We start from the raw sequence: 56,876 nt of genomic DNA on the forward strand, positions 1-56,876 counted from the left end.
CGTACTTCTGCTCGAACGCCTGCAGCTCGACGTCCTTCATCTTGCGGCTCATCGGGCCGAGGTTGGCGGTGCCTTCAGTCAGCGCGGGTGGCGCGGTGGAGGAGCCGGCGGCCTGAATCTGGATGTTCACGTTCGGGTATTCTTTCTTGTACGCCTCAGCCCACAGCGTCATCAGGTTGGCCAGGGTATCGGACCCAACGCTGGAGAGGTTGCCCGACACACCGGTGGTCTTGGTGTAGGTCGGAATAGCTGGGTCAACAGCGGCAACCGCATTGGCGGTGGCAACGCCAGCGGCGACAAAGGTCAGGGCCGCCATCAAACGCTTCAGTTTCATGCCTTGCTCCTAGCAGGAATTCGGGGGTGAGATGGATCGGGCCCAAGTATCTGCAGGCCGTGTGAACACTCTATGACCCGAATATGACAATTAGATGAAAGGCCATCAGTTGCCAGGAGCAGCGGTTCCCGGCGTGCAAAACCTTCCTCTTACGTCGGGAACCCCCTGCCTTTCTTGAACATCAGGTACAGCGGCTCAAGCCCGCTGTCGGCCGGGAAGACCAGCACACAATCGTCGAAACTTGCGTCGCCCGCTGTATCGAGCGATTCCAGCAAAGGTGTCACGGGAATACTGATGTCACTGGCCACTGCCTGCGTTTTCGGTGCGTCATCCAGCGAGAGCTCCGCAACACCTGACACCAGGTCCCATCGCAGATCGAGGGGGGGCCAGCCGCGTACCCTGAGGCTGTGAACCCCGTTGCTCGGCGCTGGATCGATCCCCACGACTTTCACCTGTGCAGGCAAGAGGTCTCCGTGGGTGGGTGTCAGGCATATCTGCTGAACCGTCGTGATCTGCTTCAATCCGACGAACAGCTTGCGGCGAGTGACCGGCGCAGTCCGGGAGAACAGCCGATAAGGCACATCGACCTCGCCTGCGGACCTCGCCAGCTCTTGCCAGTCATGCCCATCGATCGGCATCAGTTCGCTCAGTGGCACGCTCGCGGCGTACCAGTCGCGATCCTTCCAGTGGTCGAAAAAGAACTCGATGATTCCTGAAAAGCTGCGCGGGTGCTCGTTGTCGAGCGAAGTCGTTTGCCAACTGAACTCCGCCACGGCAGAGCGGATGGCTTTTTTCATCTTGCCGAGCTGGCGCAGGTCGATCGTTCTTTCATTCGGCACTATCAGACATGGGCGCAGTTGCGTCGCACGCGCCGAGAGCCGCACGACACACGGAGCCTTTTCCGGCGCTCCGGAAGCCGCAAGCCGATGGACCAGGTGCGCCTCCGCAGCCTCGAACAACGGCATGCAGCGTGCGTGCAACGCTCGGTGGCGTTGATCGGCATCGGCCACGGCAGCCAGGTGGCGATCGCTGGTCTGGGTGACGATCTGGAGAACGCTGGCTTGAATGCCCGGGTCGCGGAACGAGTTGCTGATATTGCGTTCGGCGTCAGACCGGGCGAACTGGACTCTCAGTTTCGGGAACTGCAGAGCATGCATGGCGCGGACCGTCGAAGATTGCGCGGTCTCGAGCGCCGTCATTTCCTCGATATGCGCCTCGATCGAGCGTGCATCCAATGGCTGTGCCTGCCATTGATCCAGCAAGCGTGTGAATTCCAGCAATGCCGCCTGGGCCGATTGCGCTGCGGCATCGATATCGGCAGCGAGTCCCTGGGCCTTGGCCAGATCCTTCGTCGACTCGGCAAGCTTGCGCTCCTCGGGGCTCAGGCGAACGGGCGGTTTTACGGGGACAACGGCAACCGGCTCATCCCTGAAGGCGGAACGGCCATTGGTGTTGTGCCAGCGCTTGACATGAAACGCCACGGCACTGACCGAATGATCATTTCCAGCATCGCGGTCCGGGGGATAGAAAAGCAGGTCGGCACCGAGCGGATGGCCGACAACCTTATCGAAATGATCGATCAGCCGGGCGTGGCTGTCGTTGTCCATTTCAGCGTGCCAGATGGCCGAGACCAGTGCCTTGAATTGGTCTTGGGTGTAGTCGGATAGTTGTGATTTGAATTCCATTTCAAAGTTCCTTTCAAAGTTGAAAAGCCACCATGCATTGACTGCAGGATGGCTGATGAATTTATTTCTTCAAGGCAAAAACGAGGGTCTTCACCTGCATATCCGCTGTGTATTGGAACTCGACCTCTATTCCAGGGAACAATTCATCGTCGTAAACATAAGATGCCCAACCTCCTGTCTGGCCTATAGGTACAGGCATTAACACCGGGCCATGAGAAGCAACTGGCTCGCCGAACAAATCAATTACCACTTGCTGGTCCATGCCTTGGAAAAATATTTCAGGCAACTCGCCTCGATATAATACTAATGCAGGGGGCATAGCTTTTAGCGTGATGAAAAACTCTATGAATAATTTCTCATCCGCCGAAATAACCACTTTCAGACCTTCTTCCGGCTCGAGGTACATCCTGTCTGAATCGGTATAAATCTCTCGAAGCTCCAGATCAGGAATTATCTTGTCTGCCAGGAGATCAGCATATGGTCTGCCGATATAACCAACGATAACTTCCAATTCATCTGCTTTCATTTAACCCAGCCCTGCGTCTTGAAAAGGTCATGAAGTTTCTGGCGGGCAGCCTCAATATCAGACTCTTTTAACCCATACTCCAGAAGCCCTGGCTTGAGAGCATCAACATTTCTATCAACTCCAGCCGTGAGGTCCATTGAATCCTGAATTTGTTTTGTCTTAGTATTTCTACCACCATAGGTTTCGCTGAATTCTCTATGAACTTCCGTCGGGATCGCCATGCTAGGTGCTTTCAAAAGAGCAACCGCCACTTCTCTAGGATCGATCCTCGGAAACTCTCTCCTCAGAAATAGTTCGAGCGCCTTTTTCGAAACAATATGATCAATATCCAACCCATCCTTCATACTATTTCTCCCCAACTCGTTATAAGGCCCGACATCCAGCGGCTCCGAAAAAACCAGACCCGGCGCCGGTAGATCACCTCCTGCGCCGTACCCCGGAATACTGGACCCGATCTCCCCCTCGTCCAGCCCCGGAAGTGTTTCGACTTGTGGTCGGTACGGATCGAGCTCCGCACCTGGATAAGTCCCCGGCAGCACCGGGCTCTGCGGCAGGTCGGTCGCCCCGAGAAGGTCGATGCCTGGAGGTGCCAATGGCGTCCAGGTACGACGGCCGCCCGAGGCGTGCGCCAGGGACTTCGCCGCTTCGAGGGAAATCGGCTCACCCAGTTGCAGCCAGGGTGCAAAAGGCCGGGACTCGGGGCGCACGCCAAAAGCACTGGCGGGGCTGTGCAGGCTCAGTTGATCGAGGTCGTACGGTGCGCTCCCCAGCGCAGCACTCTGCAGGTAACGCACCTCGAACTCGCGACGCTGGCCAACCCAACTGCTTTTCGGCGCATAGGGCGCGAGTCCATTGGCGATACGGTGCTGGTTGACCTCGCTGAAGTCCCCTCCGGGCGCGGCCTCTTCACCAATCGCTCGCCACAGGGCTCGTTCGAAACCGTCGAACGAGGTGAATTCCCTGCCCCGCAACGTGCTTGCAGCCTGTGCCGGGATCGGCGCACCGCCTGCCTGGGTACTGGCCTGCCACCAGCCCGCAACAGCCACTTGCCCGGCTCCGCTGACCACGCCTGTTCCGATCGGCGGCACGTCAAACGAGAAATAGACGGGCGCCCTGCCCGGGATGCAGACGATGCAGTCATTGATCCGACTGTCCGCACCTTCCGGAATCGCGAACGCCTCCGACTCACCCGATAACAGGCCTGATGTGCTCTGGATCTCAGGCCTTGGCAGTTCTGCAGACACCGCATCGGAGGTGAACACCAGATCGCGATCGGTAACCGCACTGCCTTCGGCGCGGTAGGTATTGGTCAGCGGATCGAAAACGGCATTTCTCACCGGAACCCGGGAAGAAATTTCCTCTCCCGTACTGGCGACGATAATGGCGGTCGTTCCTTGATGCGCCTCCAGCTTCACCCGGTAATCGAGGTCCGCCATCTGTCCGGCAGCGGCCAGTGCTTGCAGGTCCTGACCCGGACGCACGCCCATCAGATCAGCCGAAACGCCGATACCCTGAAGTCGTTGGCGTTGCTCTGCCGTCAGTTCCGCGTTACCCGTCGCCGGGACATGAAATATGGCAGCCCACGCAGGATGCTTGAACACCCTGGTCGCTCGCAGCCCGGCAGCACTCAACTCCTGGACCGCGGCCCTGACAAGGCGCTCGATATCCTTGCCCACCTCCTGCACGACTTCGGAGCCACCCCAGGTCAACACCACCCCGCCCGTGGCCGCGCCGAGGGGCATCGTCAGCGAATTGGCCTCGCGTATCCGCTTCAAACGCAGGTTTTCATCAGCCTGCTGCTTGAACTGCACCCGCGCCTCGCGCAATTGCGCGTACTGCTGCTGACGCTCCCATTCCGCTTCGCGGGCCTGCCAGACCAGCTTCTGTTCGGCATGACGAGCCACAAGAGCGCTGGATTGCTCGGTGAGCTGGCGAATGGCTTCGGCCAGCAGTTGTGCCTCGTGCGCCGCGATGTAGGCGGTTTCCCAGGCGTGGTGGCGTTGCAGGAACGACTAGCTCGAGCTCTGCTGCGCCAGATGCGTGGCGTAATCCTGCGCAGAGCGCTGCAGCGGATCCTGCCCGTCGAAGCCCCGGGCCAACTGGGTCTTGCGTTGAAGTTCTGCAGTTTTCGCCGCAATCAGCTCTTCAACGACCCGTCGCTCGCGGGTGATCAGATAAAGCTGCCAGCGTTCGCTGCCGTCACTGGGCACGTATTTGCGCACAGCTTGCAGCTCAGCCTCGAGCGCCTGCCCGACGTTACCCAGATGAGCCGTGTAGTGCTGGTCGATCGTCGTTCGGGTGGCTTGCTGGGTCCGGGAAAAATGTTCGACCCATTGCCGATGAGCGGCAGCCAATTGCGCCTGATGTGCCGCATCGGCTGCGGCCTGCTGCTCGGCACGCTGCCTCGCGAGCGCCTCCGCCCGGGCCTTGGCGCGCTTTTTCGCCCGCTTGCGGCTTGATCCACCGAAGCCACCAGAAAGACCCCCGCCACCTCCGGTGGTGAAGAAGCCCGCGTCGTGTGTTCCCTGCGTCTCAACCGAGCCGTCGCGGATGACCACGTCGCCCGTCGAGTTATCGAATAGTCCGTTATCCATACAAATTCTCCTTGTCTGTATGGCGCAGGGTGTCGGGCAGGCCGCAGGCGGCTGAGGTACATCCTTATGGCAGGGCGGCAGCCATGTGGATCAGCATGTTTCGCAGGCGCCGTTGCAGGGTTGCCCTGCAACGGAATGAGGAGATGTCAGCGTTTGGTTGCCAGCAGATAGAGGCCGACCAGCAGACCGATGGTGCAGATTCCAGCCACATACAACGCCGGCGCCATCGGGCTGAACTTGAGCAACGCGGTCACCACCATCGGGGTCAGGCCGCCGAAAATGGCGTAGGCAACGTTGTAGGAGAACGACAGGCCGCTGAAGCGCACCACCGGCGGGAACGCGCGCACCATGACGTAGGGCACGGCACCGACGATGCCGACGCACAGGCCGGTCAGGGCGTACAGCGGGAACAGCAGGTCCTTGTGCTCGGCAAGGGTGTGATAGAAGGTCCACGACGTGACCAGCAGCGCCAGGCTGCCGCCGACGAACACGCGGCCCGCGCCGAAGCGATCGACCAGCTTGCCGGCGCCGACGCAACCCAGGGTCAGCAGCACGATGGCCAGGCTGTTGGCCTGCAGGGCCACGGTCGGGGTGAAGCCGTAGACGGTCTGCAGCACGGTCGGGGTCATCAGGATGACCACGATGATGCCGGCGGACAGCAACCAGGTCAGCAGCATCGACAGCACGATGGCCCCCCGGTGATCACGCAGCACCGCGCGCAGCGGTACTTCCTCGGCCAGCGCCTTGCGCTGCTGCAGTTCGGCGAACACCGGGGTTTCGTGCAGCCAGCGGCGCAGGTACACCGAGAACAGGCCGAACACGCCGCCCAGCAGGAACGGGATGCGCCAGGCGTAGTCGGCGACTTCCTCGGCGCTGTAGACGCTGTTGATCAGCGTCGCCACCAGCGAGCCAAGGAGGATGCCCGCGGTCAGGCCCGCGGTCAGCGTGCCGCAGGCAAAGCCGGTGTTGCGCGCCGGGACGTGCTCGGACACGAAGACCCAGGCCCCCGGCACCTCGCCACCGATCGCCGCGCCTTGGATCACGCGCATCAGCAGGAGCAGGATCGGCGCGGCCATGCCGATCTGCGCGTAGGTCGGCAGCAGGCCCATGATCAGGGTCGGCACGGCCATCATGAAGATGCTCAGGGTGAACATCTTCTTGCGCCCCAGCAGGTCGCCGAAGTGGGCCATGACGATCCCCCCCAGCGGCCGCGCCAGGTAACCCGCGGCGAAGATCCCGAAGGTCTGCATCAGGCGCAGCCACTCCGGCATGTCCGCCGGGAAGAACAACTTGCCGACCACGGTGGCGAAGAACACGAAAATGATGAAATCGTAGAACTCCAGCGCGCCACCGAGGGCGGACAGCGACAGGGTCTTGTAGTCGTTGCGGGTCAGCGGCCGGGCCGGCTGTTCGAGGCTGGAGGGAACCGATGTCATTGAGGCTTCTCTTATTGGAAGGTCCAGGCCTGGCAGCAAGGGTGGCGAACGGCCTGTAGGAACCCCGAACGATAACAAATTGTCCGAAAGCGACACAGATCTACATATTCCGCGCAGATAATCGTGGCTGCACGGTCGTCGGTGTCTGCGAGGCTCTATATACTGGCCTCTGGTAGATCCCGGTTGAGTCAAAGGTGGGATATTGTGCGAAAACGCTGCCACGTATGCTTGGTCGGTTTCGCAGAGTTTCCCTGCGCCGCCTTTCGAAGCGAACAGAGTGTGCTGGATCGCTTTCTGCGGCGTTACTGCGTCAACCAACGAAGCATCACGGGTCAGAGGCACCCCCGGCATGATTGAACTCGAACAAGAAGATCCGATCCCGCAAGGCGACCTGGCCTTGCAGATCACCGCACTTCCCCGCGAAACCAACGGTTTCGGCGATATCTTCGGCGGCTGGCTGGTCGCCCAGATGGACCTGGCGGGCACCGCCATGGCCAGCCGCGTCGCTGGCGGCCGGGTCGCCACCGTGGCGATCGATCGCATGGCCTTCCTCGTCCCGGTAGCGGTCGGCGCGCAATTGTCCTTCTATACCCAGACCCTGGAAATCGGCCGCAGCTCGATCCAGATGATGGTCGAGGTGTGGAGCGACGATCCGCTGTCCAGTGAATGGCGCAAGGTCACCGAAGCAGTCTTCGTCTTCGTCGCCATCGACGGCAGTGGCCGCACCCGCTCGGTGCCGCCTCGTCGCTGAGCCGGGTGCGCGGTAAACTCGTTGAATCGCGAAAGGTCCAACCCTTACGTCACTTCATCGAGATCAGCGCATGTCCACACCCAAGGTCGAATCGGAACAACACGGCGAACTCAACTGCTGGCGCATTACCAGCGACAACGCCGAGCTGCTGGTGGCCCAGCAGGGTGCGCAGGTGCTGAGCTACCAGCGACTGGGCGAACCACCCCTCCTCTGGCTGAGCGACCAGGCCCTGTTCAACCACGGCAAGTCGGTGCGCGCCGGCGTACCGGTGTGCTGGCCGTGGTTCGGCAACCTGCAGCGCAACCCGGAGGCTGTCCGTCAGCAGTTCAAGGGCAGCGAGGCGCCGGCCCATGGCCTGGTGCGCGGGCGTGACTGGCAGCTTCTGGGCATCGACAGCAGCGGCGATGCCGTGCAGTTGTCGTTCACCCTCCCGGACACTCAGGGCGACCTGCCCGGCTGGCCACATCAGGTCGAGCTGACCCTCGATATCCGCATGGGCGAGCACCTGAGCCTTGACCTCACCAGCCGCAACCAGGGCAACGACCACGTCACCCTGAGCCAGGCGCTGCACAGCTATTTCGCGGTCAGCGACGTACGCTCGGTCAGCGTCGAAGGCGTAAAGGGGCGCGACTACATCGAGACCCTGGCGGACTGGGAGCAGCGCAGCCAAGTCGCCGACCTGACCTTCAGCGGCGAGACCGACCGCATCTACCTGGATACCCCTGCCGAACTGGCCATTGTCGATCCGGCGTGGAATCGCCGCATTCGCATCGCCTCCCGCGGCTCACGCAGTGCAGTGATCTGGAACCCGTGGGTCGCGCGGGCCGCCGAGTTGCCGGACATGGCCGACGACGGCTGGCAGCGGATGCTGTGCATCGAGACGGCGAATGTCTGGGACGACATCGTGGAGCTGGCACCGGGGGCCAGCCATACCCTGGGCCTGACCCTGTCCAGCGAGCGAATCTGAGGTCCGCGTAGTGTTATAGGTCCGCGTCTTCCACCACCCGCACGTTCGCCGCATCCAGCGCGTAGGCGGCGTCAGCCATGTCGTTGCTGACCTTCTCGATCTTCAGCGTGCCGCTGACCCACATCGGCGTGTAGATATCCGCCAGCTTCACTCCCTTGGGATAGCGCACCAGCACCAGCTGGTTCGGCGGCGGCGGCGGTACGTGGATGCACGCGCCCGGATAGGGTACGAGGAAGAACAGCGTGCTGTTGCCCTTGCCGTCGGCCTCGAGGGGCACCGGATAACCGCCAAGACGGATCGACTTGCCGTTCATCGCCGCCACCGTGTGCGTCGAGTACATCACCGCCGGCAGGCCCTTGCTCTGCTTGAGGCCGCCCTTGGCGTCAAAGGTGCCCATGGCTTCCGGGGAGTTGTGGTCGATTTCCGGCATCGCTTCCAGCGCTTTCTGATCCGACTTGGGCATCAGTTCCAGCCAGTCGGTCTCGGGCAGTTCGGCCCAGGCGAGAGTGCTGCACAGCAGCAGGGGAATGAGGAATAACGCACGCATGAAAAATGCTCGGCAACCGTAAGAAAGTTGCCGAGCATTCTATCCCGCCATCAGCTTTTTTTGATCAGGCCGTAGATCACCAACAGGATGATCGCGCCCACCAACGCCCCGAGGAAACCGGCCACCTGGCCCGCCTGATAGATACCCAGGGCCTGGCCGCCGTAAGTCGCCGCCAGCGAGCCGCCGATACCCAGCAGGATGGTCATGATCCAGCCCATGCTGTCGTCGCCGGGCTTGAGAAAGCGCGCCAGCAGACCGACGATCAGGCCGATGAAGATGGTTCCGATGATACCCATGGCAATCCCTCTGATGATGAACACCACCAAAGCCTAGTCAGCGCTTTGGCGTCCTGCCATCAGAGGGTTGCCGGCGGGAGAGGTTCAGTTCAACCCGCGATCAGGGCTTCGACCTGCTGGATCTTCTGCTCCAGGGTGGCCGTGTCTGCGCAGCGCAGGGTGGCGTGACCCACCTTGCGCCCGACCTTGAAGGCCTTGCCGTAGTGGTGCAGATGGCAGTCGTCGATGGCGACGACTTTATCCACAGGCGGGACTTCACCGATGAAGTTGAGCATGGCGCTTTCGCCGACCTTGCGCGTCGAACCCAGCGGCAGGCCGGCCACGGCACGCAGATGGTTCTCGAACTGGCTGCACTCGGCGCCTTCGATGGTCCAGTGCCCGGAGTTGTGCACGCGCGGGGCGATTTCGTTGGCTTTCAGGCCGCCATCGACTTCGAAGAATTCGAACGCCAGGACGCCGACGTAATCCAGCTTTTCCAGGACCCGTCCGGCGTAGTCTTCAGCCAGTGCCTGCAGCGGATGCTCGCTGCTCGCCACCGACAGACGCAGGATGCCGCTCTCGTGGGTGTTGTGCACCAGCGGGTAGAAGCGGGTTTCGCCATCGCGGGCACGCACGGCGACCAGCGAGACTTCGCCGCTGAACGGCACGAAGCCTTCCAGCAGGCACGGCACGCTGCCCAGCTCGGCGAAGGTGTCGACCACATCGGCCTGGCTGCGCAGGACTTTCTGGCCCTTGCCGTCGTAACCCAGAGTGCGGGTCTTCAGCACGGCCGGCAGGCCGATGCTGGCCACGGCGTTGTCCAGGTCGGCTTGCGACTGGATATCGGCGAAAGCCGGGGTGGGAATGCCCAGGTCCTTGAACATGCTCTTTTCGAACCAGCGATCACGCGCGATGCGCAAGGCTTCCGCGCTCGGGTAGACCGGCACGAACTGCGAAAGGAAGGCCACGGTCTCGGCCGGCACGCTTTCGAACTCGAAAGTCACCAGGTCGACTTCGTCGGCCAGCTGGCGCAGGTGGTCCTGGTCGCCGTAATCGGCGCGCAGATGCTCGCCCAGCGGGGCCGCGCAAGCGTCCGGAGCCGGGTCGAGGAAGGCGAAATTCATGCCCAGCGGAGTGCCCGCCAGGGCCAGCATGCGGCCGAGCTGGCCACCACCGATTACACCGATCTTCATGCGAGTGACCTCAGGCCTGACGCGGATCTGGATTGTCCAGAACGCTGTCTGTCTGCTCTGTGCGGAACTGCTTCAGCACCGTGTGGAACTGCGGGTGCTTGGCGCCGAGGATGCTCGCCGAGAGCAGCGCGGCGTTGATCGCACCGGCCTTGCCAATCGCCAGGGTCGCCACCGGGATACCGGCCGGCATCTGCACGATGGACAGCAGCGAGTCGACACCAGACAGCATCGACGACTGCACCGGAACCCCCAGCACCGGCAGGTGGGTCTTGGCCGCACACATGCCCGGCAGGTGCGCAGCGCCGCCGGCGCCGGCGATGATCACCTCGATGCCGCGGCCTTCGGCCTCTTCGGCGTACTGGAACAGCAGGTCCGGTGTCCGGTGGGCGGAAACCACCTTCACTTCGTAGGGAATGCCGAGTTTTTCCAGCATATCGGCGGTGTGGCTAAGGGTGGACCAATCGGACTTGGAGCCCATGATCACGCCAACCAGTGCACTCATCGTCGAGCCTCTCCTGTAAGCGCCTTGCGGCGCACCAAAAGCAACGAGCCACGCAGGTAGACCGGCGTGGCTCGTCATAAGATTCTGAATCGACCGACCCGGTCGAAGGCGCGGGATTATAGCGCAGTCGAGGGCAAGGCGCCCAGCCCCGTTGGTAAGGCGGGCGCAAACCCCGCTGAGAGGCTTCCAGATGCTCTGGGACCGGGCCCGGGGGCTACTGTCAGCCACCCGACCCACACGTCAAGGACGAACTCATGCGCAAACACCTTCGTACCACGCTGCCGCTGGCCATCGCCGCGCTGTTCCACACCACCTTCGTCGGTGCCGACCACCGCAGCCTGACCGTCTGGGTATTTGCCCACGACGAGCTGGCTGAACTGTCCAACGAACAACTGAAGGCGGATTACTTCGACGACTGGCTGAACGAGATGCGCCAGATCGCCAACATCCCCATCGAGCTGCGCTTCAGGCGCCAGGCACCCGGCCTGACCGACCTCGACTACCGCAGCATGGACGGCCTGAAGGCGCTGTCCGCATGGGCGGACGCCAGCGGCGCCTGGCGCCGGCAGCAGAACAGCCCTGGCGGCATGAGCCGCTACCTGCTGCTGGTCCGCGACCCGCTGGACGACAGCGGCACCACGCTGGGCCTCGCCCACCAGACCGGCAGCGCCGCCATCGCCTCGATCCGCTCCTACGCCACCCCGGGCCATGAGCTGGGCCACACCCTCAGTGCCACTCACGAGGCTTCCGAAGTGCTGTTCAACGGCTGGTTCTGCGAAACCTACATGTTCCCGACCCGCCTCAGTGTCCGCTCCAACTGCTACCGCTACTCGCAGACCAATCGCGAACACATCGCCACCTACCTCAAGCGCCTGCAGCATTGATCGTGGTCGCGTCCTGCCGTCCCGACTCCAGCTTGCGCCACAGCAAACGCACATTCGCCTTGCGCACCAGTGCGCAGCGGTACAGGCGGATCTCCAGTGGCACATGCCACTGGGGCCCGCCACACACCACCAGCTCGCCCCGCTCCAGCTCGGCGCGTGCCGACAGGCGCGGCACCCAGGCAATGCCCAGGCCTTCCAGGGCCATGCTTTTCAGACTGTCGGCCATGGCGGTTTCATAGACAGTGGTGAAACGCAGGTTGCGCTGACGCAACAGCAGGTTCACCGAGCGCCCGAGAAACGCGCCGGCGCTGTAGGCCAGCAGCGGCACGCTGCCCTCGCCTTCCAGATCGAACAGCGGCTTGCCGTCGGCACCCGCGGCACACACCGGCAACATCTCGGTATGGCCCAAGTGCAGCGACGGGAAAATCTCCGCATCCATCTGCAGGGCCGCATCCGGGTCATAGAAGGCCAGCATCAGATCGCAGCCGCCTTCACGCAACGCATGCACCGCATCGCCGACGTTGGTCGCCACCAGGCGGGTGGCGATGTTCAGGCCGTCGTTGCGCAGCTGGGCGATCCAGCGCGGAAAGAAGCCGAGGGCCAGCGAGTGTGCCGCGGCGACCTGGATCACCTCGCCCTGCCCGCCTTCAAGATGATGCAAATGGCGGAGAACTTCGCTCAACTGGTCGACAACGGTACGGGCGGTGACGAGAAACAACTGCCCCGCCGCGGTCAGCTCGATGGGCGTGCGCGAGCGGTTGACCAGGGTCAGCCCGAGTGCCGCTTCCAGGCTGCGGATACGCCGGCTGAAGGCCGGCTGGGTGACGAAGCGGCGCTCGGCGGCCTGGGAGAAACTGCGGGTCGCGGCCAGCGCACTGAAGTCTTCCAGCCATTTGCTTTCAAGGTTCATCGGAATCTCTCCAAAAAGCGCGCACCAAAATGGCACACGCTCGAATGCGAAAGAACGTCACATGGGACGTTATGCCGTTTGTGCATAGGTTAGCGTGCAACAGCATTGGCCGCAAAACGGCTTCCGCCCCTACGATTGGCGACATTCCGGCACATGCCGGGTTATTTCGAGATGATACTCATCATGTCCGCTGCTGCATCGTTCCGCGTTGAAAAAGACCTGCTTGGCACCCTGGAAGTCCCTGCCGATGCCTACTACGGCATCCAGACCCTGCGCGCCGCCAACAACTTCCACCTCTCCGGTGTTCCGCTGTCGCACTACCCGAAGCTGGTCGTGGCCCTGGCCATGGTCAAGCAGGCCGCTGCCGACGCCAACCGTGAGCTGGGTCACCTGAGCGATGCCAAGCACGCCGCCATCAGCGAGGCCTGCGCCCGCCTGATCCGCGGTGACTTCCACGAGCAGTTCGTGGTGGACATGATCCAGGGCGGTGCTGGTACCTCTACCAACATGAACGCCAACGAAGTGATCGCCAACATCGCGCTGGAGGCCATGGGCCACCAGAAAGGCGAGTACAAGCACCTGCACCCGAACAACGACGTGAACATGGCGCAGTCGACCAACGACGCCTACCCGACCGCGATCCGCCTGGGTCTGCTGCTGGGTCACGACGCACTGCTGGCCAGCCTCGACAGCCTGATCCAGGCGTTCGCTGCCAAGGGTGAAGAATTCAGCCACGTACTGAAGATGGGTCGTACCCAGCTGCAGGACGCGGTCCCGATGACCCTGGGCCAGGAATTCCGTGCCTTCGCCACCACCCTGACCGAAGACCTGAACCGCCTGCGCACCCTGGCGCCGGAAGTGCTGACCGAAGTCAACCTGGGCGGTACCGCCATCGGCACCGGCATCAACGCCGACCCGGGCTACCAGGCCCTGGCCGTGCAGCGCCTGGCCACCATCAGCGGCCAGCCGCTGGTTCCGGCCGCTGACCTGATCGAAGCCACCTCGGACATGGGCGCCTTCGTCCTGTTCTCCGGCATGCTCAAGCGCACCGCGGTCAAACTGTCGAAGATCTGCAACGACCTGCGCCTGCTGTCCAGCGGCCCGCGCACCGGCATCAACGAGATCAACCTGCCGGCCCGCCAGCCAGGCAGCTCGATCATGCCAGGCAAGGTCAACCCGGTTATCCCGGAGGCCGTCAACCAGGTGGCCTTCGCCATCATGGGCAACGACCTGGCCCTGACCGTCGCTGCCGAAGGCGGCCAGCTGCAACTGAACGTCATGGAACCGCTGATCGCCTACAAGATCTTCGACTCCATCCGTCTGCTGCAGCGCGCCATGGACATGCTGCGCGAGCACTGCATCGTCGGCATCACCGCCAACGAACAGCGCTGCCGTGAACTGGTCGAACACTCGATCGGCCTGGTCACCGCCCTGAACCCTTACATCGGCTACGAAAACGCCACCCGTATCGCCCGCATTGCCCTGGAAAGCGGCCGCGGTGTACTGGAACTGGTGCGCGAGGAAGGCCTGCTGGACGAAGCGATGCTCAACGACATCCTGCGTCCGGAAAACATGATCGCTCCGCGTCTGGTTCCGCTGAAAGCGTAACCCCACGCAACAACCGTCTCACCAGGTCGAGGGACTAGACACCTCTCACCTTTCGAGGGCCCAGGCTTACACCCGGGCCCTTTTTTTATGCTCGCGAAACACCTCGCTACGCGAATCGTCTTACAGCCTTTCTCCGGATGTCGTACTGTGCCCGGCTACGAACAAGACCGACCATGGAGAATGGCGCATGACTTCGGCGTCCCCCCGCCCCGCCCGCAGCATCATGGTGCTGTATACCGGCGGCACCATCGGCATGCAGACCGGTGCCAATGGCCTGACCCCCGCTTCCGGCTTCGAGCAGCGCATGCGCGCCGGGTTATCCACAAGGACCGACCTGGCTCCCTGGCGCTTTCGCGAGATGGCACCGCTGATCGACAGCGCCAACATGACTCCGCAGTACTGGTTGCGCCTGCGCACGGCGATCAGCGAAGCGGTGGATGCCGGCTGCGACGCGGTGCTGGTCCTGCACGGTACCGATACCCTGGCCTACAGCGCGGCGGCCATGAGCTTCCAGTTGCTCGGGCTGGATGCGCCCGTGCTGTTCACCGGTTCGATGCTGCCGGTGGGTGCGGACGACAGTGATGCCTGGGAAAACCTCACCGGTGCACTGCAAACGCTGACCACAGGCCAGCCGTCCGGGGTGCAGCTGTTCTTCCATGGCGAGTTGCTGCCGCCACACCGTACCGCCAAGGTCCGCAGCTTCGGTCGCCATCCTTTCATTGCCCTGCAGCGCAACGCTACGGCGAACGAAACTCCCACGCGACCTGCCGCGCTGGACTATCGCCAATCGCGCCAGGCTGTGGATATCGCCGTATTACCGCTGGTTCCGGGCTTTTCCGCCGAGCTGTTGCGCGCAGTTATCCACAGCGGTGCGCGGGGTCTTGTGCTGGAATGCTTCGGCAGCGGCACCGGTCCCAGTGACAACGCGGATTTCCTTGCCGCCCTCGAACAAGCGCATGCCCGCGACATCGTGGTCATCGCCATCACCCAATGCCACGAAGGCGGCGTCGAGCTGGACATCTACGAGGCCGGAAGCCGTCTGCGCCAGGCCGGTGTGCTGTCCGGTGGCGGCATGACCCGGGAAGCCGCGCTAGGCAAATTGCAATTGCTGCTCGGCAGCGCCCTGCCAGTCGAGGAAGTACGCCGCCTGGTTGAAGTGGACCTGGCCGGCGAGCTGCGCTGAAGGCATGCAATTTGCTCGTTTCCCGCACAGCCCATCAGCCCGGTATCGAGCATGCTGCACTCTCACCTGACGACCCTGCACGCGGTTTCCCTGGTCCTGCAGACCTTTCAGGACCAGGGGCTGACCGACGATGCACTGCTGCAGGGCAGTGGCATCCGCACGGCCGACCTGGGCCGCGCCGACTCACGCATCACCACCCGCCAGGAGATGCAGGTGTGCGCCAACGCGGTGGCCCGGCGACACGACATCGGCCTGGAACTGGGCCGGCGCATGCACGTTTCGTCCTACGGCATGCTCGGCTATGCCCTACTGTCCAGTGCCACCTTAGGTGACGCTTTGCATCTGGCACTGCGCTACCCCGCGCTGCTGGGAACACTTTTCCACCTGCGCCTGATCGAGGACGGCGAGCGGATCTGGTTCAGCGCCAGCGATTACCGCGAAGAACCGCAGTTGGCGGCGTTCAACGCCGAGTTCTGCCTGGTCTCGCTGAAAGTCATCTGCGATGACCTGCTGGGTCGTCCGCTGCCGCTGCTGGGCGCGCGCTTCGCCCATGCCGAACCGGACTACCACCCCAAGTACGGCGAGACCTTCACCTGCCCGTTGCGTTTCGATGCCGACGACAACGCCTTCGCCTTCGATCGCGCCTGGCTGGAGCAGCCGTTGCCCCTCGCCGACCTGGTGACGCATCGGGCGATGGCCGAGCGCTGCCGGCAGTTGAACCTGGAGTTCACCGGGCGCCAGGCCTGGCTCGGCAGGATCCGCCAGGCACTCGCCGACCAGCTGGAGACGCCGCCGGGACTGGAAGGCCTGGCGCGGCAGATGAACTGCTCGTCGCGGACCCTGCGCCGGCACCTGGGCGAAATGGGCAGCAGCTACCAGCAACTGCTCGACGAGCTACGCTTCGAACGGGCCAAGCAGTTGCTCGCCGAGGGGCAGATGCCGATCTACCGGATCGCCGAGGTGCTGGGGTTCAGCGAAACGGCCAGTTTCCGCCATGCGTTCATGCGCTGGAGTGGCGTGGCGCCGAGTCATTTCAGGGCCTGACCCTGGCCATTTCGATCCCCTTTTGGCCGTTTGCGCCGTTCTGCTTCACCGCGTCGCCCCGCACCATTCGGGAAATACGCCAGTGATTTGGAGAACAACAATGCTGACGATCTATTCCGATGACCACCGCCTGCACCACGGCCGCTGCGAGCTGATCGACGGCCAGCTCAAGCCTTGCTTCGAGATGCCCTCCCGCGCCGACCATGTCCTGGATCGGGTCAAGGCGCGCAATATCGGCCCCATCAGCGGTCCCACCGATTTCGGCCGCGCGCCCCTGCAACGGGTGCACAGCGCCGACTACCTGAATTTCTTCGAAGGCGCCTGGGCGCGCTGGGCCGCACTGGAGCGCGACGGCGACCTGCTGCCGTTCACCTGGCCAGCGCGGACCCTGCGCCGGGTCAAGCCCACCAGCCTGCTCGGCGAACTGGGCTACTACAGCTTCGACGCCGGCGCACCGATCACCGCCGGCACCTGGCAGGCCGCCTACAGCGCGGCGCAAGTCGCGCTCACCGCCCAGGCGGCGATCCAGGCCGGCGCCCACAGCGCCTTCGCCCTCTGCCGCCCGCCGGGACATCACGCCGCCAGCGATGTGATGGGCGGCTACTGCTACCTGAACAACGCCGCCATCGCCGCCCAGGCGTTTCTCGACCAAGGCCACCAGCGCGTGGCCATCCTCGATGTCGACTACCACCACGGCAACGGTACCCAGGAAATCTTCTACCAGCGCAGCGACGTGTTCTTCGCCTCGATCCACGGCGACCCGCAGGCGGAATTCCCGTTCTTCCTCGGTTATGCCGACGAACAGGGCGAAGGCGCCGGCGAGGGCTACAACGTCAACTACCCGCTGCCCGCCGGCAGCGACTGGGCCACCTGGCGCGATGCCCTCGACCAGGCGTGCCAGCGGATCGACGCCTACGCACCGGACGTGCTGGTCATTTCCCTGGGGGTGGACACCTTCAAGGATGATCCGATCTCCCAGTTCAAGCTCGACAGCCCCGATTACCTGGCCATGGGCGAGCGTATCGCGCGCCTGGGCAAGCCGACCCTGTTCGTGATGGAGGGTGGCTATGCGGTGGAAGAAATCGGCATCAATGCCGTGAACGTTCTCGAAGGTTTCGAACGCGCTCAACAGGAAGCCCAGGCATGACTCGACTCAAGCGACTGCTCGCCCCCCTGCTGTGTACCACCCTGCTCGCCGGCAGCCTCCAGGCCGTTGCCGAGCAACGGACGCTGCGGGTCTACAACTGGTTCGACTACATCACCCCGCAGACCCTGACCGACTTCCAGAAGGACGGCCAGGTCAAGCTGATCTACGACATCTTCGACACCAACGAGGCCCTGGAAGCCAAGCTGCTCACCGGCAACTCCGGCTACGACGTGGTGGTGCCGTCCAACGTGTTCCTTGCCAAGCAGATCGAAGCGGGCGTGTTCCAGCCGCTGGATCGCAGCAAGCTGCCCAACTGGCAGCACCTCGATCCGGCGCTGATGAAGCTGATCGAGGCCAACGACCCGGGCAACAAGTTCGCCGTGCCGTACATGTACGGCACCGTGCTGATCGGCTTCAACCCGGCCAAGGTCAAGGCCGCCTTGGGCGATAGCGCGCCGGTGGACAGCTGGGACCTGATCTTCAAGGAAGAGAACATCGCCAAGCTCAAGCAATGCGGCGTGGCGCTGCTCGATTCACCGTCGGAAATCATGCCGCTGGCCCTGCAGTACCTGGGCTTGCCGCCGAACAGCGACAAGCCGGCGGACTACAAGAAGGCCGAGGAACTGATGCTGAAGATCCGACCGCACATCACCTACTTCCATTCGTCCAAGTACATGGCCGACATCGCCAATGGCGATATCTGCGTGGCGGTGGGCTACTCCGGCAGCTTCTCGCAGGCGGCCAACCGTGCCATCGAGGCGAAGAACGGCGTGGTGGTGGACATGCGTCTGCCGAAGGAAGGCGCGCCGATCTGGTTCGACATGCTGGCGATTCCGAAAGGCGCGACCAACCCGGACGATGCCCATGCGTTCATCAACTACCTGCTGCAACCGCAGGTGATCGCGCCGATCAGCGACTTCGTCGGCTACCCGAACCCGAACAAGGACGCCACCGGGCTGGTCGCCCCGGCGATCCGCAACAACCCCAACCTGTACCCGACCGCGGAGGCGATGACCAGGCTGTATACCCTGCAGCCACTGAATCGCGAGGGCGAGCGGGCACGGACACGGGCCTGGACCAAGATCAAGGCGGGGACCTGACGGATTGGCTTGCCTGTAAAACGCAGCTCGCCCACGAAAAGCCGCGCTCCTACAGGGTGCCGCCGCCCCAGGCTCTTCGCAGGCGCCGCAAGGCGTCTGCGATGCCGGCTTCGCCGACAGCGGCAAACCCCAACACCAGCCCCGCCTTCTTATCCACAGCCCGCTCCGGCTCACAGAACCAGTAATCACCCAGCCCGTTCAGCTCCACCCCCACTTCCAGAGCCTTCTCCACCAGCCAACGCTCCCGCTCGGCGTTATCCACATCCACTTTGACATGAAGGCCGGCGACCATTTCGGGCAATCCCGCGACCCCAGGGATATCCACAGGCCACCCGGCCAGCAAGGCATTGCGCCGCAGCAGCGCCGCACGGCGCATACGGCGGATATGCCGCTGGAAATGCCCCTGGGCCATGAACTGCGCCATCACCGCCTGGGTACCCACCTCCGAATGCCGCACCATCAGCGCCCGACAGCGGGAAAACGGCTGCACCAGTTGCCGCGGCAGCACCAGGTAGCCGAGGCGCAGCCCTGGAAACGCGACCTTGCTGAAGGTCCCGACATACAACACCCGCCCGCTGCGATCCAGCGCCGCCAGAGGCGCCAACGGCGCACCGCTGTAACGGTACTCGCCGTCATAGTCGTCCTCGACGATCCAGCCCTGGTTGCGCTCGGCCCAGGCCAGCAACTCCAGGCGCCGGGCCAGGCTCATCACCACCCCGGTGGGGTACTGGTGGGAGGGCGTGACATAGGCCACGCGGCAATCGCCCAAGCGGGAAAGCGCAGCACAATCCAGCCCGTCGTTATCCACAGCGACGCCGTGCACCGCCGCTCCGGTCAGGGCGAAGGCACAGGCGGCCGCACGATAGCCCGGATTTTCCACAGCCACCCCGGCCCCGGGCTCCAGCAGCAACTGTGCACAAAGGCTGATGGCCTGCTGTGCACCACTGGTGATCACAATTTGTTCAGGCGTGCAGGAAAGCCCCCGCGATCGCCGCAAGTAGGCCGCGATGAGTTCCCGAAGCAGCGGTTCCCCCGCCGGATCGCCATAGCCCAGTGTCGCCATCTCGGGATTTCGCCAGAAACCCGCCTGCAGCTTGGCCCAGACCTCGAACGGGAACAGGTCGTAGGCCGGTACACCGACGCGAAACGCCCGCGGTGGACCGCTTCTTGGCGTAGGCAAATGATGGTTTTCCAGACGAAAAAGTGCGGCAGTGTGGATAACTTTACTGGACGAATCACCAGTATTTTCCGCCGAAATTGTGGATAACCCTGTAGATAAACCCCGGGATAACCCTGTGGATACTTTTGTGGACAATTTTGGCAGCTGACTGACGTAAGTGCCGTCGCCGACCCGGCTTTCGATGAAACCCTCGGCGTACAACTGGTCGTAGGCGCGCACCACGCTGTTGCGCGACAGACCGAGGATCGCCGCCATGTCCCGGCTCGCAGGCAAGCGCGTGCCACTGCCCAGTCGCCCGTCCAGCACCCGTGCCCGCAACGCCTGGTACAGCTGGCGACTCAGGCCCTGGCGGCGGTCCAGGACGATTCCGGAAGGATCGAAAAGCAGGGAGACAGACGATTCGACCATGATCAATGGACCCATGAAATTGGCATGAAATGGCTCTTACCATGAACCAATAGCCTGCCTAGGATTGCTCCCAATCGCCAAGGGATTTTTTCCATGTACACACCCAGCGCTTTCAAAGACGACGACCTGCAACGCCAGCTCGAACATATCGCCAGCACCCGCCTGGCAGTGCTGATCAGCCATGGCGAGCACGGTCTGCAGGCCTCCCACGTACCGCTGCTGCTGGACCCGCATGCCGGTCCCAAGGGCACCCTGTACGGCCACGTAGCCCGCGGCAACCCGCAGTGGCGCGACCTGGAAAGCGCTGCCGAAGTACTGCTGGTGTTCCCCGGGGCCGATGCCTACGTCAGCCCCGGCTACTATCCGAGCAAGGCGCAAGACCCGCGCACCGTGCCGACCTGGAATTATGTCGCGGTACACGCCTGGGGCACGCCGCACGTTATCCACAGCCCGGAACCCCTGCTGGATATCGTCCGGCGCCTGAGCGACCAGCATGAACAGGGCCGCGCCCGGCCCTGGTCGGTGGACGACGCACCGGCCGATTACCTGCAAGGCATGCTCAAGGCCATCGTCGGTTTCGCCGTGCCCATCGAGCGCCTGCAATGCAACCGCAAGCTGAGCCAGAACCGCTCGGCCATCGATCACGAAGGTGTGCGCAGCGGTCTTGCCGCCAGCGCCGACCTGCTGGACAACAACCTCGCTGCCCTGATGCAGCAACCCTGAAGGAACGCATACATGTCTACCGTAGAGATTCGTCCAGTCACCGCCGCCGACCACGCCGCCTGGTTGCCCCTGTGGCAGGCCTACCTGCGTTTCTATGAAACCGAACTGCCCGACGCGGTCAGTGCCGAGACCTGGAAGCGCTTTCTCGACCCCGCGGAAACCACCAACTCCGCCCTGGCTTGGGTCGATGGCAAGGCGCTGGGCATGGTCAACTGGATCTTCCACCGCACCAACTGGGCTGTGGAAAACGCCTGCTACCTGCAGGACCTGTATGTCGACGGCGACCAGCGCGGCCTGGGCATCGGTCGCAAGCTGATCGAACACGTCTACGCCGCCGCCAGCGCTGCAAACTGCTGCAAGGTCCACTGGCTGACCCACGAAACCAACGCCACCGCGATCACCTTGTACGAGAAGGTCGCCGAGCGTCCCGGCTTCATCCAGTTCCGCAAACCGATGGAGGGGCATTCATGAGCAGCCCTCTCAACTGGAAACCCGCCCGCGAGCCGCAGGCCGAGCCGCTGGACGGGCGCTTCATTCGCCTGGAAAAACTCGATCCCGCCCGGCACGGCGATGATCTCTGGGAAGTGCTCCAGGGCCCGAACGCCGACGCCAGCTTGTGGGACTACCTGCCTTACGGGCCTTTCACCGAGCGCGAGCCCTTCGACCGCTGGCTGCAGGACAACGCCGCCGGCCGCGACCCGCTGTTCTACAGCGTCATCGATCGGGCCAGTGGCCAGGTCCAGGGGATTCTCAGCCTGATGTCCATCGTTGCCGCCCATGGCCGTATCGAAGTCGGGCATATCGCCTTCGGCGCCGCCATGCAGCGCACGCCCAAGGGCACCGAGGCGGTGTACTTGCTGGGCAAGCTGGCCTTCGAACTGGGCAACCGTCGTTTCGAATGGAAGTGCAACAACGCCAACGCCCGCTCGCGTCGGGCTGCGGAGCGCTTCGGCTTCACCTTCGAGGGGGTGTTCCGCCAGCACATGGTGGTCAAGGACCAGAACCGCGACACGGCCTGGTATTCGATCACCGATGACGAGTGGCCGGCGGTCGCGGCCGGTTTCGAGCGCTGGCTGAGCGAGGACAACCAGCGGCCCGAGGGTCAGCTGAGGACGCTGGAGGCGTGCCGCACGATCCGTTGAACCAAACGGGGCCGCTTGCGGCCCTGCTTCACCTCACCCGATCCGGCCGCCGCAAGACCCCCATCTGCAATCCGAATGGTCGAAACACCGCGTTCAGCGAGTTGAGCGTCGGATTGCCCTCTCCCTGTTCTATCTGAATCAGGGTACGCACCGAAATCTTGCACATCCGCGCGAACTGGGTCTGTTGCAGCTTCGCCACCTCCGTCCGCAACTTGCGCACCGCGGCACCCAGTTCCAGAGACCCATCGGCAATACCCTGCAGGACGCCCTCGATCAACAAAGCGCGAATCTCGATCGAAACCGTCATAGCAATTCCCAGTCGTTCATACGTTGTTCGAGGTTCTTCAAGGCGATTGCCGGGTGATTCATCACTGCATCCGGCAAACCCAGGTCCCTCAACAGATCCGGCAATGCCATCAACTGGCGAGCATCCTGGCGCAGGCGTTCGAAAGTCTGTTGCGGGTCCACCAGTGGCTCCAGCAGGCTACAGGCCGCACGCCAGTCAATCTCGCCACCGCGCTCCACGGGCGACGTCCATTCAGTGCCTGATTGCGGGCGAACTTCACGAACCAGTGGCAGATGGCCTGACCGTCATCCAGCACCGCGTCCGGGTAGAGCAAGCCGTCCCGGCCTTCGCTCAGCAACAGCTTGGGTGCCTCCCCCCCGGCGCCCGTCGCGCCACCGATGGCCGCGCCCTGTTCGTAGGCATATTCGAGAAAGCGCTGATCGCGGGTCACGACATCATCGAAGCCGAAACCCATGGGCGCCGACGTATCCAGTGCCTCCACAGATGCCTTGATACGCAGGTTGCCAATAGGCGCGGGAGTGCTTCGCGCGAGCAGGAAAATGTCATCCGCCAGCCCTTCCGGTTTCTCCCGCCCGATGTGCCTGAGCAGAAAGCGCGTAAAGTTGGAGGGTCAATGGATACATGGCGGCCTCGGCCAGCGTAACGCAGCTTGATCTGCAATATAGTGCAAATCGACCAGCCCAGCACCCACCAAATCTGCATTAAGATGCATAATTTAGAAGAAATACGTTAACTTTCTGCATTTAAATGCAGACATACAAACAAAAAAAGGGGAGCAATTCGCTCCCCATGAGGTTAACCGTTTACCGCCGAGGGCTTTCTCAGCCCTCGATCTCGATCAGGATTTCGCCCGGGTTGACGCGGTCGCCCTTGGCGATGTGGATGGCGACAACCTTGCCGGCGATCGGCGATTGCACTTCGGTTTCCATCTTCATCGCTTCGGTGATCAGCACGGCCTGGCCCGCCTTGACGGTGTCGCCTTCCTTGACCAGGACATCGACGATGTTGCCCGGCATGGTGGTGCTGATATGACCCGGCGCAGTGGCCTGCTTGCGCTTGCTGCCACCACCGCCGACGAACTCGTTGAGCGGCTCGAACACCACTTCTTCCGGCATGCCGTCGATGGACAGGTAGAAGTGACGCTTGCCTTCGGCCTTGACGCCGACACCGGTGATGTCGACGCGATAGGTCTCGCCGTGGACGTCGATGACGAACTCGGTCGGTACGCCTTCACCGCCGGCCGAGGTCACGGCGCCAGCTTCCGGAATCGGCAGCAGGACTTCAGGGGTCAGGGTGCCGGCCTCACGCTCTTCGAGGAATTTGCGCCCGATGTCCGGGAACATGGCGAAGGTCAGCACATCTTCTTCGGAGTGCGCCAGGCTGCCGATATCGGCGCGCAGCTTGGTCATTTCCGGCTTGAGCAGGTCGGCCGGGCGCACGTCGATCACTTCTTCGCTGCCGATGGCCTGGCGCCGCAGTTGTTCGTTGACCACGCCCGGTGCCTTGCCGTACCCACCTTGCAGGTACAGTTTCACCTCGTTGGTGATGGTCTTGTAGCGCTCACCGGCCAGCACGTTGAAGAAGGCCTGGGTGCCGACGATCTGCGAGGTCGGGGTGACCAGCGGCGGGAAGCCGAGGTCTTCGCGGACCCGCGGGATTTCCGCCAGCACTTCGTTCATGCGGTTCAGCGCGCCCTGCTCTTTGAGCTGGTTGGCCAGGTTGGAGATCATGCCGCCTGGCACCTGGTTGACCTGGACGCGGGTGTCCACCGAGGTGAACTCGCTTTCGAACTGGTGGTACTTCTTGCGCACGGCGTAGAAGTACAGGCCGATTTCCTGCAGCAATTCCAGGTCCAGGCCGGTGTCGAACTCGCTGCCCTTGAGCGCGGCGACCATCGACTCGGTACCCGGGTGGCTGGTGCCCCAGGCGAAGCTGGAGATCGCGGTGTCGATATGATCGGCGCCGTTCTCGACCGCCTTGAGCTGGCACATGGCAGCCAGGCCGGCGGTGTCGTGGGAGTGGATGAACACCGGCAGCGACTGCTCGGCCTTCAGCGCCTTGACCAGCTCGCCCGTGGCGAACGGGGTCAGCAGGCCGGCCATGTCCTTGATCGCGACCGAGTCGCAACCCATGGCTTCCATCTGCTTGGCCTGGGCGACGAAGGCGTCGATGGTGTGCACCGGGCTGGTGGTGTAGGCGATGGTGCCCTGGGCATGCTTGCCGGCAGCCTTCACCGCTTCGATGGCAACCCGCAGGTTACGCACGTCGTTCATCGCGTCGAAGATGCGGAACACGTCGATGCCGTTGACCGCGGCCTTGGCCACGAAAGCCTTGACCACGTCGTCGCTGTAGTGGCGGTAGCCGAGCAGGTTCTGCCCGCGCAGCAGCATCTGCAGGCGGGTGTTGGGCAGCGCGGCGCGCAGTTTGCGCAGACGCTCCCACGGGTCTTCCTTGAGGAAGCGCACGCAGGCGTCGAAGGTCGCGCCGCCCCAGACTTCCAGCGACCAGTAGCCGACTTTGTCGAGCTTGTCGCAGATCGGCAGCATGTCTTCGGTGCGCATGCGGGTGGCCAGCAGGGACTGGTGGGCGTCGCGCAGGATCGTGTCGGTTACGAAAATTTTCTTGGACATTATGGGTTCCTCACAGGCCTGCATGCGCGGCGATGGCGGCGGCGATAGCCAGCGCCAGCTCTTCGGGTTTGCGCTTGATCGAGTAGTTGGTCAGTTCCGGATGGCTTTCCACGAAGCTGGTGTTGAACTGGCCGCTGCGGAATTCCGGATTGCGCAGGATTTCCTGGTAGTACGCGGCGGTGGTCTTCACCCCTTGCACGCGCATGTCATCCAGGGCGCGCAGGCCGCGGTCCATGGCTTCTTCCCAGGTCAGCGCCCAGACCACCAGTTTCAGGCACATGGAGTCGTAGAACGGTGGAATGGTGTAGCCGGTGTAGATCGCCGTGTCGGTACGCACGCCGGGGCCGCCGGGGGCGTAGTAACGGGTGATCTTGCCGAAGCTCGGCAGGAAGTTGTTCTTCGGATCCTCGGCGTTGATCCGGAACTGCAGGGCGAAACCGCGGTGCTGGATATCTTCCTGCTTGACCGACAGGGGCAGGCCCGAGGCGATACGGATCTGCTCGCGAACGATGTCGATGCCGGTGATTTCCTCGGTGATGGTGTGTTCCACCTGCACCCGGGTGTTCATTTCCATGAAGTACACCTCGCCCTCGGCGAGCAGGAACTCCACGGTACCGGCGTTTTCATAGCCGACCGCCTTGGCCGCGCGTACCGCCAGGTCGCCGATATAGGCGCGCTGTTCCGGGGTCAGCTGTGGGCTCGGGGCGATCTCGATGAGCTTCTGGTTGCGGCGCTGGATCGAGCAGTCACGCTCGAACAGGTGCACCACGTTGCCGAAGCTGTCACCAATGATCTGGGCTTCGATGTGCTTGGGGTTGACGATGCATTTTTCCAAGAAGACTTCCGCCGAGCCGAAGGCCTTGGTCGCTTCGGAAATCACCCGCGGGAAGGCCTGTTCCAGCTCTTCGCGACTGTTGCAGCGACGAATGCCGCGGCCACCACCACCGGACGTGGCCTTGAGCATCACCGGATAACCGATGCGATCGCCTTCGTTCAGCGCTTCGTGGATGTCGGCGACGTTGCCTTCGGTGCCGGGGGTGACCGGTACGCCAGCCTTGATCATGCTGCGGCGGGCTTCGGTCTTGTCGCCCATGCGACGAATGACTTCAGCGGCCGGACCGATGAACTTGATCCCGCGTTCGGCGCAGATATCCGCCAGCTCGGCGTTTTCCGAGAGGAAACCGTAACCCGGGTGCAGGGCATCGCAACCGGTTTCCACAGCCAGGTTGACCAGCTTGCGCGGGTTCAGGTAACCGGCCAGGGGCTCGGCACCGATGCTGTGGGCCTCGTCGGCGCGCTTGACGTGCAGGGCATGACGGTCGGCGTCGGAATAGATTGCCACGGAGCGAATGCCCATCTCGGCGCAGGCCCGCACGATCCGAACTGCGATCTCACCCCTGTTGGCGATCAGGATTTTTTTTATCACTGGAGTCTTCCCAAAGCCGCTGGACAAACGACCCGCCACTGCGGGTCGGCGCGTGACCAGAATCAACTGGCCAGTCGTGCAATCACCCTAGCGCCGTGCGTGAATAAACAAAAATCAATAATTATTAGGGGCTCTATTAGCAATTGCTTATAGTGCGGTAACAAGGTTTTTCAGAGAACTGGGGATAACGTGCGTAAGTCATTGATGCGTATGACATTGCGTCAATTGCAGATCTTCAATGAGGTGTGCGATTTGCGCTCTTACAGCCGCGCCGCGGAGGAAATGGCGCTGACACAACCCGCCGTTAGTCTACAGATTCGCCAGCTGGAAGAGCTGGTGGGACAGCCTCTGTTCGAATACGTCGGCAAGAAACTCTACCTCACCGAGGCCGCCGAAGCCCTGCAACGCGCCAGCCGGGACATCTTCGGACGTCTGGAAAGCCTCGACATGCAGCTCTCGGACATGCAGGGCTCGCTGCAGGGCCAGTTGAAGCTGGCCGTGGAATCCAGCGCCAAGTACTTCGTGCCGCACCTGTTCGCGGCGTTCAGGAATCTGCACCCGGAGGTCAACCTGACCCTGACCGTGGTCAACCGTGCCCAGGCCATTCGCCGTCTGTCCGACAACCGCGACGACCTGATCATCATGTCCATGGTCCCGCAGGACATGGGCCTGGAGTTCCTGCCGTTCCTCAACAACCCCATCGTCGCCGTCGCCCCGCCGGATCATCCGCTGTGCCGGATGGAGCGCCTGCGCCTGCAGGACCTGGAACCGCATACCCTGCTGATCCGCGAGCAGGGCTCGGGCACGCGCAAGGCCTGCGAGGAATACTTCAAGGAGAAGCGCGTGCACTTCACCCAGACCCTGGAAGTCACCTCGGCCGATGCTCAGCGCGAATGCGTGATTGCCGGTCTCGGCATCGCCCTGCTGACCCGCCACGCGCTGAATCTGGAACTGGCTACCGGGGTGCTGCGCGAGTTGCCGGTGGAGGAATTGCCACTGTATCGAAGCTGGTGCGTGGTGCAATCCAAGGCCAAGCGGCAGTCGCCGGTGGCCTTGGCGTTTCTTGCATTCATTCGCAGCGAACGTGCGCAGATCAGCGGACTTGTTGAGCGCTTCTCCGGGGTTCTGCCGCCGACACCTGCCATACGTTGAAATCTTTCAGGTCGGGGAAGTCGGCGATGTCCTGGAGCAGGCGGCGCTGTTCGGAATAGCTTTCGATCGCGCGGCGGAATTCCATGCGACGCTGATCCTTTTCCTGCTGCTTGCGGGATTTGGCGCTGGGTTGATACGAGCCATCGAGTTCACGAGCCATTGCATATCTCCCTGATCGAGTGCGGGAGTTTCAGACTGCAGCGGCAAGTTGACGGTTTGACGGCGGGAGGGTGACAGGGGTGTGAATCGTGATAGCTGGTTGCTTGCCGCGTGCCCTGTAGGAGCTGGCTTGCCTGCGAAGGACCGCGCAGCGGTCCCCGACAGGGGTGAGTCCGGGACCGCTTTGCGGTCCTTCGCAGGCAAGCCAGCTCCTACGGGGATCGCGGGCAGACTGAAATTACTCGTCGGCGCTCTTCAGCGACTTTGGCGACAACCGCAGGCTGCGCAGGCTGCGCTTCACGCTCTTGAGGTGATTGACCAGGCTCGGCCCGCGAGCCATGGCCACGCCCATCGCCAGCACGTCGATCACCACCAGGTGGGCGATACGCGAGGTCAGCGGGGTGTAGATTTCGGTGTCTTCATGCACGTCGATGGCCAGGTTGACCGTCGACAGCTCGGCCAGCGGGGTCTGGCTCGGGCACAGGGTGATGAGGTTGGCGCCGCTCTCGCGGACGATGTTCGCGGTGATCAGCAGGTCCTTGGAACGACCGGACTGGGAAATGCACACCGCCACGTCGCCAGGCTTGAGGGTCACCGCCGACATCGCCTGCATGTGCGGGTCGGAGTAGGCCGCGGCGCTCAGCAGCAGGCGGAAGAACTTGTGCTGGGCATCCGCCGCCACCGCGCCGGAGGCACCGAAACCGTAGAACTCGACGCGCTGGGCCTGGGCCATGGCGGTCACGGCGCGCTGCAGGGCCTGGGGATCGAGGTGCTCGCGCACTTCCATCAGGGTGTGCAGGGTGGTGTCGAAGATCTTCAGGCTGTAGTCCGCGACCGAGTCGTCTTCATGAATCGCGAACTGCCCGAAGCTGGCACCGGCAGCCAGGCTCTGCGCCAGCTTCAGTTTCAGGTCCTGGAAGCCCGAGCAGCCGATGGCCCGGCAGAAACGCACGATGGTCGGCTCGCTGATGCCGACGCTGTGCGCCAGGTCGGCCATGGAGCTATGCATGACCGCCGCGGGGTCAAGCAATACGTGGTCGGCAACCTTGAGCTCCGACTTGCGTAGCAGATGCCGCGACTGGGCGATGTGTTGCAACAGATTCAATGGCAGGACTCGGTTATGATCGGCTGGCCGGTTGTAGCAATCTTGTAGTTATACTACATGACTGGCGAACCGCCCAGCTAAACGAGACAGGAGTGTGGTGGGTTTGACTATTCCTTGTGACATTCTGGTCTTCGGCGGCACCGGCGATCTGGCCCTGCACAAACTGCTTCCGGCGCTCTACCACCTGTATCGCGAGGGTCGTCTGCACCCCGCCGTGCGGATCGTCGCCCTGGCCCGCAGCCCGATGCCACGCAATAGTTTTCAAAAGCTTGCAGAACGCCGCTGCCGCGCCCAGATCGCTCGCAGCGACTTCGACGAAGACACCTGGGGCCGCTTCGCCACCCGCCTCGACTATTTCTCCATGGACGCCGCGCAGAGCGCCGACTTCGGCCGCCTCGCGCATTTTCTCGGCGAGCCGGGAGGCCTGGCGCGGATCTACTACCTGGCCACCGCGCCCAACCTCTTCGTCCCCATCGTCACCCACCTGAGCATCGCCGGACTGGTCGACAGCGAATCGCGCATCGTCCTGGAAAAGCCCATCGGCCATTCGCTGGAGTCGGCCACCGCCATCAACAGCGCGATCGGCGCGGTGTTCGACGAGTCCCAGGTGTTTCGCATCGACCACTACCTGGGCAAGGAAACCGTGCAGAACCTCATGGCCCTGCGCTTCGCCAACGCCCTGCTGGAGCCGGTGTGGCGGGCCAGCCAGATCGACCATGTGCAGATCAGCGTCTGCGAAACCCTCGGCGTGGAAAACCGCGGCGCCTACTACGACCGCGCCGGCGCCACCCGCGACATGCTGCAGAACCACCTGCTGCAGCTGCTCTGCCTGGTGGCCATGGAGCCGCCGGCGCAGTTCGATGCCGAAGCGGTGCGCGACGAGAAGGTGAAGATCCTCCGCGCGCTCAAGCCGATCACCGACCAGGATGTGCAGGACAAGACCGTCCGCGGCCAGTACAGCGCCGGCAAGATCGGCGGCCAGGAAGTCCCCGCCTACTACTTCGAGAAGGATGTGGACAACGACAGCGACACGGAAACCTTCGTCGCTGTCGAAGCCCATATCAACAACTGGCGCTGGGCCGGCGTGCCGTTCTACCTGCGCACCGGCAAGCGCCTGGCCAAGCGCTCGTCGCAGATCGTCATCCAGTTCAAGCCGGTGCCGCACCGCCTGTTCGACGGTGATCGCGCCAACCAGCTGCTGATCCAGCTGCAGCCCGACGAACGCATCAGCCTGCAGATGATGACCAAGACCCCCGGCAAGGGCATGCACCTGGAGCCGGTGGAACTGAACCTCAACCTGGCCCAGGTGTTTGGCCAGACGCGGCGCTGGGACGCTTACGAACGCCTGCTGCTGGATGTACTGGAAGGCGACTCGACGCTGTTCATGCGCCGTGACGAGGTGGAGGCGGCGTGGGCCTGGATCGATCCGATCCTCAAGGGCTGGCAGGAGCATTTCCAGACCCCGCGCCCCTATCACGCCGGGACCAACGGCCCGGAACAGGCCCACAGCCTGCTGGCCCGCCAGGGCCGCGCCTGGCACGGCTAGGCATTGGGGGGCCGCTTCGCGAGCAAGCTCGCTCCCACAGGATTCGCGCGAACTTTGTGGGAGCGAGCTTGCTCGTGAAGCGGCCCCAATCGACCTACCAGACCATCTCGTCGCGCAGCAGGCGCGCCAGCGCATCGGCCTGGACCGGCCGGCTGATCAGGTAGCCCTGCACTTCGTCGCAGTCCTGCTCGCGCAGGAAACGCAGTTGCTCCTCGGTTTCCACGCCCTCGGCGACCACCATCAGATCCAGGCTGTGCGCCATGACGATGATCGCCCGGGTGATCGAGGCATCCTCGCTGCCTTCCTTCAGACCGCGGATAAAGGCCTGGTCGATCTTCACGTAGTCCACTGGCAGGCGTTTCAGGTAGCTGAGCGAGGAATAACCAGTGCCGAAGTCGTCGATCGCCAGCTTGACCCCCAGCTCATGCAACTGCTTGAAGGTCGCGATGATGTGCTCGACGCTGTCCAGCAACTGGCTTTCGGTCAGTTCCAGCTCCAGCAGATGCGGTGCCAGGCCACTTTCCTCCAGCACCTGGCGTACCAGGCTGACCAGCTTGCCCTGGCGCAACTGGTAGACCGACAGGTTCACCGACACGCGGATCGGCTCCAGGCCCTGGCGCTGCCATTCGCAGGCCTGCCAGCAGGCCTGGCGCAGGACGAACTCGCCCATCGGCGCGATCAGCCCGGTTTCTTCCGCCAGGCCGATGAAATCGCCCGGTGGCACCATGCCCATGACCGGGTGATTCCAGCGCACCAGGGCCTCGGCGGCATGCAGGCGACCCGTCGCCAGACACACCTTGGGCTGGTAGTAGACCTCCAGCTGGCGTTCGTCGATGGCCTTGCGCAGCTGGTTTTCCAGTTGCAGGCGGTCGAGGGTGCTGGCCTGCAGGCTCTCGGTATAGAACTGGAAGTTGTCGCCGCCCAGGTGCTTGGCGTGCTGCATCGCCATGTTGGCCTGGCTGACCAGCAGGTTGAGGTCCAGGGTCAGGTCCGAGAACAGGGCGATGCCCACCGAGGCGCTGATGACCAGTTCGTGGTTGTCGAAGCGCACCGGCACGCGCAGTTTGTCCAGCAGGCGCGTCGCCACGCGGACCAGGCTGGACAGGTTGCTGTAGCCATCGAACAGCACCACGAATTCGTCACCGGACAGCCGTGCCACGGTATCCGCCTCGGGCATGGCATTGCCGATGCGCAGGGCGATCTGCTTGAGCAACTGGTCGGCGACCTCGTGGCCGAGACTGTCGTTGAGCAGCTTGAAGCGGTCCAGGTCGATGTGCATCAGCGCCAGGCTGCGCCCGCTGGTGCGCAGGCGCTGGCCGGCCTCATGCAGGCGCAGGCGGAATAGCGCGCGGTTGGCCAGGCCGGTCAGTTCGTCGTAATGGGCGAGGTAGCGCAGGCGCTCCTCGGATTCGCGGCGCTCCGACAGGTCGCTGAAGAAGCCCACGACATTGCTGATGGTGCCGCGACTGTCGAACACCCCGTTGAGTTGCAGCCATTGCGGATACAGCGTGCCGTCCTTGCGCGCCTCGACCAGTTCCCCCTGCCACCGACCGTGCTGTTCCAGCGCCTGGTCGATCGCGCCGTAATGCCGCCGTGCATCCAGGCTGCAGGGCAATTCGAGAGCATTACGGCCAAGCAGTTCCTCGCGGTTGTAGCCGGTCATGCGGCAGAACGCCTGGTTCAGCGCCAGCAGTTCGTAGTCCGGACCGAGAATGGCGATGCCTTCACTGGCCGCCTCGAACACCGTCGCCGCCAGTCGCTGCTGCTCTTCCTGGGCCCGCCGCGCGCTGATGTCGCGGCGGGTCCCGATCATCCGTACCACCCTGCCGTCAGGGTCGCGCTCGACGGCACGACCACGGTCCTCGATCCAGCACCAATGGCCGTCGTTGTGACGGAAGCGGTACTCGATGCGGTAGTCCTCGGTGCGCCCCTTGAGGTGCTCGACCAGCGTGCGCTTGAGTGCTGGCACATCATCCGGGTGCAGGCGCGGCTTGAGGTGGGCCAGCATCGCCTTGACCGCGTCGGGGTTGAGGCCGAACAGCTCGCGCAACTGGGTGTGGTGGACTTCGTCGGTCTGCAGGTTCCAGTCCCACAGGCCCAGCTCGCTGGCCTCCAGGGCCAGGGCCAGGCGCTGTTCGCTCTTGCTCAGGGCCTGGCTGGCCACATCCAGCTCGGCGCTGCGCTGCATCACCCGGGATTCGAGCCCGGCCTGGGCTTCGCGCAACTTCTCCTCGACACCCCGGCGCTGATCGACTTCGTCGGCCAGTGCCCTGTTGAGCTGTTCGCTGCGGGCATGCGCGGCCTGCAAGTGCTCGATCAGCGCCTGGTTCTGGAAGCGCCGCAACAGGCTGTTCTCGATCAGCCGGTTGACCTGCCAGGCCACCACCAGCAGGGCCCCCAGCAGCAACAGGCCGAGCAGCCCCCAGCCCTGCTGCTGCTGATCGCCGCTCCAGAACAGGAAGACGATGGGCGGCACCAGGCAAGGCAGGACGAAACTGAGGAAGGCCGGCAGGCTGACCGCATAGGCCACGCTGGCGGAAAGCGCCGCGGCACCGAGCAGGCCGAAGACCCAGGCCTGCTGCACGAAGTTATCCACAGGGACCAGGGCAATCGCAGCACTGGCCAGGGTCAGGCCGCTGAAGGCCGAGCCGAGGAGGAACATGCGCCACCAGGTCGGCTTGGCCTGGCGATCGGGCATCGCGGCATCGAACGCGGCGACCTGGATCACCCGCAACGACACCAGCGCCATCAGCCACACCACCCAGACGCTGACCAGCAGGTAGCGCTGCGGACTCCACAGCAGCCAGGCGCAGACCAGACCGTTCAACAGCATGAACAGGGTCGGCAACAGCGAACCTTGATACAGCAAGCGGGTACGCTCGACCGCCAGCTGCGTGGCGTATTGCTTGCGAATGCCGCGGCGTGCCTCGATTGGCACGCCGGCAGGACCAGATGCGAGTGTCATGGGCAGTGTTCTTGTAATGGTGAGCCGCAAACGTGGACGGAGCATACACAAGCAACGCGCGGTGCCAAACTGCTCTGTGTCATAAATTCGCACCCCCTCATTCTCCTTCCTTGGTACGAGCCGACCGCTCAAGCGCGCGGGCCAAGGGCTGCAGCCGATGACCGGATGGTCGCGACCGGCTTCTTTTTGCCGGGCGGGTTTGCCCAGGGATCCATTGCCCCCATAGAATGGGCGGATGCACGACGATCTCTCTCTCCTGTTGAACTCCCTCAACGATGCCCAGCGCCAGGCCGTAGCCGCGCCGGTCGGGCGTCAGTTGGTCCTGGCCGGTGCCGGCTCCGGCAAGACCCGTGTGCTGGTGCACCGCATCGCCTGGTTGATCCAGGTCGAGCAGGCCTCGCCGCACTCGATCCTGTCGGTGACCTTCACCAACAAGGCCGCCGCCGAGATGCGCCATCGCATCGAACAACTGCTGGGCATCAACCCGGCAGGCATGTGGGTCGGCACGTTCCACGGCCTGGCCCATCGCCTGCTGCGCGCGCACTGGCAGGAAGCCGGGCTGAACCAGAATTTCCAGATCCTCGACAGCGATGACCAGGGTCGCCTGGTCAAACGGGTGATCCGCGACCTCGGCCTCGACGAACAGCGCTGGCCGGTGCGCCAGGCGCAGTGGTTCATCAACGGGCAGAAGGACGAAGGCCTGCGCCCGCAGCACATCCAGGTCAACGGCGACCTGTTCCTCGGCACCATGCGCAGCATCTACGAGGCCTACGAGGCCGCCTGCCAGCGCACCGGGGTCATCGACTTCTCCGAGTTGCTGCTGCGCGCCCTGGACCTGTGGCGCGACCATCCGGGCCTGCTGCAGCACTACCAGCGGCGTTTCCGCCACCTGCTGGTGGACGAGTTCCAGGACACCAACGCCGTGCAGTACGCCTGGTTGCGCCTGCTCGCGCAGGGTGGCGACAGCCTGATGGTGGTGGGCGACGACGACCAGTCGATCTACGGCTGGCGCGGTGCGCGCATCGAGAACATCCAGCAGTTTTCCAGTGACTTCCCCGACGCCGAGCTGATCCGCCTGGAGCAGAACTACCGCTCCACCGCCGGCATCCTCAAGGCCGCCAACGCCCTGATCGCCAACAACAGCGGGCGCCTGGGCAAGGAACTGTGGACCGAGGACGGCGACGGCGAGCCGCTCAGCCTCTACGCCGCCTTCAACGAACACGACGAAGCCCGCTACGTGGTAGAAACCATAGAGAGCGCGCTGAAGACCGGCCTGGCACGCAGCGACATCGCCATCCTCTATCGCTCCAACGCCCAGTCGCGGGTGCTGGAAGAGGCGCTGCTGCGCGAGCGCATCCCGTACCGCATCTATGGCGGCCAGCGCTTCTTCGAGCGCGCCGAGATCAAGAACGCCATGGCCTACCTGCGTCTGCTGGAAGGTCGCGGCAACGATGCGGCACTGGAGCGGGTGATCAACGTGCCACCGCGGGGCATCGGCGAGAAGACCGTCGAAAGCATCCGCGAGCATGCCCGGCATGCCCAGCTGTCGATGTGGGAAGCCATGCTCCAGCTGCTCGCCAACAAGGCCCTCAAGGGCCGCGCCGCCAGCGCCCTGGGGGCCTTCATCGAACTGCTCGAGAACCTTTCCGCCAAGGTCCTCGACATGCCGCTGCACCTGATGACCCAGACGGTCATCGAGCAGTCCGGGCTGATCGTCTATCACCAGGAAGAAAAGGGCGAAAAAGGCCAGGCCCGGGTGGAAAACCTCGAGGAACTGGTCAGCGCCGCGCGCAACTTCGAAGTCAGCGACGAAGATGCCGACCTCTCGCCGCTGTCGGCCTTCCTCGGCCACGCCTCGCTGGAAGCGGGCGATGCCCAGGCCGACGAGCACGAGGACAGCATCCAGCTGATGACCCTGCACAGCGCCAAGGGCCTGGAATTCCCCTATGTGTTCCTGGTCGGCATGGAAGAAGGCCTGTTCCCGCACAAGATGAGCCTGGAAGAGCCCGGCCGTCTCGAAGAGGAACGCCGCCTGGCCTACGTCGGCGTGACCCGGGCCATGCAGAACCTGGTGCTGACCTACGCGGAAACCCGCCGTCTCTACGGCAGCGAGACCTACAACAAGGTGTCGCGCTTCGTCCGCGAGATTCCCGCCGGGCTGGTTCAGGAAGTGCGCCTGTCCAACAGCGTCAGCCGGCCATTCGCCGGGGCCAAGCAGACCGTCAGCAGCCTGTTCGCCAACGCCAATATTCCGCAGACCGCCTTCAACCTCGGCCAGCGGGTGCAGCATGCGGTGTTCGGCGAGGGCGTGATCCTCAACTTCGAAGGCTCCGGTGCCCAGGCCCGGGTCCAGGTGAATTTCGCCGAGGGCAGCAAGTGGCTGATGCTCGGCTATGCCAAGCTCGAAGCCATCTAAAAGATAAATCCGACCGTCGGCGTAGGCCTTTCTTTCATCCATGGAAAGAAAGGCCTACGGCATCCTGTGTAGGCGGTCAGAAATTTCAGGCAAAAGATAGAAACATCTTGTCGCTGTCATGCGTCCCTGAACTTGTGCACCATGGCGCGCGTGTAATCCACAAAACGGGAATACCCTTCTATGCAACGTTTTCTCAGCATCGCCCTGGCGCTGTGCATCGGTCTCACCATGAGCCTCGACGCCAACGCCAAGCGCTTCGGCGGCGGCAAGAGCTCTGGCGCCGCGCCGACGCACCAGGCCCGTCAGGCCGCCCCTGCCAACCCTGCCGCCACCCCGACCGCGCCAGGCCGTGCTCCCGCCGCCGCCAGCGGTGCCTCGAAGTGGCTCGGCCCACTGGCCGGCATCGCCGCCGGTGGCCTGCTCGCCTCGATGCTGATGGGTGATGGCTTCGAAGGCATGCAGATCTTCGACATCCTGATCATGGCGCTGATCGCGTTCCTGGTCTTCCGCTTCATTGCCGCCCGTCGCCGCAAGCAGCAGCAGCCGCAAATGGCCGCCGCCGGTCACCCGGCCTACCAGCGCGAAGCCTACGAGCAGCCTGCCCAGCCTTCGGTCTTCGGTGGTGCCGCCGCGGCTGCCCGTCCGGTGATCAACGCGCCGGCCTGGTTCAACGAGCAGAGCTTCCTGGCTGCCGCGCGCAACCACTTCCAGTCGCTGCAGCAGCACTGGGACGCCAACGAAATGGACAAGATCGCCGAGTTCGTGACCCCGCAGATGCTGGAGTTCCTCAAACGCGAGCGTGCCGAGCTGGGTGACGGCTTCCAGTCCACCTACATCGACAACCTCGATGTGCAGCTGGAAGGCGTCGACGATCGCGCCGACCGGACCATCGCCACCCTGACCTTCAGCGGTGTGTCGAAGTCCTCCCGTTTCGACCAGGGCGAAGTGTTCAGCGAGAGCTGGAACATGGAGCGCGCCCAGGGCGAAAACCAGCCTTGGCTGGTCGCGGGGATCCGCCAGAACGGCTGATCTTGAGGCTTTGCAGAAAAAACCCCGGGCTTGCCCGGGGTTTTGCTTTTAGCGCACTGCCCTACTAGGGTATAACGCGCAACGTTTCCAAAAGGCCAGGACATAGAGGACGCGAACCGTGGAAGAAGTCATTGAACAGCTTCGTGAAGCCAACGAGCCGGTACCGGTACCGCTCGAGCTGCCTGACGAAGACCTGCTGGTAGAGATCGAAGAGCAGTTGTTCATCAACATCCCGTTCGTCTTCAAGGAATTCCTCCTCACCGTCAGCGACGTGGTCTACGGCAGCCTGGAGCCGGTCACCGTCACCGACCCGCAATCCCACACCTACCTGCCGGAAGTGGCGGCCAATGCCTGGGATGCCGGCGTGCCGCGCGACCTGATCCCGATCTGCCAGGACGGCGACGACTACTACTGCGTCGAGGAAGACGGCACCGTGGTGCTGTGGTCCGGAGAGGAAGAGATCGTCACCGAGGAAAGCTGGGAATCGGTCTGGCACTGGGCGCGGGACGTCTGGCTGGAAAGCTGAATCATTTCCCCTGGAAAAATAATGGCCCTGCGCCATCAATGTTCGTAGAATCGCCACGCCTTCCTGTGCGTGGCGGGTCGCTACCGCTCCATCCCCTCGGACATTCGTCCCGCTCGCACAAGAAGCCTCCAAGGATTTCGGGACCGCTTCGCGCTCCTCCCGCAGGAGCGCGGCTTGCCCGCGAAAGGCCGCAACGCGGCCCCAAGAGATCGCGATGTTGCACCGATATCTCCTGCCACTTGCACTACTGGCACTCTCCGCCTGCCAATCCCCACTCAACCAGTTGCAGAACCTGAGCAGCCAACACGCTCACCTCTTCGTCACCCAGCCAACCCGCCCGTTTCCCCTGGCCATGAGCGTGCCCGCCAGCAAACCCGGTAGTGCCCGCCTGCGTGTCTACCTCGAAGGCGATGGCCACGCCTGGGCCACCCCCTCGCAACCGAGCCTGGACCCAAGCCCGCGCGACCTGCTGATGGCCCGCCTGGCCGTCACCGACCCGCAACCCAGCCTCTACCTCGCCCGCCCGTGCCAGTTCGTCAGCGCGCCGGCGTGCAACCCGCAGGTGTGGACCGACCAACGCTTCGGCCAGGCCGTGCTCGACAGCCTCGACCAGGCCCTGAACCGGATACGCGCGCAATACGGTAATCGGGATTTCGAACTGATCGGCTATTCCGGCGGCGCCGCGCTGGCCCTGCTACTGGCCGCGCAACGCAACGATATCGCCGTGGTCCAGACCCTGGCCGGAAATCTCAGCCCGCGGCAGTGGGTAAAATCACTCGACCTGACCCCGCTGCGCGGCTCGCTGGAACCACTGGACCGCGCCGAACGCCTGCGCCATGTGGCGCAACGGCACTTCATCGGCTTCGAGGATCGCACCGTGCCGCCCATCCTGTACCAGCACTACCGCCGCACCCTCGGCCCGGCGGATTGCCTGGAGGTGGTAAGGCTGCCCGGTGTCGACCACGCCAACGGCTGGGCCGCGGCCTGGGCCCAGTGGCGGCACAAGCCGGTGCGCTGCGCCCCTCAGTGATGGTGTTCCTTCTGGTTCTCCAGGGTTTCCAGCAGCGCGATCTGCATCCGCGTGTGCACGCGGATGAACCAGCGCCATAGCAAGGCCACCACGCCAGCCGCCAGCACCGCGATCAGCAGCAGCAGCTCGGCGGTCGGCAGGATGCTCGCCGACAGCGCCGAAAGCAGCAGGAAGATCACCAGCAAGGAGATCAGCGGAATCACCTCGGCAATCACCCGACGCACGCGCTGGGTATGCCGCCCGGCCATTTCTGGCTTGACCCCCATCTCCGCCAGCAACATCGACAGCGCCTTGAGCTTGCGGTAGGCGGCGATCAGGAACGGCAGCGACAACAGCAGCGCCAGGCCCCAGATCAGCGCCTTCTGCTGGCCGACATCGGTGAGCCAGTCGTTCAGGTAGGCGCCGATCTGCGCGGCGAAGTAACCGCCGCTGAAGAAGATCGCCACCACCAGCGCCAGGTTGACCCCGACCTGCAGCAGGATGCGCCGGATCATCGCCGCCAGCATGGCGCCCTCGCCCTGGGGCTGAATGCTGCGCAGCCATTCGCCATACAGCGAGAGCACCCGCGCCAGCCGGCTCGGCACCACTTTCGCCAGCTGCAGCGAGAGCGGATCCGCGGCGCGGATCAGGTAAGGCGTCAGCAGCGTGGTAATGGCCGAGACCGCCACCGCCACCGGATAGAGGAAGTCGCTGGTGACCTGCAAGGTCATGCCCAGGGCCGCGATGATGAAGGAAAATTCGCCAATCTGTGACAGCCCCATCCCGACGCGCAGCGAGGTACGGCCATCGTTGCCGGCGATGAAGGCGCCCATGCCGCAGGAGAGCATCTTGCCCAGCACCACGGCGATGGTGATCACCACGATCGGCCAGATGTATTCCACCAGCACCGTCGGGTCGATCATCAGGCCGATGGCGACGAAGAAAATCGCGCTGAACAGGTCACGCACCGGCTCGATCAGGCGCTCGATCTTCATCAGCTGCCGCGACTCGGCCATGATCGCGCCGATCAGGAAGGCGCCGAGGACCATGCTGTACTCCAGCTTGACCACCAGCAGGCAGAAACCGAAACACAGGCCGAGTACGGTGATGAGCAGCATCTCGTTGCTCTCGAACTTCGCCACATAGGCCAGCAGCCGCGGCACCAGGAGGATGCCCACCACCAGCGCGACGATCATGAACAGCGAAAGCTTGCCCACCGTGGAGAACACTTCGCCAGAACTGACCGTACCGCTGACGGCGATGCCCGAGAGCAGCGCGATGATGCCGATGCCGAGGATGTCCTCGACGATCAGCACGCCGAAGATCAGCTGGGCGAAGCGCTCGTTCTTCATCTTCAGGTCGTTGAGCGCCTTGACGATGATGGTGGTCGAAGAGATCGCCAGGATCGCGCCGAGGAACAGCGAATCCATGGTGCTCCAGCCGAACCAGCGGCCGATCTCGAAACCGATCCAGATCATCAGGACGATTTCCAGGAAGGCCGCGATGAACGCCGTCGCCCCCACCTTGAACAGCTTGCCGAGACTGAATTCCAGGCCGAGGCAGAACATCAGGAAGATCACCCCGAGTTCGGCCAGGGTCTTGATGGTGTCTTCGTCGTGGATCAGGCCGAAGGGCGGGGTATGCGGGCCGATGATGAAGCCGGCGACGATATAGCCGAGGACGACCGGCTGCTTGAGACGGTGAAAGAGAATGGTGACCACACCGGCTACCAGCATGATCACCGCCAGATCCTGGATAAAGCTGATGGCATGCACGGCGGACGCTCCTTATCTCCATCACGAAGAACAAAACGCAGTCCGACCGTCAGGTCTGATAGAGCTGCGGAAATTTCTGTTTTAAATGTAAGAAATGGCCTCATAGCAGGGCCGTTTCCGCAGGGTAACATCGCCATCACGTGCAAAATGTCCACGCAATATGTAGAAACAGATCGGCACTTTCATCGTCGTGAATGGCGTGAACCACGTGACGGCAGGTACGCTGCCGGCGTCCCGTTTCAAGATGGCAGTCCACATGGGGAAGAAGCGCCCGCATCGCGCCGCCCCGCTTCAGCGCAACCTCACCGTGAGCACACTATGGAACCTGGAAACGCCCAACTGTCGATGACCGTCCTGATGACCCCGGACATGGCCAACTTCTCTGGCAATGTCCACGGCGGCACCCTGCTCAAGTACCTCGACGAAGTCGCGTATGCCTGCGCCAGCCGCTATGCCGGGCGCTACGTGGTGACGCTGTCGGTGGACCAGGTGGTCTTTCGCGAGCCGGTCCATGTCGGCGAACTGGTCACCTTCCTGGCTTCGGTCAACTACACCGGCAACACGTCGATGGAGGTGGGCATCAAGGTGGTGACGGAGAACATCCGCGAACGCTCGGTGCGCCACAGCAACAGTTGCTTCTTCACCATGGTGGCCCTGGACGATCAGCGCAAGCCGGTGCCGGTACCCCAGCGCGAGCCGCAGACCAGCGAGGAGAAACGCCGCTTCCTGCAGGGCAAGCAACGACGCCTGATTCGCCAGGAGCTGGAGAAGCGCTATCAGGAATTGAAGAGCGAGACGGATCCGGACTGAGCTTGCCGCGCGCCCCCCCGTAGGAGCTGGCTTGCCTGCGAAAGGACCGTGAAACGGTCCCGGATGGCGCTGATATCGGGGACCGTTTCACGGTCCTTTCGCAGGCAAGCCAGCTCCTACAAGGGGATCACCGCCCGCGCGAAGATTTCAGATCCGCCGCGCCTCGAAACGCAGCCGCGGATGCACGATGCGGTCCTGCGCCCGCACCACTTCCAGCTCGTAACTGCCACACGCCTGGGTCTCCAGCAGCACCTCATGCACCGCCGAGGCGCTGAATTCGAACGCCGCTACCAGCTCATCGCCCAACAACAGGCGGGCCAGGAACAACCCGGCGGTCAGGTCGCCCACGCCCACAGGCTGCCGCGGGAACGCCAGCAGCGGCCGCTGCAGATGCCAGCTGCCCTCCGCCGTCACCAGCAGCATCTCGAACTCGTCCGCGGCCTTGCCCGGATACGCCAGGTGCTTCACCAGCACCGCTTTCGGCCCGCGCACCAGCAACTCCCGGGCCATGCCGACACAGTCCTCCAGCGACTGCGCGCGACGCCCGGCAAAGCTGTCCAGCTCCAGCTGGTTCGGGCACAGCAGGTCTGCCGCCGCCACGGCCTCTTCGAGCAGGAAGTCGCTAACCTCCGCCGGCACGATGCAGCCCTTCTCGGGGCGCCCCATCACCGGGTCGCACAGGTACAGCGCCCGTGGATTGGCCTGCTTGATCCGCTGCACCACGCTGAGAATCGCCCGGCCCTGGGAGGCACTGCCCAGGTAGCCAGACAGAACTGCGTCGCAATTGCCCAACTCACCGATATTGCTAATCCCTTCCACCAGCGCGGGAATTTGCGCTGGGGCAAGCACTTCCCCGGTCCACTGGCCATACTGAGTGTGGTTGGAGAACTGCACGGTATTGAGTGGCCAGACATTCACCCCCACTCGCTGCATCGGAAACACCGCGGCGCTGTTGCCGGCGTGGCCGAACACGACGTGAGACTGGATCGCGAGCAGGTGCGGTGTGCGTTTCATGCGGGACGTCCAAACCATGGAAATGACAGACAAGGGGCGCAGTATGGCGCCAAATGCCACCTGTACGACAGAGCATGGTGGCAGTTAAGCTGGCACACCTCGTTGGAGCATGTGTAGATGGTTACCCTCGAAAACATCCTGGTGTTGATGGTCCTGGCCACGGCAGCAGCCTGGCTGTGGCACAACCATGGATTGCGGGAAAAGGCCCTGGAGCGGGTCAAGCAGCATTGCGCCAAGCTCGACCTCGAATTGCTTGACGGCGCCGTCGCCCTGAAGAAGATCGCCTTCGTCCGGGATGCCAACGGCCGCAAGCGCCTGGCGCGGATCTACAGCTTCGAATTCACCGTGACCGGCGAGCAGCGTCACCCGGGCACCGTCACCCAGTTCGGCGCCCACAGCGTGCAGATCGAACTGGCCCCCTACCCGTTCGAGATCAAACCGCCGGTGCATGGCGACAACGTCATCGAAATGAAGCAGTGGCGCCAGGAACACAACCGCTGGCGTCAGTGATCCTCGAGCAGGCGGCAGCCGAGCATCCCCTGCTGCAGCGCGGCAGGATCCCCGGCCTTGGCGAAAATCAGCTCGATCCGTGAATCCCGCCGCCAGGCACTCTCCTCCCAGTGCAATGCCTGGCCGGCAAGGACATTGGCCGAGCGCCAGCCTTGCCTGCCATGCACCACCATCTTGGCTCGACGCCACTCCAGACCTTCGAGAAGCGCCTGCAACCGCTCGGTATCGAGGCGTTGCTGTGGATGAAAGCGCCAGCCGATGCTCCAGCCGTCCGCCGCCTGTTGATAACTGCACAGGGGCACTGCCGGATCTGTCCACAGCAGCGCCAGCGGTGTCTTTTCGTCCGGAACGACGTTATCCACAGCAGAGTTATCCACTGGGGTGAGCGGATCCAGCGGCAGATCCGCGAGGTCGATCCGCCCATGCTCGACCCACTGCAGGGGGACTTTTGGCAGGCGCGAGGTTATCCACAGGCGCCGGTCTTGATCCACAGCAGCGGATTTGTTCATCACCAGCAGACCGGCGCTCGCCAGTGCCTGTTGCTGGGCTTCGGGCAGTTCGGCACCGTCCGCCAGCGCCTGCGCATCGAGCACCAGGACGGGCGCCTGCACCGCCAGCACGCCGCGCCAGGGCGGCAAGCGCAACTGCGCCGGATGACCCAGGCCGGACGGTTCGATGAACAGCCGATCCGGCCGCGCCTTGCGCAACAGACGGCCCAGGCCGACCTGGAACGGCGCGCCATTCACGCAGCACAGGCAACCCCCGGCCACCTCGCCCATGCTCACCCCGGCGTCGTCGGTACTGAGCAGGGCCGCATCGAGGCCAATCAGGCCGAATTCGTTGATCAGCACGGCCCAGCGCTCGTTGGCCGGGCGCTGGCCGAGGAGATGGCGGATCAGGCTGGTCTTGCCCGCGCCCAGCGGGCCGGCAATCAGGTGAGTCGGAATGTTCTGCAGCATAAATGAGCCGTTTCGCGGGAAATCCCCGCCACTATGCTCCGCGCTCAGGCCAGCCAGTCAAGGGTCAGGATCAAGCGTCGATTACCCTTGTCCACAGACGGCGAGCGATGCACCAGCCCGGCCCCCTCGTTGCCCAGCCATTTCTCGCCCTTGAGCAGGGCGACGTCACCACAGAGCAATTGCCGGATGGACGCGGGATCCACCTCGTCCTGCGCCAGCCGCCGGCGATTCACCGCGCCTTCTTCCAGCCACTCGCTGGCCGGGCCGGCATAGGTGGTGATCAGCCGCAGCGGCACGTGGTCGACGTGAAAGCGCGGGCACATGGCACTGTCCAGTACCCGCAGGCGCAGACCGACGCTGCGGGCATCGAGCAGGCAGGCGTAGGCGCCAACCAGCCAGCCCAGGTCGGCGATGAAGCCGTCATGACCGGCCAGATCGGCGTAGGCGCTGGCGATCCCGTCGAGCGGCGGCACCGTACCGTCCTGGCCGATCGCCAGGGTACGGGCATCGGCCAGGGGTTCGTTGAGCGACAGCAACAGGTGTGCGAAATCCTCGATATGCGCCGGCAGGCGGCGCTGCCACACCGCCAGGTTGACCCCATCGAGCAACGCCTCGGTCAGCACCTGCGGGGTATCGCCAAAGGCCTGGCGCACCGCTGCCAGCGGCTCGGCGACCGCCATCAGGCCACCTCCTCGGCGTCATGCCAGGCGCCGAACGGGTCCGCCAGGCGCCGCCAGCTGACGGCGCCGAGGGCCATCTCGTCATCGTCGAGCAGACAGGCATCCAGTTCAGCGTGCAGGCGCGGCACATCGAGGTGCTGGCCGATGAACACTAGTTCCTGGCGGCAATCGCCACACTCCGGATCCCACTGCTGGAGGATCGCCGCGGTGCTCTGCGGATCCTGCGGCCACTGCGCCTTGGGGACGAAACGCCACCAGCGTCCCGCGAAACCATGGCGCATCATGCCGCCCGCCTGGGACCAACTGCCCGCTTCCTGGTACTTGCTGGCCAGCCAGAAGAAGCCCTTGGAACGCAGCAGGCGGCCATTGACCCAAGGCCTGTGGATAAAGTCGAAGAAGCGTTGCGGGTGCAACGGCCGACGCGCCTGCCACACGCTCGCGGCGATGCCGTATTCCTCCGTCTCCGGCACATGCTCGCCACGCAGTTCCTGCAGCCAGCCCGGCGCGCTGGCGGCACGTTCGAAGTCGAACAGGCCGGTGTCGAGGATCTCCTTGAGCGGCACCTGGCCCATGACCATCGGCACGATCCGCGCGTGGGCGTTGAGGCGGCGCAGGATGGCGCTCAGCTCTTCGCGCTCGTGGCTGCCGATCAGGTCGATCTTGCTCAGCAGGATGACATCGGCGAACTCCACCTGGTCGATCAGCAGGTCACTGATCGAACGCTCATCGTCTTCGCCCAGGGTCTCGCCACGGGAAGCGAGGCTGTCGGCGGCCTGGTAGTCCCGCAGGAAGTTGAGACCGTCGACCACGGTGACCATGGTGTCGAGACGCGCCATCTCGGCCAGGCTGCGCCCCTGATCGTCGCGGAAGGTGAAGGTCTCGGCCACCGGCAAGGGCTCGGCGATGCCCGTGGACTCGATCAGCAGGTAGTCGAAGCGGCCTTCGGCGGCGAGACGGCCGACTTCTTCCAGCAGGTCCTCGCGCAGGGTGCAGCAGATGCAGCCGTTGCTCATCTCCACCAGTTTTTCTTCGGTGCGGTTGAGGCTGACGTTGCGCTGCACCTCGGTGGCGTCGATATTGATCACGCTCATGTCGTTGACGATCACCGCCACCCGCAGGTTGTCGCGGTTGCGCAGCACATGGTTGAGCACCGTGCTCTTGCCGGCACCCAGAAAGCCGGAAAGCACGGTTACAGGAAGACGATCGGACATGGCGGGGTTCCTCATCAGGACGGCAAAGTGCATTCGAACGATGCATCGAGACAATGTTATATTATAACAATGCACTTTAGCCAACCGCCTGTCCGTCCTCATGTCGAACGCGGGTGAAAGGATGTTCATGAAATCACTGCCGCCACTGCTGTGGATAACCCTGCTCTGCAGCGTCGCCAGCGCCCACGCGGCGATGCCGCGCAGCGAACCCGCCCACTGCACGCGCAGCGCCAACCTGCTGGCCTGCAGCGATCGCGATGGCAGCTACTACAGCGTGCAGACCCAGGGTGCGACCACCTACCTGCGCGGTTACGACGCGCCCAGCCAAAGGCGCTGGGCGCAGACCAGCAGCCGCTATGGTCAGCTGACCTTCTACACCGGCCTGGCCAGCGACGGTGAAGCGTGGGTCGGCTACAGCCGCCGGGTGGGCTGGACCACGCTCAACCGTGTCTCCAGTTCCAGCGGTCAACGATTCAGCGTGCGCTGCAATCGGCTGACCGGTTGCCAGTGAGCAGGTTGGGAAAAAGTGCTGGCAATCGAACCGTTATAATGTAACGTATTGCCACGTCCTCCTTCATGGTTCGCAACATGACCGCCCTGACCCTTCCCGATATCGCCGCCCAGGCCAGCGGGCACTCCTTGCCACTGGACTGGGTCGGCATGTGCGGCATCGCCCTGCCGGTTCGCCTTGACCAGCATGTCCTCAACGCCACCGCCGATGCCGGGGTGGACCTGAGCGACGGCCACTCGCGCGGCATCCATATGTCGCGCCTGTATCTGGCGCTGGCGGCGTTCAAGGATGAAGCTCTCTCGATTCCGCTGATCCGCCGCGTGCTGCGCCAGTTCCTCGACAGTCACGAGGGGCTTTCCCGCTGTGCCTCTCTTACCTTGAGATTCGATGTGCTGCTGGAAAGACCTGCGCTGGTCAGCTCGGAGTCCGGCTTCAAACGCTATCCGCTGATCCTCGAAGCCAGGCTTTCAAATGAAATGTTCCACGTGGAACTATCAACGGACGTGGTCTATTCGTCGACCTGCCCGTGTTCCGCCGCACTGGCCAGGCAGTTGATTCAGCAGCAATTTCTCACCGACTTCGGTAATCGCAGCCTGACCCACGAGGAGATTCTGAGCTGGCTGGGCGGCGCCCACGGCATCGTGGCCACCCCGCACAGCCAACGCAGCACCGCGAAACTGCGCATACGCTTGAAGGACGATTGCGATGAGCTACCGATCCGGGAGCTGATCGATCGGGCCGAAGCAGCCTTGGGCACCGCCGTGCAGACCGCGGTGAAGCGCGCTGACGAACAGGCGTTCGCCCTGGCCAATGGACAGAACCTGATGTTCTGCGAAGACGCCGCGCGGCGCCTGCACCTGGCAGTGCGGGAACTGGCCGCGGTGGCTGGCTTCCAGCTGCGGGTGGAACACGCCGAGAGCCTGCACGCCCATGACGCCGTCGCCCAGAGCCAGTGGAACTGGTAGGCGGAACCTCCCTGTTCCCTCTACCACCTGCTAGCTGCGGGGTTTGACCGTTCCGCAATCAGCGCCCAGCCACACCGCCCGAGTGTTCATGCTGCCCTGCTGCTGTACGCCGGAGGCGTTGAAGGTGCCCTGCACCGTGGTCAGGAATTCACGGTCACTGAGGAACTGCGCCTGACCAGTCCCCTGGGCCTTGGGACAGCTGAACTCGAACTTCCAGGTCTTGCCGGTGCGCTCGGTGATGCGCTGGGTGCAACCCGACTGCGGATCCTGCAGGGGGATATCGTCGGTTTTCACCTGTTCCGGCGTCAGGCAGGAACGCACGCCCTTGCCGGCCACGGTGATGCCCTGCTTGGCCAGTACCCCCTCCATCATCGCCCGCTGCTCGGGCGGCAGGTTCTTCAACTGGCCGAGCATGAATTCCATGTCGGGCAGGGGCTTGCCATCGACCTGCATATTGCTGGTGGTCAGCTCCCACAATCCCGGTTGCAGCATCTGCGCCTGAACCAGGGGACTCGACAGGCCAAGCAGCAGCGCCAGCGCCGACACGCGAATATTCATCTTGCGACTCCTGAAAATGTCCGGCCCTGTGCCGGACTGTGGCTTTGACTTGCAAAAGCCCCCTGGGTTGCAAGACTAGACTGGAACATGGTCTGTTAGAGGACTGTTGGCGGACGACGCAGGACGTGCATGGACTACCACAGCCCCCAGTTCTTCGGTTACCTCATCGGCGCGATCCACTTCATCGGCGCCCTCACCGCGGTGCATGCGGTGTTCACCGTGCGTACCGCGCAAGGCTCGATCGCCTGGGCCTTGTCGCTGCTGTTCATCCCCTACCTGACCCTGATCCCCTACCTGGTCTTCGGCAGCCGCACCTTCGATGCCTATATCCAGGCGCGGCGCCAGGCCAACCAGGAAATGCACGTGGCCATGGCCGACCTGAACTGGCGACCCTGGGTCGAGGAAGCCCTGGCCGCCAGCAACTCCCCGGCCTACGCCGGCCTGCGCGCCCTGCCCAAGCTCGGCCGCATGCCGTGCCTGGCGAACAACCGGGTGCGCCTGCTGGTCGATGGCAAGGCCACCTTCGAGGCGATCTTCCAGGCCATCGAGCAGGCCCGCGATACGGTCCTGGTGCAGTTCTTCATCATCCATGACGACCGGCTCGGCCGACGCCTGCACGCCCTGCTGCTGAAGAAGGCGGCCGAGGGGGTGAAGGTCTATGTGCTCTACGATCGGGTAGGCAGCCATGCCCTGCCCGCCCAGTACACCCACAGCCTGCGCGAGGCGGGTGTCGAGATCCGCGCCTTCGCCACCAAGCGCGGCTGGTTCAACCGCTTCCAGGTCAACTTCCGCAACCACCGCAAGATCGTCGTGGTCGACGGGGTACAGGGCTTTCTCGGCGGACATAACGTCGGCGACGAATACCTCGGCGAGCATCCCCGCCTGTCGCCCTGGCGCGACACCCATGTCCAGGTCACCGGCCCGGTGCTGGCCTGCCTGCAGGAATCCTTCGCCGAGGACTGGTACTGGGCCGCACGCAAGCTGCCGCCGCTGATCCTGCCGGAAACCTACCCGGACAACGGCCTGCTCTGTCAGGTCCTCGCCAGCGGGCCGGCGGATCCGCAGGAAACCTGCTCGCTGTTCTTCGTCGATGCGATCCAGGCCGCGCAGCAACGGGTGTGGATCACCAGCCCGTACTTCATCCCCGACGAGGCCGTGTTCGCCTCGCTGCGCCTGGCGGTGATGCGTGGGGTGGATGTGCGCATCCTGATTCCGTCACGCCCGGATCACCGCATCGTCTACGCCGCCTCCAGCCTGTTCGCCTTCGAAGCGGTACGCGCCGGTGTGCGGATGTTCCGCTACCAGCCCGGTTTCCTGCACCAGAAGGTGATGCTGGTGGACGACGATGTCGCCGCCATCGGCAGCGCCAACCTGGACAACCGTTCGTTCCGCCTGAATTTCGAGATCACCCTGGTGACCATCGACCAGGGCTTCGCCAGCTCGGTGGAATCCATGCTGATCAACGACTTCGAACAGTCCCGGGAAATTACCGCGGAAGACAGCCGCGATACGCATCGCCTGCAACAGCTGGGGATGCGTATCGCGCGCCTGATTTCGCCGATCCTCTGATCAGCGGTAGAGGTCTTCGCGGGTCAGTGGCAGGTCGTGACTGCCGTCCGCCTTGGGCTTCACCGCGAGGATCTGGTGCAGGTTGATCCAGCCTCGGGAGAACGCATAGGAGCAGCCAGCCAGATACAGGCGCCAGATCCGCAGGGCCCGTTCCGGCACCATGGTCGCGGCCTGGACCAGACGGGCTTCAAGGTTGTCGCTCCAGATCTTCAGCGTGCGCGCGTAGTGCAGGCGCAGGCTTTCCACGTCCACCACTTCCAGCCCGGCCTCGCTGAGCGTTGCGCTGATCATCGACAGGTGTGGCAGCTCGCCATGCGGGAACACATAGCGTTCGATGAAGTTGCCCGCGCCGCGCCCCACCGGGCGGCCGTCGGTGTGCTTGGCGGTGATGCCATGGTTCATCACCAGGCCGCCTTCGCGCACGGCACCGAACAGGCGCTGACTGTACAACGCCAGGTTGGCATGCCCGACATGCTCGAACATGCCCACGCTGACCACCTTGTCGAAGCGACCATCCTGCGGCAGGTCGCGGTAGTCGAGGATCTGCAGTTCGACCTGCGACTCCAGGCCCTCCGCGGCGACCCGCTCGCGACCGAGCTTGAGCTGCTCCTTGCTCAGGGTGATACCGAAGACCCGGGCGCCATATTCACGAGCGGCGAAGCGCGCCAGCCCGCCCCAGCCGCAACCGACGTCCAGCAGGTAGTCGCCTGGTTGCAGGCGCAGCTTGCGACAGAGGTGATCGAACTTGTTCTGCTGGGCCTGATCGAGGCTGTCGTCGGGAGTTCTGAAATAGGCGCAGGAATACGCCATGTCCCGGTCCAGCCACAGCTGATAGAACTCGTTGGAGAGGTCGTAATGGTAGGAAATCGCCGCGGCGTCGGTAGCCTTGTCGTGCTGGCGGCGTACCGGCAGCTCTTCCTCCTCATCCTTGAGCAGGGCCTCGCTGAGCTCGTCGCACAGGCGAATGACCTCGCTCATGGTGCCCTCCAGATCCAGCTTGCCTTCGACGAACGCGGTACCCAGTTCGTCCAGGCCAGGATGGATCAGCTGGCTGATCATGCTGGGGTCCTTGAGCATGATGGTGACCTGGGGCTGCGGGCCCAGATCGAACTCATGGCCGTCCCACAGGCGCAGACGGAGCGGAAGATGCAAGCTTTGCAGAGCCGGTGGAAGTTGCACGAGCATGAAGTGAGCCTCCCCATATATACATTCGGACGTCACCGAAACAGGGTAGTTCATACGTAGGATCTTTCAGGCTATCGAGACCATAGTCGGACGCTATCGTCGCGTGGCTCTCGCAGCCGCAACTTTGCGGCGGAATGAAGCGGAAATTGTATACAATTCACGATTCGAGCGATTAATCTTGCCGCCACTGTCGATTCTTCATCCGGGAGCACAACAATGAAAAGCTACGACGTCATCATCATCGGCGGCGGTCCCGGCGGCTACAACGCCGCCATTCGTGCCGGCCAGCTGGGCCTGAGCGTGGCCTGCGTCGAGGGTCGCGCGACCCTTGGCGGCACCTGCCTGAACGTCGGCTGCATGCCTTCGAAGGCCCTGCTGCATGCGTCGGAACTCTACGAGGCGGCCGCCAGCGGCGAACTGGGTCACCTCGGCATCGAGGTCAAGCCGAGCCTGAACCTGGCGCAGATGATGAAACAGAAGGATGAAAGCGTGACCGGCCTGACCAAGGGCATCGAGTTTCTCTTTCGCAAGAACAAGGTCGACTGGATCAAGGGCTGGGGCAAGCTGGACGGCGTCGGCAAGGTCCGGGTGACCGACGACCAGGGCGCCGTCAGCGACTATCAGGCGAAAGACATCGTCATCGCCACCGGCTCCGAGCCCACGCCCCTGCCCGGCGTGACCATCGACAACCAGCGCATCATCGACTCCACCGGCGCCCTGTCGCTGCCGGAGGTGCCCAAGCACCTGGTGGTGATCGGTGCCGGCGTGATCGGTCTGGAGCTGGGTTCGGTCTGGCGCCGCCTGGGTGCCGAAGTCACCGTGATCGAGTACCTCGACCGCATCTGCCCCGGTATCGACGAAGAGACCGCCAAGACCCTGCAACGCTCCCTGGCCAAACAGGGCATGAGCTTCAAGCTGGGCAGCAAGGTGACCCAGGCCACGCCATCGGCCGACAGCGTCAGCCTGACCCTGGAACCCGCCGCCGGCGGTGAAGCGCAGACCCTGCAGGCGGACTACGTGCTGGTCGCCATCGGTCGTCGTCCTTATACCCAGGGCCTGGGCCTGGAAAGCGTCGGCCTGCAGACCGACAAACGCGGCATGCTGGAGAACCAGGGCCATCGCAGCAGCGTGCCGGGCATCTGGGTCATCGGCGACGTCACCTCCGGCCCGATGCTCGCGCACAAGGCCGAGGACGAAGCCATCGCCTGCATCGAGCGCATCCACGGCAAGCCCCATGAAGTGAACTACGGCCTGATTCCCGGGGTGATCTACACCAAGCCGGAGCTGGCCACCGTGGGCAAGACCGAGGAACAGCTGAAGGCCGAGGGCCGCGCCTACAAGGTGGGCAAGTTCCCCTTCATGGCCAACAGCCGGGCCAAGATCAACCACGAGACCGAGGGCTTCGCCAAGGTCATCGCCGATGCCAATACCGATGAGGTACTGGGTGTCCACCTGGTCGGGCCGAGTGTCAGCGAGATGATCGGCGAGTACTGCGTGGCGATGGAGTTCTCCGCCTCGGCGGAAGACATCGCGCTGATCTGCCACCCGCACCCGACCCGCTCCGAGGCCTTGCGCCAGGCGGCGATGAATGTGGACGGGATGGCGATGCAGATCTGATGAGGTGCCGGGGCCTGCTGAGCAGGCCCCCAGTTACTCAAGTCCTGAACCTGGACACCAGGCTCCTGAACTCCTGCGACAACTCGCTCAACTGCCGCGAATCCGCCTGCGCCGACCCGGCCAGCTCCTCGATCAACTGCGCATCCGCCTGGATCTGGATGATGTGCTGGTTGATGTCCTCAGCCACCTGATGCTGCTCTTCCGCGGCCGTGGCGATCTGATTGCTCTGGTCACGGATCACGTCCACCGACGCGCGAATGCCCTCGAAGCTGTCCCGCGCCTCGCGAATGCAATCCACGCTCTGCTGCGACATGTCCAGGCTGCTGCGCATCTGCTGGGTGACATCCTGCGCCCGCCGCGCCAGGCCACCGAGCAGGCCATCGATTTCGCCGGTGGAGTCGGCGGTGCGCTTGGCCAGCGCGCGCACCTCGTCGGCGACCACGGCGAAACCACGCCCCTGCTCGCCCGCCCGCGCCGCCTCGATCGCCGCGTTCAGCGCCAGCAGGTTGGTCTGCTCGGCGATGGAGCGGATGGTGCCGAGAATGGCGTTGATGTCCTGGCTTTCGCGCTCCAGTTCCTGCATCGCTTCGGTCGCCTGCAGCAGGTTGTCGCTGAGGCGGGCAACGCTGCTGGTGGCCTGCTCGATCTGCTGCTGCCCGGCGCTGACCTGACGCTGCCCGGCGTCGGCGGACGTCGCCGCGTGGGTACAGGATTTCGCCACCTCGTTGGCGGTGGCGACCATCTCGTTGAAGGCCGTCGACACCAGCTCCACCGCCTGGCGCTGGCGCCCGGTGGCATCGCCCATGTTCGAGGCGACACGGCTGTTGGTTTCCGAGGCGCTCTGCAGGTCGGCGGAAGCGTTGCCGATGCGCTGCACCAGGGCACGGATGCGTTCGAGGAACTGATTGAACCAGCCTGCCAGGGTCGCGGTTTCGTCATTGCCCTGGATCGGCAACGAGCGAGTCAGGTCGCCCTCGCCTTGCGCGATGTCCTCCAGGCTGCCGGACACCCCGTTGATGGGCTTGATGATCACGTTGGCGAAGGCCGCACCGAGCACCGCGAACAGCGCCGAGAGCACCAGGGCGATGACCAGGATGGTCCAGGTCAGGCGGGTGACGCCGGCCATGACCTCGCTTTTCTCGATCAGGCCGATGAAGCGCCAGCCCAGGGTCGGCGAGGTCCAGACATTGGCCATGTAGCGCTTGCCGCCCAGCTCGACTTCCACCAGGCCCTTGCTGGTGCCGGCCAGTTGCGCGTAGTCGCCGCCGAGATCCTTGAGCTGCTTGAAGGCGTTGGCGGGATTGCTCGGGTCGACCAGTATCGCGCCGGTGTCCTCGACCAGCATCAGGTAACCGCTTTCGCCCAGCTTGGTCTTGCCGATGAAACCGGCCAGTTGCCCCAGTGACACGTCGGTGCCCATCACCCCGACCACCTCGCCGCCGGGGCCATGGATAGTGCGCACAGTACAGATCAGCGCTTCGTTGCCCCACAGGTAGGCGCTGGTCCGCATCACCTTGCCGGGATTGGCGGCCGCCAGCTGGTACCAGGGACGCTTGCGCGGGTCGTAGTTCTTCAGGTCCGGCTCGTCGGGCCAGGCCACGTAGTTGCCATCGGTGCGCGCCATCGAAACGAACGCGGTCGTCGGGTGGGCCTTGGCGTAGCGGGTGAAGCGTTCGAGCAGTTGCCGGCTGCCTTCCGACAGCGGCAGGCTCGGCGCGGTTTCGCTGGTGTAGACCTTCAGTTCCCGGGTCTCGACGATCTGCGGATCATCGGCCCATTGCGCGACGTTCTGCGCGATGGCGTCGAGGAAGACATTGACCGTATTGTCGATCTGCCGAATTTCACGGCTGGACGTATCCACAAAGCCGTCTCGGGCTTGTTCGTTGAGGTTGTAAACCACCAGGCAGGCGATCAGCGCCACCGGGATGACGGCGAGAACGCCGAATGCACACGTCAGCTTTGTTTTTATATTCATTGTGTTGGCTTCCGATACGACGTGCCCTGAGCTCCGCCCAGGGGGCTTTGAGATCTGCTGTCACGCGCCGGCCGAGAGGCAAGGCGAGCGCTCTGCTGGACGTTTCAGCAAGTCGCAGAATGGCAATTTGATGTTGCCCGCGCAAGACACCGGGAAGGCGGGATGAACCCGAATTTACTGGGTTTGAAGCGAAGCTGATCGTATGGACAGGACAGATTCTTGTCTGTTTTCACTGATGTTGTACGGCAGATCGTTTCTGCTGGAAGCAGTTCGCGGCGCAATGCCAGGGTGATGGTCAGGCTATCGGCCCAAGGAAAAAATCCGTTGGTCTGTCGGCAGGTACTGACGTGCCGAGCACTCCTGCGCAGGGAGCGTCGAGGAAGTCATGGATTTATCGCTCCAGAATGGGAACAACGTGCGGCTTCTGAAAGCAGAGGAGCCGGGAGATTTCTCTCTCCGGCTCCTGGTACCGCTTTTGGAGGCTCATAATATAGTTTGACACAAAGCCCCCCGGATTCCGTGGCCTCCAGCGATGCGGCCTACCGCAGCAAACGAATTATAGTTTGACACAAGCAGATGCTTCATCGAAAAAGGCACTCTGCGGCGAATAATATAGTTTGACACAACCAGGGACGAGCTCACTTTAGGCGGACTCATCAACCCTGTAGGCCTTCAGCTCAAGCCAGCTATGCATGCTCAAGCGCTCTCGATGGACCTCCGTACCTAGGGATCTGCCGTAACATCAACGACTCGAAGCTCTAGCCGAGCCCTGTTCAAGGGATTGAGCGATAGCTAACGCTCTTAGAGCTGACGTCCAGAGGCCTACAAGGTGCAGTGAAGTCCAGCATTGAACGATAAGAGGATGTCTGAACGCTCATCATCCCGAGAACTGTGTGGAACAGATTGTCATGGCTCAACGGTGAGCTTGCCTGGGCTCTTAGACAACCGACATCGAGTCCTTCGTTCTTCGCCATCGGGTCAGACATCCAGAGCACCAATGGAACCTTGGTTTGCTCACTAGGAGCCATCGCATAGGGCAACCCATGTAGGTAGAGACCGCCCTCACCCAGCGACTCCCCGTGGTCAGAGACGTACATGAGTGCAGTGTCGAATCTAGTGTTCGCAGCGAGAATATCGATCAGCGCAGATGTCACGTAGTCGGTGTACAAAATCGAGTTATCGTAGGCGTTGACCACCTCTTGCTGCTTACATTTGTCGAGTTCATTCGTCTCGCAGACAGGCTCGAATTTCCTGAATTGCGAGGGGTAGCGCTTGTAGTAGGCAGGGCCATGGCTTCCTTTGTAGTGGAGCACTAGAACAGCATCACCCTCCAAGCTCTTGATGAAGTCCTCCATCTCAGCGAGTAGTACCCCGTCCTTGCACTCGTCACTGGTGCATAGCTGGGAGTCTGTACTGAGGGCAACCTTGCGGTTGGGGACGCGGTCACAGACCCCTTTGCATCCCGAATTGTTATCAGTCCACATGACGTTGATGCCAGCCCGCTGAAGCACGTCAAGCAACCCTTCACGACTCTTGGCTAAGCCATCTTTGTATCCATCCTTTCCGACATCGAGAAACATACACGGCAGCGAAACTGCAGTAGCTGTGCCGCAAGAACTGACGTTCGAGAAACTGATTACATTGCGCTTTTGAAGCTCTGGATTGGTCTCACGTGAGTAGCCGTTGAGAGAGAAGTTGGCAGCGCGCGCGGTCTCTCCCAGAGCCAGTACTAATAGCTTGGGCTTTCGAACTGCACCTTGACGATTTACCACTGCATCGGAACCTATGACCGTCAGTGTTTTAGGCGTGGCCAGTTGGCGTTTCAGGTACCCATGACCGGCTGCAAACAGATTGGTAGGTACCAGAATAAGTCGAATCTCTCGGTTATTTCTCAGCAAGGAGGCATACGACTGATACTGACTCAGCAGGATGCCGGAAAGGGCGACCAGCGCTAGTGAAAGGACAACAAGTCTACTGGCCAGGGCCTTCGCCCAAGGCTTTCGCCGGATGGGAACCTGGCTAATTATGTAAACGGGCAAGCCTCCTACAATGGCAACCCAAAGGAAAAGCTTCCAATTCAATAACTCGAACACTTCACCGATGTCGGTCTCCACAACGTTGGTGAACATTGTGTAGTCAATAACGATACCGTAAGTACTCATAAAGTAGCTTGCAAAAGCCGCACTAATCAGGACTAGGCACAGCAGTGGTTTGGCGAGCCGCCACCACGACAACAAGCTGAGCACTGTAAAAACCCAAGCGAACACAAGCACCGGCAGGCTGCCGGCAAGCAACCAGTTAATATCATTTTTCTTGAACACCAGCTTCCAAATCAGCGCCCAAAGCTCAGAGTTTGCGAAAGTCAGTAACCAAGCAGTTACGAAACCGACTAACAGATTAGTACTGACTCCCTCCTTCCGAGCATTACGAATAAAAAGTGCCAATTTTCCAGGCAGGGTTTTAACGTCGAATTCTGGAGGTGTCATTATCAAGCTCTGAGATGCTGCTCACCCATAGCGCTTGCTATGGAATTTACGGAGGTAACACGCAAGCCATCGACCAACACTGGACGGGCATGCGGTGTCGGGGCACCGGAGACCATGAGCTTCGGGACTTGAGAGCGCTTAGGATTCGTAAGGCAGAAGGATTAGAGGAGGAATGGATTTTTCTAGAGTCATTATTTCTTTCATCTGATAACTACACGATGACCTCCTGATTACAATGTTGACAGAATCAGCGCAACGACTTCCCGTTTGCTATCGCTAACGTTATGCTAAAAAGTAGCCAATACTAAGCCGTCAAATACTTCATACTGCATGCGCAAATTAATCATATGTCAACAGCAAGTCTAGCTAGGGAAACTCCGAACAAGTTACTCATCAGCCGGAAATTGGCGGCTTAGGGATGCCGAAAAGCCCGATTTTCAGCCGCTGATTATTGGATAACCAAGGCAAAGCCTTGGTCATCTGCCGTTACGGGCGCACCTCGCCCGGAGCAGTCAGTAATTGCCGGCGCACCATCCACAGATTCGACAGGGCGAACAGCGTGGTCAGTTGCGCCGTGTTCTTGGCCAAGCCACGGAAGCGGGTTTTCACATAACCGAACTGACGCTTGATTACGCGAAATGG

The 56,876-nt window shown here is 63.1% G+C and carries 49 protein-coding genes and 4 pseudogenes (1 of these 53 running past the window's edge); 23 read left to right on the forward strand and 30 right to left on the reverse strand.

The genetic code is table 11. From position 1 onward, the window contains the following. From RTI28_RS19090 to RTI28_RS19115, 6 genes are all read right to left on the reverse strand, one after another. Positions 1-334 carry the beginning of a phosphate ABC transporter substrate-binding protein PstS gene (locus tag RTI28_RS19090; RefSeq protein WP_042121593.1) on the reverse strand. Its footprint begins 665 nt before the window's first position, so 334 of the gene's 999 nt are visible here — the first part of the coding sequence; it begins with the start codon at positions 332-334; the stop codon falls past the left edge of the window. 149 nt (positions 335-483) lie between these two features. After that, entirely contained in the window at positions 484-2,019 is a 1,536-nt protein-coding gene (locus RTI28_RS19095; protein WP_316921896.1) for a bacteriocin immunity protein, read from the reverse strand. 61 nt (positions 2,020-2,080) lie between these two features. Further along, complete coding sequence (locus RTI28_RS19100; protein ID WP_316921897.1) at positions 2,081-2,545, reverse strand: DUF6392 family protein; 465 nt, start codon at positions 2,543-2,545, stop codon at positions 2,081-2,083. Continuing rightward, on the reverse strand, positions 2,542-4,449 hold the full coding sequence (locus tag RTI28_RS19105) for an S-type pyocin domain-containing protein (protein WP_316921898.1): 1,908 nt from the start codon (positions 4,447-4,449) through the stop codon (positions 2,542-2,544). The genes RTI28_RS19100 and RTI28_RS19105 overlap by 4 nt, the downstream gene beginning before the upstream one ends. A 108-nt stretch (positions 4,450-4,557) precedes the next feature. Then, on the reverse strand, positions 4,558-5,139 hold the full coding sequence (locus RTI28_RS19110; RefSeq protein ID WP_316921899.1) for a hypothetical protein: 582 nt from the start codon (positions 5,137-5,139) through the stop codon (positions 4,558-4,560). A gap of 146 nt (positions 5,140-5,285) precedes the next feature. Then, on the reverse strand, positions 5,286-6,575 hold the full coding sequence (locus tag RTI28_RS19115; protein ID WP_316921900.1) for an MFS transporter: 1,290 nt from the start codon (positions 6,573-6,575) through the stop codon (positions 5,286-5,288). Between the two features lie 349 nt (positions 6,576-6,924). On the opposite strand from RTI28_RS19115, the gene RTI28_RS19120 reads away from it, so the two are divergent. Together RTI28_RS19120 and RTI28_RS19125 are read left to right on the forward strand one after the other, a co-directional pair. Further along, the gene (locus RTI28_RS19120; protein WP_009402429.1) at positions 6,925-7,326 is read left to right on the forward strand and encodes an acyl-CoA thioesterase; all 402 of its coding nucleotides are present in this window, start codon (positions 6,925-6,927) and stop codon (positions 7,324-7,326) included. Between the two features lie 70 nt (positions 7,327-7,396). Continuing rightward, entirely contained in the window at positions 7,397-8,293 is an 897-nt protein-coding gene (locus RTI28_RS19125; RefSeq protein ID WP_316921901.1) for a D-hexose-6-phosphate mutarotase, read from the forward strand. A 13-nt stretch (positions 8,294-8,306) separates the two neighbouring features. Here RTI28_RS19125 and RTI28_RS19130 read toward each other — a convergent pair whose 3' ends face one another. The 4 genes from RTI28_RS19130 to purE form a co-directional block, all read right to left on the reverse strand. Next, a complete protein-coding gene (locus RTI28_RS19130; RefSeq protein ID WP_316921902.1) occupies positions 8,307-8,840 on the reverse strand; it encodes a DUF3299 domain-containing protein in 534 nt (177 codons plus the stop codon). A gap of 50 nt (positions 8,841-8,890) precedes the next feature. Continuing rightward, positions 8,891-9,136: a GlsB/YeaQ/YmgE family stress response membrane protein gene (locus RTI28_RS19135; protein WP_042121597.1), complete on the reverse strand. Its 246-nt coding sequence runs from the start codon at positions 9,134-9,136 to the stop codon at positions 8,891-8,893. Between the two features lie 89 nt (positions 9,137-9,225). Further along, positions 9,226-10,308 carry a 5-(carboxyamino)imidazole ribonucleotide synthase gene (locus RTI28_RS19140; protein WP_316921903.1) on the reverse strand — a complete coding sequence of 361 codons (1,083 nt, stop codon included), beginning with the start codon at positions 10,306-10,308 and terminating at the stop codon, positions 9,226-9,228. A 10-nt stretch (positions 10,309-10,318) separates the two neighbouring features. After that, positions 10,319-10,810, reverse strand: a complete 492-nt coding sequence (purE, locus tag RTI28_RS19145) for a 5-(carboxyamino)imidazole ribonucleotide mutase (protein ID WP_042121599.1) — start codon at positions 10,808-10,810, stop codon at positions 10,319-10,321. A gap of 254 nt (positions 10,811-11,064) precedes the next feature. Between purE and RTI28_RS19150 the strand changes: the two genes are divergently transcribed. After that, positions 11,065-11,694: a hypothetical protein gene (locus RTI28_RS19150; protein ID WP_316921904.1), complete on the forward strand. Its 630-nt coding sequence runs from the start codon at positions 11,065-11,067 to the stop codon at positions 11,692-11,694. Here RTI28_RS19150 and RTI28_RS19155 read toward each other — a convergent pair. Continuing rightward, positions 11,675-12,604: a LysR substrate-binding domain-containing protein gene (locus tag RTI28_RS19155; protein ID WP_316921905.1), complete on the reverse strand. Its 930-nt coding sequence runs from the start codon at positions 12,602-12,604 to the stop codon at positions 11,675-11,677. The two genes, RTI28_RS19150 and RTI28_RS19155, sit on opposite strands and share 20 nt — an antisense overlap. Positions 12,605-12,787: 183 nt before the next feature. Between RTI28_RS19155 and aspA the strand changes: the two genes are divergently transcribed. From aspA to RTI28_RS19180, 5 genes are all read left to right on the forward strand, one after another. Continuing rightward, positions 12,788-14,212: an aspartate ammonia-lyase gene (aspA, locus tag RTI28_RS19160; RefSeq protein ID WP_316921906.1), complete on the forward strand. Its 1,425-nt coding sequence runs from the start codon at positions 12,788-12,790 to the stop codon at positions 14,210-14,212. A gap of 187 nt (positions 14,213-14,399) precedes the next feature. After that, positions 14,400-15,395 (forward strand): asparaginase, encoded by a 996-nt coding sequence (locus RTI28_RS19165; RefSeq protein ID WP_316921907.1) that lies wholly within the window; start codon positions 14,400-14,402, stop codon positions 15,393-15,395. 51 nt (positions 15,396-15,446) lie between these two features. Beyond that, on the forward strand, positions 15,447-16,439 hold the full coding sequence (locus RTI28_RS19170; RefSeq protein ID WP_316921908.1) for an AraC family transcriptional regulator: 993 nt from the start codon (positions 15,447-15,449) through the stop codon (positions 16,437-16,439). A gap of 100 nt (positions 16,440-16,539) precedes the next feature. Then, on the forward strand, positions 16,540-17,586 hold the full coding sequence (locus tag RTI28_RS19175) for a histone deacetylase family protein (protein WP_316921909.1): 1,047 nt from the start codon (positions 16,540-16,542) through the stop codon (positions 17,584-17,586). Further along, a complete protein-coding gene (locus tag RTI28_RS19180) occupies positions 17,583-18,686 on the forward strand; it encodes a polyamine ABC transporter substrate-binding protein (protein ID WP_316921910.1) in 1,104 nt (367 codons plus the stop codon). Before RTI28_RS19175 ends, RTI28_RS19180 begins: the two co-directional genes overlap by 4 nt. 49 nt (positions 18,687-18,735) lie before the next feature. Here the strand turns inward: RTI28_RS19180 and RTI28_RS19185 are convergent, their stop codons facing one another. Continuing rightward, complete coding sequence (locus tag RTI28_RS19185) at positions 18,736-20,274, reverse strand: PLP-dependent aminotransferase family protein (protein WP_316921941.1); 1,539 nt, start codon at positions 20,272-20,274, stop codon at positions 18,736-18,738. A gap of 93 nt (positions 20,275-20,367) precedes the next feature. Here RTI28_RS19185 and RTI28_RS19190 point away from each other — a divergent pair, with 93 nt between their 5' ends. From RTI28_RS19190 to RTI28_RS19200, 3 genes are read left to right on the forward strand one after another with little or no spacing between them, the layout of a single operon-like run. Beyond that, positions 20,368-20,997 (forward strand): FMN-binding negative transcriptional regulator, encoded by a 630-nt coding sequence (locus tag RTI28_RS19190; RefSeq protein ID WP_316921911.1) that lies wholly within the window; start codon positions 20,368-20,370, stop codon positions 20,995-20,997. A 12-nt stretch (positions 20,998-21,009) separates the two neighbouring features. After that, positions 21,010-21,468 carry a GNAT family N-acetyltransferase gene (locus tag RTI28_RS19195; RefSeq protein WP_316921912.1) on the forward strand — a complete coding sequence of 153 codons (459 nt, stop codon included), beginning with the start codon at positions 21,010-21,012 and terminating at the stop codon, positions 21,466-21,468. Then, positions 21,465-22,139, forward strand: a complete 675-nt coding sequence (locus tag RTI28_RS19200) for a GNAT family protein (RefSeq protein ID WP_316921913.1) — start codon at positions 21,465-21,467, stop codon at positions 22,137-22,139. Before RTI28_RS19195 ends, RTI28_RS19200 begins: the two co-directional genes overlap by 4 nt. A 28-nt stretch (positions 22,140-22,167) precedes the next feature. Here RTI28_RS19200 and RTI28_RS19205 read toward each other — a convergent pair whose 3' ends face one another. From RTI28_RS19205 to RTI28_RS19220, 4 genes and pseudogenes are all read right to left on the reverse strand, one after another. Beyond that, complete coding sequence (locus tag RTI28_RS19205; RefSeq protein ID WP_316921914.1) at positions 22,168-22,446, reverse strand: helix-turn-helix transcriptional regulator; 279 nt, start codon at positions 22,444-22,446, stop codon at positions 22,168-22,170. Beyond that, positions 22,443-23,041 (reverse strand): annotated as a pseudogene (locus tag RTI28_RS19210) (hypothetical protein); the annotation flags it as partial. The pseudogene RTI28_RS19210 and the gene RTI28_RS19205, both read right to left, overlap by 4 nt. Positions 23,042-23,267: 226 nt before the next feature. Continuing rightward, positions 23,268-25,076 carry a sodium-extruding oxaloacetate decarboxylase subunit alpha gene (gene oadA / locus RTI28_RS19215; RefSeq protein ID WP_316921915.1) on the reverse strand — a complete coding sequence of 603 codons (1,809 nt, stop codon included), beginning with the start codon at positions 25,074-25,076 and terminating at the stop codon, positions 23,268-23,270. Positions 25,077-25,086: 10 nt separating this feature from the next. Then, positions 25,087-26,502, reverse strand: a complete 1,416-nt coding sequence (locus RTI28_RS19220; protein WP_009402468.1) for an acetyl-CoA carboxylase biotin carboxylase subunit — start codon at positions 26,500-26,502, stop codon at positions 25,087-25,089. Between the two features lie 204 nt (positions 26,503-26,706). Here RTI28_RS19220 and RTI28_RS19225 point away from each other — a divergent pair, with 204 nt between their 5' ends. Further along, on the forward strand, positions 26,707-27,654 hold the full coding sequence (locus RTI28_RS19225) for a LysR family transcriptional regulator (protein WP_316921916.1): 948 nt from the start codon (positions 26,707-26,709) through the stop codon (positions 27,652-27,654). On the opposite strand, the gene RTI28_RS19230 is transcribed toward RTI28_RS19225, so the two are convergent. Together RTI28_RS19230 and hexR are read right to left on the reverse strand one after the other, a co-directional pair. Then, on the reverse strand, positions 27,596-27,814 hold the full coding sequence (locus RTI28_RS19230; RefSeq protein ID WP_316921917.1) for a PA3496 family putative envelope integrity protein: 219 nt from the start codon (positions 27,812-27,814) through the stop codon (positions 27,596-27,598). The genes RTI28_RS19225 and RTI28_RS19230 overlap by 59 nt on opposite strands. A gap of 237 nt (positions 27,815-28,051) precedes the next feature. Next, positions 28,052-28,918 carry a transcriptional regulator HexR gene (gene hexR, locus RTI28_RS19235; protein WP_316921918.1) on the reverse strand — a complete coding sequence of 289 codons (867 nt, stop codon included), beginning with the start codon at positions 28,916-28,918 and terminating at the stop codon, positions 28,052-28,054. A gap of 103 nt (positions 28,919-29,021) precedes the next feature. Between hexR and zwf the strand changes: the two genes are divergently transcribed. Then, positions 29,022-30,464 (forward strand): glucose-6-phosphate dehydrogenase, encoded by a 1,443-nt coding sequence (gene zwf / locus RTI28_RS19240; protein WP_316921919.1) that lies wholly within the window; start codon positions 29,022-29,024, stop codon positions 30,462-30,464. Positions 30,465-30,558: 94 nt separating this feature from the next. Here zwf and RTI28_RS19245 read toward each other — a convergent pair whose 3' ends face one another. Next, entirely contained in the window at positions 30,559-33,429 is a 2,871-nt protein-coding gene (locus tag RTI28_RS19245) for an EAL domain-containing protein (RefSeq protein WP_316921920.1), read from the reverse strand. Between the two features lie 235 nt (positions 33,430-33,664). Between RTI28_RS19245 and uvrD the strand changes: the two genes are divergently transcribed. From uvrD to RTI28_RS19265, 4 genes are all read left to right on the forward strand, one after another. After that, positions 33,665-35,845, forward strand: a complete 2,181-nt coding sequence (gene uvrD / locus RTI28_RS19250) for a DNA helicase II (protein ID WP_316921921.1) — start codon at positions 33,665-33,667, stop codon at positions 35,843-35,845. A 180-nt stretch (positions 35,846-36,025) separates the two neighbouring features. Next, positions 36,026-36,874 (forward strand): Tim44 domain-containing protein, encoded by an 849-nt coding sequence (locus RTI28_RS19255; protein ID WP_316921922.1) that lies wholly within the window; start codon positions 36,026-36,028, stop codon positions 36,872-36,874. A gap of 118 nt (positions 36,875-36,992) precedes the next feature. Then, positions 36,993-37,400, forward strand: a complete 408-nt coding sequence (locus tag RTI28_RS19260) for an SMI1/KNR4 family protein (RefSeq protein ID WP_316921923.1) — start codon at positions 36,993-36,995, stop codon at positions 37,398-37,400. Between the two features lie 214 nt (positions 37,401-37,614). Beyond that, on the forward strand, positions 37,615-38,430 hold the full coding sequence (locus RTI28_RS19265) for an alpha/beta hydrolase (protein WP_316921924.1): 816 nt from the start codon (positions 37,615-37,617) through the stop codon (positions 38,428-38,430). Here the strand turns inward: RTI28_RS19265 and RTI28_RS19270 are convergent. Beyond that, positions 38,424-40,184: a cation:proton antiporter gene (locus tag RTI28_RS19270; RefSeq protein WP_316921925.1), complete on the reverse strand. Its 1,761-nt coding sequence runs from the start codon at positions 40,182-40,184 to the stop codon at positions 38,424-38,426. The two genes, RTI28_RS19265 and RTI28_RS19270, sit on opposite strands and share 7 nt — an antisense overlap. Before the next feature lie 318 nt (positions 40,185-40,502). On the opposite strand from RTI28_RS19270, the gene RTI28_RS19275 reads away from it, so the two are divergent. Then, positions 40,503-40,994, forward strand: coding sequence for an acyl-CoA thioesterase (locus tag RTI28_RS19275; protein ID WP_316921926.1), 492 nt, complete (start codon positions 40,503-40,505; stop codon positions 40,992-40,994). Between the two features lie 147 nt (positions 40,995-41,141). Here the strand turns inward: RTI28_RS19275 and pdxY are convergent, their stop codons facing one another. Beyond that, the gene (gene pdxY / locus RTI28_RS19280; RefSeq protein WP_316921927.1) at positions 41,142-42,008 is read right to left on the reverse strand and encodes a pyridoxal kinase PdxY; all 867 of its coding nucleotides are present in this window, start codon (positions 42,006-42,008) and stop codon (positions 41,142-41,144) included. Between the two features lie 117 nt (positions 42,009-42,125). Here pdxY and RTI28_RS19285 point away from each other — a divergent pair, with 117 nt between their 5' ends. Beyond that, positions 42,126-42,518, forward strand: coding sequence for a DUF3301 domain-containing protein (locus RTI28_RS19285; RefSeq protein WP_316921928.1), 393 nt, complete (start codon positions 42,126-42,128; stop codon positions 42,516-42,518). Here the strand turns inward: RTI28_RS19285 and RTI28_RS19290 are convergent. From RTI28_RS19290 to zigA, 3 genes are read right to left on the reverse strand one after another with little or no spacing between them, the layout of a single operon-like run. Continuing rightward, a complete protein-coding gene (locus RTI28_RS19290) occupies positions 42,512-43,477 on the reverse strand; it encodes a CobW-like GTP-binding protein (RefSeq protein ID WP_316921929.1) in 966 nt (321 codons plus the stop codon). The two genes, RTI28_RS19285 and RTI28_RS19290, sit on opposite strands and share 7 nt — an antisense overlap. 44 nt (positions 43,478-43,521) lie before the next feature. Then, on the reverse strand, positions 43,522-44,157 hold the full coding sequence (locus tag RTI28_RS19295) for a DUF1826 domain-containing protein (RefSeq protein WP_316921930.1): 636 nt from the start codon (positions 44,155-44,157) through the stop codon (positions 43,522-43,524). Beyond that, entirely contained in the window at positions 44,157-45,368 is a 1,212-nt protein-coding gene (gene zigA, locus RTI28_RS19300) for a zinc metallochaperone GTPase ZigA (RefSeq protein ID WP_316921931.1), read from the reverse strand. Before zigA ends, RTI28_RS19295 begins: the two co-directional genes overlap by 1 nt. 127 nt (positions 45,369-45,495) lie before the next feature. Between zigA and RTI28_RS19305 the strand changes: the two genes are divergently transcribed. Further along, positions 45,496-45,879: a glutamine synthetase gene (locus RTI28_RS19305; RefSeq protein ID WP_410479013.1), complete on the forward strand. Its 384-nt coding sequence runs from the start codon at positions 45,496-45,498 to the stop codon at positions 45,877-45,879. A 77-nt stretch (positions 45,880-45,956) separates the two neighbouring features. Further along, positions 45,957-46,844, forward strand: coding sequence for a GTP cyclohydrolase FolE2 (gene folE2 / locus RTI28_RS19310; RefSeq protein WP_316921932.1), 888 nt, complete (start codon positions 45,957-45,959; stop codon positions 46,842-46,844). A gap of 30 nt (positions 46,845-46,874) precedes the next feature. On the opposite strand, the gene RTI28_RS19315 is transcribed toward folE2, so the two are convergent. Next, positions 46,875-47,402 carry a DUF3617 domain-containing protein gene (locus tag RTI28_RS19315; protein ID WP_316921933.1) on the reverse strand — a complete coding sequence of 176 codons (528 nt, stop codon included), beginning with the start codon at positions 47,400-47,402 and terminating at the stop codon, positions 46,875-46,877. 129 nt (positions 47,403-47,531) lie between these two features. Here RTI28_RS19315 and cls point away from each other — a divergent pair, with 129 nt between their 5' ends. After that, positions 47,532-48,971, forward strand: a complete 1,440-nt coding sequence (cls, locus tag RTI28_RS19320; RefSeq protein ID WP_316921934.1) for a cardiolipin synthase — start codon at positions 47,532-47,534, stop codon at positions 48,969-48,971. On the opposite strand, the gene cfaB is transcribed toward cls, so the two are convergent. Continuing rightward, complete coding sequence (gene cfaB, locus RTI28_RS19325; RefSeq protein WP_316921935.1) at positions 48,972-50,156, reverse strand: C17 cyclopropane fatty acid synthase CfaB; 1,185 nt, start codon at positions 50,154-50,156, stop codon at positions 48,972-48,974. It lies immediately after the preceding gene. Positions 50,157-50,372: 216 nt separating this feature from the next. On the opposite strand from cfaB, the gene lpdA reads away from it, so the two are divergent. Next, positions 50,373-51,773, forward strand: a complete 1,401-nt coding sequence (gene lpdA / locus RTI28_RS19330; protein ID WP_316921936.1) for a dihydrolipoyl dehydrogenase — start codon at positions 50,373-50,375, stop codon at positions 51,771-51,773. A 37-nt stretch (positions 51,774-51,810) separates the two neighbouring features. Here the strand turns inward: lpdA and RTI28_RS30410 are convergent. The 4 genes and pseudogenes from RTI28_RS30410 to RTI28_RS19345 all read right to left on the reverse strand — a co-directional run. Further along, a pseudogene (locus RTI28_RS30410) lies at positions 51,811-52,350 on the reverse strand (methyl-accepting chemotaxis protein); the annotation flags it as partial. 315 nt (positions 52,351-52,665) lie between these two features. Beyond that, positions 52,666-53,748: pseudogene (locus RTI28_RS30415) on the reverse strand (sensor histidine kinase); the annotation flags it as partial. Positions 53,749-54,521: 773 nt separating this feature from the next. After that, the gene (locus RTI28_RS19340) at positions 54,522-56,234 is read right to left on the reverse strand and encodes a phosphoethanolamine transferase (RefSeq protein WP_043860449.1); all 1,713 of its coding nucleotides are present in this window, start codon (positions 56,232-56,234) and stop codon (positions 54,522-54,524) included. 486 nt (positions 56,235-56,720) lie between these two features. Continuing rightward, positions 56,721-56,876: pseudogene (locus tag RTI28_RS19345) on the reverse strand (IS5/IS1182 family transposase); the annotation flags it as partial.

The organism is Pseudomonas sp. zfem002 (genome assembly GCF_032621685.1).
GTDB classification, from domain to species: domain Bacteria; phylum Pseudomonadota; class Gammaproteobacteria; order Pseudomonadales; family Pseudomonadaceae; genus Aquipseudomonas; species Aquipseudomonas japonica.

Excerpts from the sequence above, each read along its gene's own strand:
- RTI28_RS19125 (WP_316921901.1), top strand. The coding sequence starts at position 7,397 with ATGTCCACACCCAAGGTCGAATCGGAACAACACGGCGAACTCAACTGC.
- RTI28_RS19135 (WP_042121597.1), bottom strand. The coding sequence starts at position 9,136 with ATGGGTATCATCGGAACCATCTTCATCGGCCTGATCGTCGGTCTGCTG.
- RTI28_RS19225 (WP_316921916.1), top strand. The coding sequence starts at position 26,707 with ATGCGTATGACATTGCGTCAATTGCAGATCTTCAATGAGGTGTGCGAT.
- RTI28_RS19175 (WP_316921909.1), top strand. The coding sequence starts at position 16,540 with ATGCTGACGATCTATTCCGATGACCACCGCCTGCACCACGGCCGCTGC.
- aspA (WP_316921906.1), top strand. The coding sequence starts at position 12,788 with ATGTCCGCTGCTGCATCGTTCCGCGTTGAAAAAGACCTGCTTGGCACC.
- cfaB (WP_316921935.1), bottom strand. The coding sequence starts at position 50,156 with ATGCTCGTGCAACTTCCACCGGCTCTGCAAAGCTTGCATCTTCCGCTC.
- uvrD (WP_316921921.1), top strand. The coding sequence starts at position 33,665 with ATGCACGACGATCTCTCTCTCCTGTTGAACTCCCTCAACGATGCCCAG.
- oadA (WP_316921915.1), bottom strand. The coding sequence starts at position 25,076 with ATGTCCAAGAAAATTTTCGTAACCGACACGATCCTGCGCGACGCCCAC.
- RTI28_RS19230 (WP_316921917.1), bottom strand. The coding sequence starts at position 27,814 with ATGGCTCGTGAACTCGATGGCTCGTATCAACCCAGCGCCAAATCCCGC.
- RTI28_RS19190 (WP_316921911.1), top strand. The coding sequence starts at position 20,368 with ATGTACACACCCAGCGCTTTCAAAGACGACGACCTGCAACGCCAGCTC.
- RTI28_RS19205 (WP_316921914.1), bottom strand. The coding sequence starts at position 22,446 with ATGACGGTTTCGATCGAGATTCGCGCTTTGTTGATCGAGGGCGTCCTG.
- RTI28_RS19120 (WP_009402429.1), top strand. The coding sequence starts at position 6,925 with ATGATTGAACTCGAACAAGAAGATCCGATCCCGCAAGGCGACCTGGCC.
- RTI28_RS19095 (WP_316921896.1), bottom strand. The coding sequence starts at position 2,019 with ATGGAATTCAAATCACAACTATCCGACTACACCCAAGACCAATTCAAG.
- RTI28_RS19315 (WP_316921933.1), bottom strand. The coding sequence starts at position 47,402 with ATGAATATTCGCGTGTCGGCGCTGGCGCTGCTGCTTGGCCTGTCGAGT.
- zigA (WP_316921931.1), bottom strand. The coding sequence starts at position 45,368 with ATGTCCGATCGTCTTCCTGTAACCGTGCTTTCCGGCTTTCTGGGTGCC.
- RTI28_RS19130 (WP_316921902.1), bottom strand. The coding sequence starts at position 8,840 with ATGCGTGCGTTATTCCTCATTCCCCTGCTGCTGTGCAGCACTCTCGCC.
- RTI28_RS19245 (WP_316921920.1), bottom strand. The coding sequence starts at position 33,429 with ATGACACTCGCATCTGGTCCTGCCGGCGTGCCAATCGAGGCACGCCGC.
- RTI28_RS19295 (WP_316921930.1), bottom strand. The coding sequence starts at position 44,157 with ATGGCGGTCGCCGAGCCGCTGGCAGCGGTGCGCCAGGCCTTTGGCGAT.
- RTI28_RS19110 (WP_316921899.1), bottom strand. The coding sequence starts at position 5,139 with ATGGATAACGGACTATTCGATAACTCGACGGGCGACGTGGTCATCCGC.
- folE2 (WP_316921932.1), top strand. The coding sequence starts at position 45,957 with ATGACCGCCCTGACCCTTCCCGATATCGCCGCCCAGGCCAGCGGGCAC.
- RTI28_RS19255 (WP_316921922.1), top strand. The coding sequence starts at position 36,026 with ATGCAACGTTTTCTCAGCATCGCCCTGGCGCTGTGCATCGGTCTCACC.
- RTI28_RS19340 (WP_043860449.1), bottom strand. The coding sequence starts at position 56,234 with ATGACACCTCCAGAATTCGACGTTAAAACCCTGCCTGGAAAATTGGCA.
- RTI28_RS19170 (WP_316921908.1), top strand. The coding sequence starts at position 15,447 with ATGCTGCACTCTCACCTGACGACCCTGCACGCGGTTTCCCTGGTCCTG.
- RTI28_RS19140 (WP_316921903.1), bottom strand. The coding sequence starts at position 10,308 with ATGAAGATCGGTGTAATCGGTGGTGGCCAGCTCGGCCGCATGCTGGCC.
- RTI28_RS19200 (WP_316921913.1), top strand. The coding sequence starts at position 21,465 with ATGAGCAGCCCTCTCAACTGGAAACCCGCCCGCGAGCCGCAGGCCGAG.
- RTI28_RS19165 (WP_316921907.1), top strand. The coding sequence starts at position 14,400 with ATGACTTCGGCGTCCCCCCGCCCCGCCCGCAGCATCATGGTGCTGTAT.
- RTI28_RS19115 (WP_316921900.1), bottom strand. The coding sequence starts at position 6,575 with ATGACATCGGTTCCCTCCAGCCTCGAACAGCCGGCCCGGCCGCTGACC.
- RTI28_RS19100 (WP_316921897.1), bottom strand. The coding sequence starts at position 2,545 with ATGAAAGCAGATGAATTGGAAGTTATCGTTGGTTATATCGGCAGACCA.
- RTI28_RS19195 (WP_316921912.1), top strand. The coding sequence starts at position 21,010 with ATGTCTACCGTAGAGATTCGTCCAGTCACCGCCGCCGACCACGCCGCC.
- RTI28_RS19180 (WP_316921910.1), top strand. The coding sequence starts at position 17,583 with ATGACTCGACTCAAGCGACTGCTCGCCCCCCTGCTGTGTACCACCCTG.
- RTI28_RS19290 (WP_316921929.1), bottom strand. The coding sequence starts at position 43,477 with ATGCTGCAGAACATTCCGACTCACCTGATTGCCGGCCCGCTGGGCGCG.
- RTI28_RS19285 (WP_316921928.1), top strand. The coding sequence starts at position 42,126 with ATGGTTACCCTCGAAAACATCCTGGTGTTGATGGTCCTGGCCACGGCA.
- RTI28_RS19150 (WP_316921904.1), top strand. The coding sequence starts at position 11,065 with ATGCGCAAACACCTTCGTACCACGCTGCCGCTGGCCATCGCCGCGCTG.
- purE (WP_042121599.1), bottom strand. The coding sequence starts at position 10,810 with ATGAGTGCACTGGTTGGCGTGATCATGGGCTCCAAGTCCGATTGGTCC.
- RTI28_RS19155 (WP_316921905.1), bottom strand. The coding sequence starts at position 12,604 with ATGAACCTTGAAAGCAAATGGCTGGAAGACTTCAGTGCGCTGGCCGCG.
- RTI28_RS19265 (WP_316921924.1), top strand. The coding sequence starts at position 37,615 with ATGTTGCACCGATATCTCCTGCCACTTGCACTACTGGCACTCTCCGCC.
- lpdA (WP_316921936.1), top strand. The coding sequence starts at position 50,373 with ATGAAAAGCTACGACGTCATCATCATCGGCGGCGGTCCCGGCGGCTAC.
- pdxY (WP_316921927.1), bottom strand. The coding sequence starts at position 42,008 with ATGAAACGCACACCGCACCTGCTCGCGATCCAGTCTCACGTCGTGTTC.
- RTI28_RS19185 (WP_316921941.1), bottom strand. The coding sequence starts at position 20,274 with ATGGTCGAATCGTCTGTCTCCCTGCTTTTCGATCCTTCCGGAATCGTC.
- RTI28_RS19275 (WP_316921926.1), top strand. The coding sequence starts at position 40,503 with ATGGAACCTGGAAACGCCCAACTGTCGATGACCGTCCTGATGACCCCG.
- RTI28_RS19305 (WP_410479013.1), top strand. The coding sequence starts at position 45,496 with ATGAAATCACTGCCGCCACTGCTGTGGATAACCCTGCTCTGCAGCGTC.
- cls (WP_316921934.1), top strand. The coding sequence starts at position 47,532 with ATGGACTACCACAGCCCCCAGTTCTTCGGTTACCTCATCGGCGCGATC.